The sequence below is a fragment of the Nocardia sp. NPDC059180 genome (assembly GCF_042754945.1).
Lineage (GTDB): Bacteria > Actinomycetota > Actinomycetes > Mycobacteriales > Mycobacteriaceae > Nocardia.
This window is the reverse complement of sequence record NZ_JBHZBU010000014.1, coordinates 1-57671: the sequence shown is the minus strand read 5'-3', so window position 1 is coordinate 57671 and position 57671 is coordinate 1. Positions and strand designations below refer to the sequence as shown.

Genomic DNA, 57671 nt, shown 5'->3' with positions numbered 1-57671 from the left:
GGCGCGGGGAGCCGCCGACCTCGCCGGGTTCGACGTCACGTTCGGACACCGCGAACCCCTGCTCCGGAGTGAGCAGATCCTCGATCATCTCCACCACCGTCGGTTTGGTGGTCGCGATGCCGAGCAATCTACCCGCGGTCTCAGAGGAGACCACCACCGAATCAGCACCCGACTGCCGCAGCAGGTGGGTGTTATCGGATTCGCGAATGGCGGTCACGATCTTGGCACTCTTGGTGAGTTCGCGTGCGGTCAGCGTGACCAGAACCGAGGTGTCGTCCCTGTTGGTGGCAACCACGATGGATGAGGCGTTCTGCACTCCCGCCAGCCGCAGCACATCCGACCGCGAGGCCGAGCCGTGCACGGTAACCAGACCGGCGTTGGCCGCCGATTCCAGCGCGACGGGGTCGGTGTCGACCACCACGATCTCCGACGGCGACGCTCCGTCACCGATCATGGCGTCGATCGCGGTGCGGCCCTTGGTGCCGTATCCGATGACGACGGTGTGATTGCGCACGCTGTGCCTCCAACGCTGAATCTTGAATGCCTGGCGGGACCGTTCCGTCAGCACGCTGAGCGTGGTGCCGACGAGCACGATGAGGAACAGCACGCGCAGTGGGGTGATGACGATGATGTTGATCAGCCGCGCCAGCGGGGTGATCGGCGAGATATCGCCGTATCCGGTGGTCGACAGCGACACCGTCGCGTAATACAGCGCGTCGAGGAATGACAGGGGATTCTCGGAGGCGTCCCGGTAGCCGTCACGGCCGATGTACACCACCAGCGCGGCGCCGAACAGCAGCCCGATCGCGAACAGCACTCGACGCGTCAGCGAGGTCCATGGGCTGGCCTGCACTTCGGGGATGCGCAATACACCCACGAGAGCGAAGTCCGGCTTGTCGGTCATCCGCCCGAGCCCACTGCGCGCGCGGTCACCCAGATCATCGAGCAACGCACTCACCGGTCCCTGATTCCCAGCCGCCGATTCCGGCCGAACTCAACGGCTGCGGCCTTGTTTCACCCTCCGGCACAGCACGGGAGCCTACCCCGTCCCCGCGCCGGTCGACGGAGTCGACGCGATGTCATGCCCGGATGTCGGCGCGGACGAGCGCGGGGCCTCGGCGGTGCGGGGCCCGCGCAGGCGACCGCAGCCGCGGGATCCGGTCCGGGCATCGCGCGGCGGCAGCGGCTTAGAGTGGGCGTATGGCAGCTACCTCGTCCACCGAATTCGATACCAGCCGGAAGCCGGCGCTGTTGATGGCAGCCGCGCTGTTCGGGATGGGTGTGCTGCATTTCGTGGTGCCCAAGCCGTTCGATTCGATCGTGCCGCCCAAGCTCCCGGGCCGCGCGCGCAGCTATACCTATGCCTCGGGTGTGGCCGAACTCGGTGTGGCGACCGCACTGGCGGTGCCGCGCACCCGGCGCCTCGGTGGACGGCTCGCCGCCGCACTGTTCATCGCGGTGTTCCCGGCGAACGTGCAGTTCGCGGTGGATTCGCTGGGCAGCTCGAAGGCCGGATGGCCGGTGAAGCTGGTCTCGGTGCTGCGACTGCCGCTACAGATTCCGATGATCACCACGGCGCTCGCGGTGAGTCGTCGGGCGCCGCGGAGCTGATCAAGTCGGTCAACTCGCTCGCGCCCGGCAGATCGGCAGGCGCGACGGTGCGGCCGCTGCGGATGTAGTGGAACGCGGCGCCGATCCGATCGAGCAGTTCCTCCGGATCCGCGCCGGTGCGCGCCGCCATCAGTCGCGCCCAGGCCAGCCGGTACACCGCCAGTTGCACGGCGACGGCGGGTTCGTCGGCGGCGCTCGGTTCGGCGCCGGTCTTCCAGTCCAGGACTGTCCACCGGCCGTCGGGTTCGGCGAACACCGCGTCCATCCGGCCGCGGATCACCGTGCCTGCGATGGTCGTTTCGAACGGGACCTCCACCTCGACGGGACTGCGGTGGGCCCAGCGCGAGGACAGGAACGACTCCTGCATGCGCGCCAGCTCCGCGTCGGCGCTGTCGACGGTGTCGGCGGCGCCGGGCAGTTCGTCCAGGCCGAGCAGGCGATCGGCGGCGAACCAGCGTTGCACCCAGGCGTGGAAGGCGGTGCCGCGCCGGGCCATCGGGTTCGGCGGATACGGGAGCGGACGACGCAGCCGCGCCGCGAGCCTGGCCGGATCGGACCGCAACTCCACCAGTGCGGTCGCGGGCAGTCTGGTGGGTAGCTCGACTTCTTCGGCAACAACACTGGCACTGCGGTGTTCGGCCAGCAGCGCCTCGACGTCGGCGGCCCAGCCGTCGGGGTCGTCATCCTCGGCGTCTTCCGGTGTTCCCCCGGCCGATGGGTCCGCCGCGATTTCCGTCATGGCGGCCCGCACCAGACGCGCACCCTGTTCGATCGGATCGCGGCGCCTGCCGAGCGGGTCACGCGGCCAGCGCGCGGTGGCGGGGTTGTCGGTGAATGGATTGCCCGCCTCCGGGTCCGGTGGATCGTCCCAGCGAGCGAGTTCGGCAGCACCGTGGGCAGGGCTGCCGGTGTCCTCGTTCGCTTGCTTCAGTTCGAGCAGGAACTCCGAGGGCCCCTTGACCGACGGGCTGGTTTCGGACCAGTAGTGGCCCGAAACCAGCAGCACCCGCTCGGTTCTGGTGAGCGCGACGTAGAACAGCCTGCGGTCCTCGTCGAGGCGGCGACGATCCAGCGCGGCCTTGTGTGCCTTGATGGCGCGGTCGAGATCGGAGCGGTCGTAGAGGTCGGACAGGTCGAGCACCGGAACTCCGTCGGCGCCGTCGTCGTCTCGGGCTCGGTCACCGCGCAGGGTCGTCGGCAGTTCGGCGAGGGCACCGAGCCAGCTCCCGGAGGCCTTGCCCGACGGGAACACATCGCGCACCACATGCGGCACCGCCACGATCTCCCATTCCAGGCCCTTGGCCGCGTGCACGGTGAGCACCTGCACCCGGTCCTTGGCGACCTCGACCTCTCCCGGTTCCAGCCCGTTCTCCACCGATTCGGCGGCGGTGAGGAAGGCGAGCAGCCCGCTCAGCGACGCGCCTGAATCGCCGGCGTAGCCCGCGACGACCTCGGCGAAGGCATCCAGATGTTCGCGGCCCGCACCCGCGCCGGACATCGCACGCCTGGCCTGGGTTTCCACTCCGACGCCGATGGTGCGTTCCACGTCGGCGACCAGCTCCGTCAACGGCTGGCCGCTGCGTTCGCGCAGGGCGGCGAGTTCGCGGCCCAAGGCCACGATGCGCCGGTGTCCGTCGGCCGAATACTGTTCCGGCGAACCAGGATCGGCGATGGCGTCGGCGAGCCCGGCCTGTTCGGCCGGTTCAGGCGCGACCTCGCGCAGCGCGACGGCAAGGGCGGCGCCATCGGTGATGTCGCCAGTGCCTGCCGTACCGCGACCGATGGACAGGTCCCTGGCCCGGCGGGAGAGCGCGGATAGATCCGACACTCCGATTCGCCAGCGCGCGCCGGTCAGGATGCGCACCGCCGCGCTGCCCGCGCCGGGTTCGGCGATCAATCGGAGGGTGGCCACGATATCGGCGACCTCCGGGGTGGCCAGCAGCCCACCGAGGCCGACGATCTCCACCGGCAACCCCTGCTCGCGCAGTGCTTCGGCGATCGGAGCGGCATCGGCGTTGCGACGCACCAGGACCGCGGAGGTCGGCGGCTGTTCGCCCGCGTCGTGGCGCGCTGCCCAATCCGCCGCGATCCGGGTGGCGAACCACTCGCGCTCATCGGCGACGGTGGCGGTGAGCGCGAAAGCCACCGCACCCGCCTCGGCGGCGGGTTTGGCTCGCAGGGCGTCGACGGTGACGCCGCCGCCCTCGATCGCCTTGCGGCGCAGCGGATCGGCGACCAGGTTGGCCAGCGCCAGCGCTTCGGGTGGGTTGCGCCAGCTGGTCAGCAGCGACAGCGTCGGTGCCGGCACGCCCGGTGCGGCAGGGAAGTCCGTGGCGAAACGCGGGAGATTCGCCGCCGAGGCGCCGCGCCAGCCGTAGATGGATTGCATGGGGTCGCCGACCGCGGTGACGGCCGGGCGGTCGGCGCCGGAACCGTACCCGCCGAACAGCGCGGCCAGCAGGATGCGCTGGGCATGGCCGGTGTCCTGATACTCATCGAGCAGGACCAGCCGGAAACGGGCGCGTTCGGCGCTACCGACCTCGACGTGCTCGGCCGACAGCCGCGCCGCCAACGACATCTGCGCGCCGAAATCCAGAGCGCCACGCCGCCGCAACGCCTCACCCAATTGCCGCACCAGTGGCAGCAGCGCCACCCGCTCACGTTGCACCTTCAATAACTTCAGCAGTTCCTGGCTCGGCCCACCGCGCTGGCGCGGACCCGCGGGCAGGGTGTGCACCAGTTTCTCCAGTTCGGTATGCGCCTCGGCGAGGTCCTCCGGTTCCACCAGATGTTCGGCCAGCTGCCCGGACAGCGCGAGTACCGCCTCGGTGACCGAGACGGGCGTGCGTTCGGTGTCGAGATCGCCGTCCCAGGTGCGCACCACCTGATGGGCCAGCTGCCACAGCTGGGTTTCGGTGAGCAGCGTCGCCGACGGCTCCACCGGGAGCAGCAGACCGTGCTCGGTCAGCAGCCTGCCCGCATAGGAGTGGTAGGTGCTGATCTCCGGTTCCGCGCCCGCCAGTGACGCACGCAATCCGCCGGTCGGATCGAGTTCCCGCAACAGCGGTGCCCCCGCGAGCCGGGCCAGACGAGTCCGGATACGGATGGTCAACTGCTGCGCCGCTTTTCGGGTGAAGGTCAGGCCGAGGACCTCATCGGGCAGCACGAGCCGATTGGCCACCATCCAGACCACGCGCGCCGCCATGGTCTCGGTCTTGCCCGCACCCGCACCCGCCACCACCAGCGTCGGACCGGGCGGTGCCGCGATCACCGCGGCCTGCTCATCGGTGGGTGGCGGCAGGCCGAGTGCCTCGGCGAGCTGCCACGGCGTGACCCGAGTGCTCATTCGTCGGTCACCTGACGTCCGGTGTCCTGGACCGGGCAGCTGCCCGCGACGGCGCAGTGGCGGCAGCCGTCGTTGCGCATGGCGAGGAAGCTGGGACCTTTGGTCGCTGCGGCGGCGTCGTGGATGGTGCCGCGCCAGATGTGCAGAGCTTCGCCGTCGAGGGGTTGCTGGGTGCGCTGGGTGGCGCCGTCGCGGGTGCTGGGTTTGGCGACGTAGACGAGGCGGGCGCCGCCTGGTTCGCCGAGCTCGAGGTCTCCCTGGGTGGTGTCTGGTTTGGGGGGGCCGCCGAGTTCCGGGGCATCGTCGGCGGCGCCCGAACTGTCCGACAGGCCGGCGTGGTTGCTTTCTGCCGAGGCGTCGTCGAATTCTCCTCGCACACGATCCGATTCGCCGGGCACAGCGTCGAGCGCGCCGAATGCGGCGGCGACCTGATACGTGGCCAGCTGCGCGTGGTCCTCGGCGGCCTTGGCGGAGACCGGGTTCTTGCCGGTCTTCACATCGACGATGACGAACCGGCCCATCCCATCGCGTTCGAGCCGGTCGACCCGGCCGCGGATGCGCACCGGCGGCTCGTCGTCGGCGCGAGGCGGCAGCACACAGTCGACCGGTACCTCGATGCCGACCTGGGTGAGCTCGCCGCGCGTGTTGTCGACCCAGCTCAGGAATGTTTCCAGCATGGCCTCGGTGCGGCGGCGTTCCTGCCGGGAATGCCAGCCCGCATCGCCGTCGACCGACTGCCACACCGCCTGCAGCGCGGCCCGCACCTGGGAGGTCGGCACTTTCCCGGCCAATGCCTGGACCAGGGTGTGCACCAGATTGCCCTTGACCGCGTGCGGATTGTCGCCATCGGTGCCGCCATGACGTTCCAGCGCCCAGCGCAGCGGGCAGGTGCGCAATAGTTCGACCGTCGACGGTGACAGTGCCACCGCGGATTCGTCGTCGTCCCACAGCGGCTGTTCGGAGCTGAGTTCGGCGGTGCCGTACCACTCGTCGGGGCCGGTGCCGCGCACACCCGCGTCGGTCAATCGGGCCAGATGCCGTGCCGCGCGATGTCTGCGGTCCGGGTCTGCTTCGGGATCGCAGACCACGCCGCGCAATTCGGCCACCAGCGAGCCCATGACCAGCGCGCGACCGGGATCGACGACCGGGAGGGCGCCGGGTTCGCCGTCGTCATCGTGGCCGAGCAGTTCGGCGAGAAACCGTGACGGCACCAGATCGCGATCGCCTGTTACCGACTCCACCGCGGTGACCAGCAGCGATCGACGGGCTCGGCTGCACGCCACCAGCAGCAGTCTGCGCTCCTCGGCCAGGATCGGCGCCGCACGGCTGACCCGTTCGCCATCGGTGAGAATGCCCGCGGCGACGTCGACCAGGTCTTCGGTATGTAGCAGCGTGCCGCGCGGGCGCGGGTCCGGCCAGATCCCCTCCTGCACACCGGCGACCGCGACGACATCCCATTCCCGGCCCGACGCGGCGTGCGCGCTCAGCAGCTCTACCGCCTCGACAGGGTTGGTGCGCACCGCGGCATCGTGCGGGATCTCCTGATGCAGTAGGTATTCCACGAAGCCCTCGATACCGGCACGCGGCAGCCGGTCGACGTAGGCGGCGGCAGCATCGAACAAGGCGACCGCCGCGTCCAGATCTCGATCGGCCTGCGCGCCGACGGCACCGCCACGTTCGGACTGCGCGACCCAGCGCCGCTCCAACCGCGCCCCGGTCCACAACGCCCACAGCACATCCTCTAGCCCGCCCCCGCGCCGGCGCGCCTTCCGTGCTCGATCCAGCGCGGCCAGCACCCGCCGCAGCGGCGCTGACTCGACTTCGGTGAGACCGGCGACGATCCGCGTGTCGCCTACGCCGAGCAGCAAGTCGCGGAGGACTTCGGCAGAGGATTGTTCCGAGGGAGAGCGCCGGGCTGAGGGTTCGGCCGAGACGACGGGCGCATCGTCAGGAGACAGTGTCGAGAGGTTAACGGCGTCGGTGGGATCCGACACATCAACAACATCGGCATCGGCATCGGGTGTTTCCACCGAGAGCCCGTAGCGGTCTTCTCGATCACGCGGATCGAGATCGATGCCGTACCAGTCGGCGTCGGCCGACATCCGGGACGCCTGTTCGATCGTCCATTCCGGGGTGAGGTCGGCGTCGGCAGGATCGGGTGGCGCAGGGACGTCCTCGGGCTCCGGTGCGGGATCGGCGTCCGACCAGGGGTTATCGGCCTCGCGGGCGGCGGCGGCGCGTTCCAGGTCGAGTGCGGTGCGGCGGATACCGCGGCGCAGGCGGCGCAGGGCGATCTGGTCGGCGCCGCCGAGAGGACCGGACAGCAGGTCGAGAGCGTCGTCGGGGGTGAACAGAGCCTCGTGGCGATGCGGGCCCACCATCGGGTCCGGGGCCGCTGACGCTTCCGAGGCGAGGATGGCCCGCAGCGATGACAACATCCACGCGGCACCACGCCGCCGGGCCAAGGGGGTGTCCAGCGCTGGCTGGCGCACCGGAACACCGGCGGCGAGCAGCGCGCGACGTAACGGCGGTAGCGACAGTGGCACCGAGCGCACGACGACCGCCATCCGTGACCAGGGCACACCATCGGTGAGATGGGAGCGACGCAGATGGTCGGCGATCAGCGCCGCCTCCTTGGCCGGGGTGGCGAGCACCCGGACTCGGACATCGGCGCCGTGATCGGGCGCGAGGGCCTGCTCGTCGCGTCCGGGCCGTGGCCGTTGTGGTCCACTGCCGGGCAGCCTCGCAGCGACCCGGGCCACTGCCAGCCGCACCGCGGGTACCGAACGATGGTTCGCGTGCAGCACGATTCGCTGCCGGTCCGATACGTCGAGGTCGAGCAGGAAGCGCGCATCCGCACCACGGAAGGCGAACACACCCTGATCGGGATCACCGGCGACAACGGTGACCGCCGCGCCCGCACTCAGTACCCGCACCAGCGTCGCGGCCTGCGGATCCAGGTGCTGGGCGTCGTCGACCAGCAGATAGCGCAGCCGATCACGTTCGACGGCCAGCAGATTCGCGTCGGTGGCCAACGCATCGAGAGCAGCGCCGACCAGTTCGGCCGCGTTGAGTGCGGGAGCGGAGGCTTCCGGAGCCGCCACCCCCACCGACCAGCGCAGCAACATCGCCTGCTCGTACCGCGCGGCGAACCGGCCCGCCGCGACCCACTCCGGTTTGTCCCGCTCACGGCCGAGCCGGGTCAGATCCTCGGGGCCGAGTCCACGTTCGGTGGCCCGCAGCATCAGATCGCGCAGTTGATCGGCGAAACCCGCGAGACCGAGCGCGGGATGCAGCCGCTGCGGCCAGAGATCGGTCGCCCCCTCGGCGATATCGATCAGATCCCCACGCAACATCTCCCGCAACACAGCATCCTGCTCCGACCCGGTGAGCAACCGTGGTGGTGGGTTGCCGTGGGCGACGGCGTGGCGGCGCAGGACGGAGAAGGCGTAGGAGTGAATGGTGCGAACGAGTGGTTCTCTGGTCGCACCGGGGACGCCGACGAAGTGCGCGGGGTCCGTGTCGAGCCGACCGGTCTCCGGCTCCTCGCCGCCTCGATCCAATGCCGCATCCAGCTCATCGAGGGCGAACAGCCCTGCCTCATCCCACGCAGCCTCCGGGTCTGGCGGCGGTTCGAACTGCGCGTCGCCGACATCGGCCGCGACCGGGCCCGGCACCGCCCGATCACCCTCCCGACCGCTCTCGGCAGGCGTCGACAACCGCGCGGTTATCGCATCGCGCACCACTGCGGCGGCGTTCTTGGAGTGCGCGAGCAACAGCACCGACTCCGGGTCGGCACCCGCCGATATCCGGTCGGCTGCCAGGTCGACGAGCAGCGAGGTCTTGCCGGTCCCGGGACCACCGAGCACTTGCCAGGTCCCGGTACCCGGCCGGATTGTGCCCGGATCGGCGGCGGTGGCGAACAACGCGCGGACCTCGGCGCCCCAGACCCTTGGCCCGGGCGCCGCCACCTTCCGGCGAACCAGCCGCACCGCGTTATCCGATCGCACCACGTGGGCTATTGCAACAGACGCGGCCGACACACCCGGTGGCGGCGCCGCGCCGCCTGGTGCTGCGCCCGATTCGGTCAACCGTCAAAATGTCACCGTGTCCCCACTCCACGTTCACCGTTTCGGCCCGCGCACCGGCCCGGTGCTGCTCGCCCTGCACGGCGTGACCGGCCACGGCAGGCGCTGGGCCGATCTGGCCGAACGATTTTTGCCCGATGTTCGGATCCTCGCCCCCGACCTGCGCGGACACGGCCGTTCGACCTCGCTGCCGCCCTGGAATTTCGAGACGATCGTCCAGGATTTGGTGGAGCTGCTGGCCGAAGAGACCGACGAGCCGGTGGTGCTGGTCGCGCATTCGTTCGGCGGCGCGTGTGCCCTGCATCTGGTGCGTCATCACCCGCGACTGGCCCGCAATCTGATCCTGCTCGATCCGGCCATCGCCCTCGACCCGACGCGGCTGCACGAGATCGCCGTGTCCACCCTGGCGTCACAGGACTACGACGACGTCGAGCAGGCGCGGATGGACAAGCTGCACACCGGCTGGGGTGATGTCGCGTCCGAGCTGTTGCAGGCCGAACTGGACGAGCACCTGATGCCCACCGCGAACGGGCGGGTCGGCTGGCGCATGAGCCTGCCCGCGATCAATTCCTACTGGGGGCAGCTTGCCCGCCACTACGCGCTGCCGCCGCAGGATCTGCCGACGGTGCTGGTCCAAGCCATGAAGGTCGACCCGCCGTTCGTCACTGCGGAGTTCCGCGAAGCGATCACCGCGCATATGGGCCAGAACCTGTCGGTGCATGAATGGGACTGCGACCATATGGTCGCCCAGGCCATGCCCGCCGAGACCGCCGCACTCATCCGCACCGTGCTCTGATGCCCACCTCCGACGCCGAGATCGAACGAGTCCGCGCGCTGGTCGCGTCGATTCCGCGCGGCCGGGTGGCCACCTACGGCGACATCGCCGCGGCGGCGGGCCTGACCACCCCGCGAACCGTCGGCTGGATCATGCGCACCGACTCCGCCGATCTACCCTGGCACCGCGTCCTCGGCGCCGCGGGCCGCCCGGCGCATCACCTGGCCGGCAAGCAACTGCGTTTGCTCGCGGCCGAGGGGGTCCCGATACACGACGGTCGAGTGAATCTGCGGTCCGTCCGCTTCACCTTCCCCGACGACCTCACCCACCAGCCGCGATAAGTCGTGCGCACCGCCCGCACCTGCCGGGGCAGTCACGACCGGCACAACGCGCGCCCGGTAGCCCGCAATCCACCCCTGCCGATCCGATCTGCGGTTACCGTGGAGTGATGACCACCCGTCTGGCGTGTGTGGTATTCGATGCGGACCAGCCACGTATGGTGGCGGATTTCTGGGCTCGGCTGCTCGGCTGGACGGTGACGCTGGATCGTCCGGGCGAAGTCGACGTGGCGGCGCCCGACGCCGCAGGCCCCGACCTTGCATTGACCTTCCTGCCCGCGTCCCGGGCCAAGAGCGGTAAGAACCGGATCCACCTCGATGTGGCCAGCCGGTCCACCGACCACCAGCGCATGCAAGTGGACAGGGCGCTCGCGCTCGGCGCCAGGCCAGTCGATATCGGACAGGGTGAGGTGCCGTGGATGGTGCTCGCCGATCCCGAGGGCAACGAATTCTGCGTGCTGGAACCACGCGAGGAATATGTGGACACCGGGGCGGTGGCGGCCATCGTGGTCGACACCTTCGACCCGCAGCGGCTCGCGCAGTTCTGGTCGACTGCCTCCGGCTGGCCGATTTCGCGCGGCGGTCCGCCGGTGACGGGCCTGCGTTCGCCGACCGGGCTGGGTTCCTGGTTGGAGTTCGTGCAGACCGAAGAGGTGAAACAGGGCCGCAACCGGCTGCACCTGGATGTCGCCGCGTTTCCCGCCGACGATCCCACCGCCGAGGTCAACCGGCTCAGGGCGGCCGGCGCGAGCACGATCGAACCCGCAGGCGCCGAGCCCGGCCTGCCGCTCGCGGACCCCGAAGCCAACGAGTTCTGTCTGCTCTCAACCGCCGACGACGGTGCGGCACTCTGATCGCTACCCGCCGCATCCCGGCCTGATCGCCTCCATCGGCATGCGGTCGCCAGGAGGCGATCGGGTGCCGACCGATCACGCCTGCCGTGCTCGTCGCATTCCTCGGCCACGAGTTCGGCGGACGACCGACTCCGGCACGCGCTGCACGCTGGCGACGGCGCGGGCCGCGCGGCTGCGGTTGATCGTCGAACTAGCATGGACACATGTCGAACCACAGCGACGGCCGCGGCCGGTGACGGCTGCCGATGCGATCGTGCTCGCCGGGGGCCGGGCGAGCCGGATGGGTGGTGTCGACAAACCGGCGATCGTCATCGGCGGGCGATCCATGCTGAATGTGGCGTTGGGGGCGGTCACGGGATGTGCGCAAACCGTTGTCGTCGGACCACATCGACCGGAGCTGGATCCGGGTGTCCGGCAGGTGCGTGAGGTGCCGCCGGGCGCGGGGCCGGTGGCCGCGATCGGGGCCGGGCTGCGCGCGCTCGGCGCCGAGGCCGCGCCGCGGGTCGTGGTGCTGGCCGCGGATCTGCCGTTTCTGACCGAGTGGGCGGTGGCCGATCTGCTGCGGCGCAGCGATCAGTCCGGCGCCGACGCGGTGTTCGCGGCCGACGAGTCCGGGCGCCCGCAATACCTGATCGGCGTGTGGCGCCGCAGTGCGCTGACCGCCCGCCTGTCCCGCCTGGACTCCCTGGTCAATCAACCCATGAAGGCGCTGGTACCCGACGACACCGTGATGGTGACGCTGGACGGCGTCACCGACTGCGACACCGACGACGAGGTGCGCGCGGCGCGGGCCGTCATCGACGGCGGGCACGATCCGGGCCACCAGCGGCCGCCGCTGCTCTTGGACGAAGCGCGACAGAGCTTGCGCGACAATCTCTCTCGCCTCACCCCCTACCACACCGAACTGTTCGAGGTCGCGGGCGCCGCACTGGCGGCACCGATCCGGGCGGCCGGGCCGCTGCCGCGTTTCGACGTCTCGGCCATGGATGGTTACGCCGTCGCCGGTGATGGTCCGTGGCGGCTGCGCGCCGATATCGGCTTCGCCGGCGGGCAGCGCCCGGTGGGCCTGCTGCCCGGTGAGGCGGTGCGCATCGCGACCGGTGCGCATGTCCCCGATGGCACCACCGGAGTGCTACGCGACGAGTTCGCCGGTGTCACCGACGACCATCATCTGCGGCGATTGCCGGACTCCCCGCTCCGGGGCGATATCCGCCATCGCGGTGAGGATCTCGAACGTGGTGATCTCATTGCCGATGAGGGCGCCCCGGTGACGGCCGCCTTGATCTCGGCCGCTGCGGCCGTCGAGGTTCCCGAGGCAGCGGTGCGTGGCCCGGTGCGCGCTCGGATCATCATGACCGGCGACGAGATCCGCGCCTCCGGCCCGCTGCACGGTGGCCAGACCCGCGACTCGATCGGCCCGATTCTGCCGGAACTGTTGTCCCGCCACGGTATTCGCACCGTCGATCGAGTACATCTGCGCGACACCCCGCACGGTTTCGACGAAGTACTCAGCGGCACAGATGGTTTCGACCTGCTGGTCGTCGTCGGGGCGACCGGCTCGGGCGCCGCCGACCAACTACGCGCCGCCCTGAGCCGCGCCGACGCCCGCGTCCTGGTGCACCGTTTGCGGCTGCGGCCGGGTGGTTCCACCGTCGTCGCCGAACTCGGCTCGGGCGCAACCGTTCTCGGCCTCCCAGGAAACCCCTTCGCCGCTGTCGCGGTGCTCACGGCCCTGGCACGTCCACTGGTGGAGGGCCGCACGGGCGCGCGTCCGGCACGACCTTTGCTCGGCCCGCTGCACAATGCGAGCGAGATCGCGGGCCCCATCCCCCGGATCGTCCCGGCCGTCGCGGACCCGGACGGCGGCTGGCGCGGGGAACCCGCCGTCCGCACCGCCCACCTCGGCGGGCTGCTCGGGCGTGACGGCCTGGTCGTCGTCCCCGCCGACGCCCACGACGGCGCACTGGTGGAGTTCTTGCCGCTGCCCGGCTGAGTCCTGCATCCTGAGCTCTCGCCGAGCGGGCGGAGCGGCGGCAGATCGATCAGTCCAGCTCGCGCACGACGGCGTCGATCCGGTTGACGCGGGTCTGCTCGCGTTTGGCCTCGGAGATCCGGCGTACCGCGTCGCGGCGCTTGGAGTAGGACAGTTCATCGAACCGCGGCCGCAGGCCGGCCGTGTCGAGCGCGGCGGCCAAGTCGTCGGGGACCTCGACCGCCCGTTCGGCGGTGTCGCGTTCGACGGTGACCGTCACCAGATCACCGGGTCCCTTATCGAGTTCGCTGCGGATCGCTTTCAGCATGCCGAGGCATGGGCCTGCGCCCATCGAGACGATCGAGCCGGTGTAGTCGATGTGGTCGAAGCGGGCGCGCACCGGGATCCGCCCGCCGCCACCGAGGGCGTCTATCACCTCGGCGGGCACAGCGACATACGCGCCGCCGCCCACCGCGGATTCGATTCGTGCCTCGAACTCGGCCATGTCCGCAGAATATCGCGATCCTCGCCAGATATTGGAGCAAATATTCGGCGAATGGGAGTGGCGCCCGCCACTTTCGCTGTGTTAACAAATGTAAAGCGGCCGAGAAGCGGTGGTTTCCAAAGCTTCACCGATGCTTCCGAGACCGGCCCTCTGCGCTCCGATCGCCGGACGTCAATCGCGCGTTTTCCCAGGTCGGCCCGGCTGCGGCGGGCATGCTGACACCCCGCGGAATGACAATCGGGTTGCGCTGACCTCACAGCTCACAATGGCGCTCTGCGCGCTGTGAGAGATTCGTTTGGCCGCCGGTCGTGACCTCCTTACAGTCGGGACATCAGCCCGATTTCACCGCTCGAAGGGGGCGTCGTGGTTAATTCACGCACTCAGGGTTCCGCGCCCTCCGATTCGGCTCACCGGTCCGACGCCGGCGATGCGCTCCTGCGGCTGGGCAAATACTTCAACAAGGGCGAAGTATCGGCCGACCATCGGACGCTGCACAAGACCGGCGGCCGCAGTGCCGACGAGTTCTACCGCGACCGCTGGTCCCACGACAAGGTCGTGCGCTCCACCCACGGCGTCAACTGCACCGGCTCGTGTTCCTGGAAGATCTACGTCAAGGACGGCGTGATCACCTGGGAGTCGCAGCAGACCGACTATCCCTCGGTGGGTTCGGACAAGCCCGAATACGAGCCGCGCGGCTGCCCGCGTGGTGCGTCGTTCTCTTGGTACACCTACTCCCCAGCGCGGGTGCGCTACCCGTATGTGCGTGGCACGCTGCTCGAGCTGTACCGCGAAGCCAAGTCGCGGCTCAAGGACCCGGTGACGGCCTGGGCCGATATCGTCGAAGATCCCGCGAAAGCCAAGGCGTACAAGGCTGCTCGCGGTAAGGGCGGTTTCGTGCGTGCGGAATGGTGGGAAGCCGCCGAGATCGCCGCCGCCGCGCACGTGTACACGATCAAGCAGTACGGCCCGGACCGCGTCGCCGGATTCTCGCCGATCCCCGCCATGTCGATGGTCAGCCATGCGGTGGGCGCGCGGTTCATCTCGCTGCTCGGCGGTTCGATGCTGTCGTTCTACGACTGGTACGCCGACCTGCCGGTGGCCTCACCGCAGGTTTTCGGCGACCAGACCGACGTGCCGGAATCGGCCGACTGGTTCGACGCCGGCTACCTCATCATGTGGGGTTCCAACGTCCCGGTGACCCGAACCCCGGACGCGCACTACATGACCGAGGCCCGCTACCGCGGCCAGAAGGTTGTGGTGGTCTCCCCCGACTACGCCGACAACACCAAGTTCGCCGACGAATGGGTGCCCGCCCGCCCCGGCACCGACGCCGCACTGGCCATGGCCATGGGTCATGTGGTCCTCACGGAGTTCTTCGTCGAGAAGAGCACGCCACGGTTCCTCGACTACATCAAGCGCTACACCGACCTGCCCTACCTGATCACCCTGGACGAACGCGACGGCGTTTTCGTCCCCGGCAAGTTCCTGACATCGGCCGATCTCGGCAGCGATACGGACAGCGCCGAATTCCGCACCGTGCTGCTGGATGCCGACGGAAACCCGGTGGTGCCCAACGGTTCTCTGGGTGACCGGTTCGGCGAGGACGGCACTGGACGCTGGAATCTGGACCTGGGGGAGGTCGATCCTCTGCTGACTCTGCACGGCCGCACCGACGACGCTGCGGCTGTGCAGTTCCCTCGCTTCGACACCGACACCCCGGACGTGCTGACCCGCGGTGTCCCGACGATGTTCCTGGCGGGCAAGCGCGTCACCACCGTCTTCGACCTGCTGCTGGCCCAGTACGGTGTGGCCCGCAGCGGGCTGCCCGGCAGCTGGCCCACCGGTTTCGACGACGCCTCCGAGCCCTACACCCCGGCCTGGCAGGAATCGATCACCGGCGTACCCGCCAAGCAAGCCGCCCGCATCGCCCGCGAGTTCGCCGACAACGCCGACAAGTCCGGTGGACGCTCGATGATCCTGATGGGCGCGGGTACCAACCACTGGTTCCACTCCGATCAGATCTACCGCGCGTTCTTCACCCTGACGCTGCTCACCGGCTGCCAGGGCGTCAACGGCGGCGGCTGGGCCCATTACGTCGGCCAGGAGAAGTGCCGTCCGGTGACCGGCTGGTCCACACTGGCCTTCGCCTCGGACTGGCAGCGGCCGCCGCGCCAGATGCAGGGCACCGTGTTCTGGTACCTGACCAACGATCAGTGGCGCTACGACCCGTTCACCTCCGACACCTTCGCCTCCCCACTCGGCGACGGCCGGTTCACGGGCCGTACGGCCGCCGACAATATCGCCCTCGCCAGCCGTCTTGGGTGGATGCCGACCTACCCGACCTTCGACCGCAACCCCCTCGACCTCGCCGACGAGGCCGAGCAGGCGGGCAAATCCGCGGCCGATCATGTGGTGGACGGCCTGAAATCCGGTGACCTGAACTTCGCCTGCGAGGACCCGGACGCACCGGAGAATTTCCCCCGCGTGCTCACCGTGTGGCGCGCCAACCTGCTCGGTTCCTCCGGTAAGGGCAACGAGTACTTCCAGAAGCATCTGCTCGGCTGCGGCTCCAACCTGCAGACCACCGATGACACCGGTGTCCGCCCGCAGGAACTGAACTGGCGTGAGGAAGCGCCCACCGGCAAGCTCGATCTGCTGCTGTCGCTGGACTTCCGGATGACCAGCACCACCCTGTTCTCCGATATCGTGCTGCCCGCCGCCACCTGGTACGAGAAGCACGACCTGTCCAGCACGGATATGCACCCGTTCGTGCATGCCTTCTCCCCCGCCATCTCCCCGCCGTGGGAGGCCAAGACCGACTTCGACGCGTTCCACCGGATCGCGCGCGGGTTCTCCTGGATGGCGGAGAAGCATCTCGGCGTCCGCAAGGACATCGTCGCGGTGCCGCTACAGCACGATTCGCCCGATGCCATGGCCCAGGCCGGTGGTCGCGTACTGGACTGGAAAGCCGGTGAATGCGAACCGATTCCGGGCAAGACCATGCCGAAGCTGGTGGTGGTCGAGCGTGATTACGGCAAGATCGCGGAGAAGATGGCCGCGCTCGGGCCGCTGGTCGAGACGCTCGGCTTGACCACCAAGGGCATCACCACCCTGCCGGATCAGGAGGTCGAATACCTGGCAGGCATGAACGGCACGGTGATTTCCGGCGTGGCACAGGGGCGTCCATCGCTGGCCAAGGACACCCACGCCGCCGAGGCAATCCTCGCGCTGTCGGGCACCACCAATGGCAGGCTCGCGGTCGAAGGCTTCGAGGCGCTGGAGCGGCGCACCGGCACCGAATTGGCCGATCTGGCTGCCGAGCACGAGGGCAAGCGAATCACCTTCGCCGATACTCAGGCTCGCCCGGTACCTGTCATCACCTCCCCGGAATGGTCCGGCAGTGAGACCGGTGGCCGTCGCTACTCGCCGTTCACCATCAATACCGAACGGCTCAAGCCCTGGCACACCCTCACCGGACGTCAGCACTTCTACCTCGACCACGACTGGATGATCGAACTCGGCGAGCAGCTGCCGATATTCCGGCCGCCGTTGGATATGACGGCGCTGTTCCGGGAACCGAACGTCGGCGAGGTCGGCGAACGCGGTGTGACGGTGCGCTACCTGACCCCGCACTCGAAGTGGTCCATCCACTCCGCCTACCAGGACAACCTGCACATGCTGACGCTCTCACGCGGCGGTCAGACGATCTGGATGTCGGATAAGGACGCCGCCAAGATCGGGGTGGCCGACAACGATTGGATCGAGGCGATCAACCGCAACGGTGTGGTCGTCGCCCGCGCCATCGTCAGCCACCGGATGCCCGAGGGCACCGTGTTCATGTACCACGCCCAGGACCGGGCCGTGGACGTGCCGCGCATCGAAGGCCCCGACGACAGCGCCGCCTCCGGTAAGCCCTTCAACGGCAAGGGCAAGCGCGGCGGTATCCACAACGCGCTCACCCGGATCATGATCAAGCCCTCCCACCTCATCGGCGGCTACGCCCAGCAGTCGTTCGCCCTGAACTATCACGGGCCGACCGGAAACCAGCGCGACGAGGTCACCACCATTCGTCGGCGCAGCCAGGAAGTGGAGTACTAACTATGCGTGTCATGGCACAGCTGGCAATGGTCATGAACCTCGACAAATGCATCGGCTGCCACACCTGTTCGGTCACCTGCAAGCAGGCCTGGACCAATCGCGGTGGCACCGAATACATGTGGTTCAACAATGTGGAGACCCGGCCCGGCCAGGGTTACCCGCGCCAATATCAAGACCAGGAGAAGTGGAAGGGCGGCTGGGCGCTGAACAAGCGCGGCAAGCTGACTCTGAAGTCCGGCTCGCGAATGAAGCGGCTGCTCAACATCTTCGCCAACCCCGACCTGCCCACGGTCGAGGACTACTACGAACCGTGGAGCTACGACTACGACAACCTGCTGTCCTCCCCGGCTATCGACACCACGCCGGTGGCTCGGCCCAAATCCCTGATCACCGGCGAGGACACCAAGATCACCTGGGGCGCCAACTGGGACGACGACCTGGGCAGCGGCCCCGAACAGGTCGGTAAGGACCCGCTACTGGGCAAGCTCGAAGACAAGGTGAAACTGGAGTTCGAAGAGACCTTCATGTTCTACCTGCCGCGCATCTGCGAGCACTGCCTGAACCCCTCGTGTGCGGCGTCGTGCCCGTCGGGTGCGATCTACAAGCGCGCCGAAGACGGCATTGTGCTGGTCGACCAGGACAAATGCCGTGGCTGGCGCCAGTGCATCACCGGCTGCCCATACAAGAAGATCTACTTCAACCACAAGACCGGCAAAGCGGAGAAATGCACGTTCTGCTATCCGCGCGTCGAGGTCGGTATCCCCACCGTGTGCTCGGAAACCTGCGTCGGGCGGCTGCGCTATATCGGCGTGATGCTCTACGACGCCGACGCCGTGCTCGAAGCCGCGTCGGTCACCGACACCAAGGATCTGTACCCGTCGCAACTGGGTGTGTTCCTCAATCCGCACGACCCGCGGGTGGTCGCCGAGGCCGAACGGGCCGGTATCTCGCCGGATTGGATTCAGGCCGCGCAGGATTCGCCGGTCTACAAGCTGATCGTCGACTATCAGATCGCGCTGCCACTGCATCCGGAATACCGGACCATGCCGATGGTCTGGTACGTGCCGCCGCTGTCGCCGGTGGTGGATGTGCTCTCGGAGACCGGGCACGACGCCGAGGACGCGGGCAACCTGTTCGGCGCGATCGACGCGTTGCGGATTCCGATCGAGTACCTGGCCGAGCTGTTCACCGCCGGTGAGATCGGCCCGGTGCGGGCCTCATTGCAGCGGCTGGCGGCGATGCGCTCGTTCATGCGGTCGGTGAACCTCGGGGTGGAGCCGGATCCGTCCATCGCGCCATCGGTGCGGTTGGAGCCGGAGGAGATCGAGGCGATGTACCGGCTGCTGGCCATCGCCAAGTACGAGCACCGCTACGTCATCCCGCAGGGCGCGACCTCCAAGGCGCACGAACTCGATTCGCTGGCCACCGGATGCTCGCTCGATACCGACGGCGGGCCCGGCATGACCGCCTTCGACCAGATGGTGGAGAAGTTCCAGCTGTCCGACACCAATGAGGCAGCGCCCGAGGAGAAATCGGGGCGGATCAATCTGCTGAATTGGGATGGGAAGAGTACCTCGGGGCTGGTTCCGGGTGCGGACAGTAACGGTTCCGACGGGAACGGTTCCGAAGCGAAAACCAACGGCCACACCATGAATCGCGACGGGGCACACGGAGCCGACGGCAACGGGACCACTGGCGCCGGCGGCACCCACGGTGCCGGCGCAGCCGGCGACGAGCTCGCCGACACCGCGGGCAGCGCGACGGGCGGGCGGCCATGATCCGCCGAGAGCCGCCACCGATGACCGGAGGTCCGCAATGTCCCTGCTGAAGATTCGTCGCCGTCCGGAACCCGTTGTCGCCCTGAACGACCGGGACCGTCGGCTGGTATGGCGTACGGCCGCGCTGCTGCTGGACTACCCGAGCGCGGACACCCTGAAGGTGCTCGATCAGCTGGCCGACGCCGTCGCGCAGCTCCCGGAGCCGATCCGGGCACACCTCGAGGCCGTCATCGAGCATCTGCGCACCACACCCGCGCTGGAACTGGCCGCCCAGTACGTCGAAACCTTCGATATGCGTCGCCGCGCCAGCCTGCACCTCACCTTCTACGCCTACGGTGACACCCGTAAACGTGGGATGGCACTGCTGCGGTTCAAGCACGCCTACCGGCATGCCGGGGTCGAACTCGGCGACGAGGAACTGCCCGACCATCTGCCGGTGCTGCTGGAATTCGCGGCAACCGTCGACCCGATCGGCGGCGAGCGCCTGCTCGGTGAGCATGTTCCGGTGCTGGAGTTGCTGCGGTTGTCGTTGTCGGACAACGGTTCCCCGTACGCGGGTGTCCTCGCGGCAGTCGTCGCCACCCTGCCCCCGCTGACCACCGCCGACCGGCGCAAGATCGCCGAGCTCGCCGCCCAGGGCCCGCCGGAGGAAGAGGTCGGTCTCGACCCCTTCGCCATGGATCCCACGATGTTCGCCCAAGCAGAAGGCCGCCGATGAACACCCCACTGCACCTGCCGACCGAACTGTGGCTGATCCTGCCCTACATCGCCTTCACCTCGTTCGTGCTCGGCCATATCTGGCGCTACCGCAACGACCAGTTCGGCTGGACCACCCGGTCCTCACAGGTCTATGAGAGCCGGTTGCTGCGGCTGGGCAGCCCGCTGTTCCACTTCGGCATGGTCGGCGTATTCGGCGGGCACGTGCTCGGTGTGCTGATCCCGGAGTCGTGGACCGAGGCGGTCGGCATCAATGAGCACACCTACCACCTGATCGCCGTCGGCGCCGGTTCGGTGGCCGGGCTGTCGGTGCTCGCCGGTGTCGGCATCCTGCTCTACCGCCGCTTCACGGTGACCGCAGTCCGCAAGGCGACCACCGCCAACGACAAACTGATGTACGCGCTGCTCACGGCAGCACTGGTGACCGGCCTGATGAACACCTGGGGCGCCAACCTGCTCTTCGGCACCTACAACTACCGCGAAACCGTCTCCCCCTGGTTCCGCAGCCTGTTCACCCTCAACCCGCAGCCCGAACTCATGGTCGACACCCCGTGGCCGTTCCAACTCCACGGTCTCGTCGTGCTGACCCTGGTCGGCCTGTGGCCCTACACCCGCCTGGTCCACATGTTCAGCGCGCCGATCGGGTACCTGGTGCGGCCGTATGTCGTGTACCGCAGCAAGGAAGTCGCGGCGCCGGACAAGCGGCGGTACTCGCGGGCGTGGGATTCACCGGTGACGCCGGAGCGGTGGCGGTAGCCGCAGTCTGTTACAAGCGACGTCGCTCAGACGAGGGCTGCATCGGCGAGGGCTCGCGCCGCCTCGTCGGGCGCATAGCTCGCCAGCGCAGCGACAAGGTCCCGGATCCCTTCACGAGTGGATGCAGGCAACCTCGCATGGCGTGCGACGTCGAGTTCGTTGGCGATCGTCAGCACCGCGAAGTCGGACAGGTCAGCTCCCTGTATCACCCTCGATCCGCCGGTGAACCGGTCGATCACGGGCAAGGGTTGCCGCCCGAGTTCACGGTAGGTCCGCTCTCGGTCGCATGCACCGTAGAGGTACACCAACTCCTCCGCATCGCGCCCGATGACGTTGTCGAGGCGCCCCCGGTCGGCGGTCGGCAGGAGGGCATGCGCGAATCCGTCCGTCCCGTATGACGCGTGGCAGATCGCGGCCAGCCGCGTGCGTGGCGTGGCGTTCCATTCGACCGTGAGCGCATGCAGCCGCCGCAGGTGGGCGTGCAGGGTTCCCCCCGGATGGTCGATCTGTTCGGTCCCGAGGCTGCGCTGCAGATCGAACGCGCGACGTACGGCCTGGTCAGTAGCAAGCCAGTTGGTGGCGTTGGTCGCCACGATGCGCGCAAGTTCGGTAGGGGATTCTCGGGCCACCAGATGGCCGGCATCCGGCACGCAGGTAACGGTCACACGGCGGTTGGCCACACGGAGCCGTTCTGCACCGGCATCGGCGAGCGGCGACCGCGCGCCGCGCACGAGTAGGACGGGCAGATCCAACGCCGCAGCCGTCGCGCTCAGCTCGGGACCCGACGAGAGAATATCCTCCACGAGATCGGCGTGTTGATCGAGAAGCCCGAGATCACCGAGCCAGGAGCGCACCCGGTCCGGATCAGGATCTGCAACGACATCCACCAGCACCAGACCGGCGACTCGATGCGCGACGGCCGGTTCGGCAAGCGCGGCGATGGCGGCGAGTCCACCGAGGGATGCTCCCACCACGACGACTGGCGTCGGCTCGCGCCGCACCATCTCGGTCACGTCGTCGGCTACCGCCCGAAGGGTTGTCGCTTGCCCGGTGTTCTCGCCGTGACCGCGCAGATCGAAGGCCACCGTCCGTAGCCCATACGCAGCAATTCCCGCCGCGACCGGTGCCCAGACGCCGCGGCGCTCTCCGCCCGCATGGAGCAGCAAGACCGTCGGTCCGGTGCCGGTCTCGGTGGCCCGCACAGTGATATCGCCCAGATTTACAGTGAGGTCGGTCATCGGTGATCCCCATGCTCGGTGATTGTTCACCGGCTCGGTGCATTAAGCCGGCGATGATTCTGTGTACGGGTCGGCACCCACCTCGTTCTCTGTGTCCATCCGGGTGAGTCAGAGAATCGGGGCCGGGTTGCCGCCCTGGGCCCACGCCAATCATCGACGACACAAACAACCGGGTCAATCCTCGGTTTCCCTTTGTCAGCCCCCAAGTTTCAGCTTTGAGCGTCGGCTGGGCCGTCCGCCGCCGGGAAGCGCTGACTCCCTTGGCCCGCACCTTCGCAGACCTCGTCGAGCACCGTTGCCGGGACCAACGACACACGACGACGAATGAAGCGGCTAGGCAAGCCACGAATCCGGCAAATCCGGAGCGGTGGTACAGCCGACCGTCGTCGCCTCCTACCGGCGCGATTCGGCGTGTCGCTTCGCAACACTCGAGCGCGCCGCCGAACACACCGACGGCAACCGATTTCACCCAGGAAATCGAACATGCTTTCGCATGATGAGCCATAAAGTTTCGCCATGGTCGGTTCCCCCCACGAGGCGATGCACCGTATATTCCAGCACGATCCAGGCGTGTTCGCGCGCGCCGTACGCGCGCTCGGGCTACCTTTTCTCGATCCGACCGAGGTCGCCCTGCTACCGACCGACCTGACCGAAACACGACCACTGGAACGTCGGGTCGACACATTGCTGCGGATCACCACCGCGCACGGTGCCTTTCTTCTACTGGTCGAGGCCCAGGGAAAGGTCGACCACCTCGAGCCAGCAGCGTGGGCGTATTACCTATCGCATCTGTACGCCAAATACCGGCTTCCACCCGTACTTCTCATCGTCTGCCAGGATCAGAAGACGGCCCGCTGGGCTCGCCGCCCACCCGCCATCGGCGCACCCTTCCGCCGTAGCCTGATCGTCCACCCGATCGTTCTGGGCCCGCACAATGTCCCGGCTGTCACCGATCCGAGAATCGCAGCGTCCGATATACCCCTGGCGGCGCTATCCGCCGTCACCCATGCCAACGAACCCGATATTGATGCCATACTGAACGCGCTGGCCAGGGCACTGCATGGGTTCGACGAGGATCAGTCGATCTTCGCTGAACTCACCGAAATGGGGCTCGGCACCAGCCCGGCCGCCAAGACATGGAGGAAACTGATGTCTGTGGACCTGTCATTCTTCCGCTCCGAGAGTTCGCAGCGGTTGCGCGCCGAAGGGCGCGTCGAAGGGCAAGTCGAGGGAGTCTGCGAAAGCATTCTGCGCGTACTCGAACGCCGCGGCGTCGGGGTATCCGCCCCAGCCCGGGACCGCATCGAGGCCTGCGATGACCGCGATACCTTGTATCACTGGCTGGACAGGGCATTGGTCGTCGACGACACCGACGAACTATTTCGCGCTTGACGTCACACGCCGGACATGCTCGGTGAACACGTCACGGACAGCACATGGCTGTTGACTCCGAAGCGATCCAAGGCGCTCGGATCGGCCAGGAAGTCGAAGGATGCACTATCGACACCTTCCAGCCTTCCTACCAGCGTGTCGTAGAGTTCAACCGCAAGGCGCCTCACTCCTGGTAATCCCAACCGGCCAGGAGGGATACGCCGCATTCGGAAAGCAGCTCGAACAATCGCTCGGCATAGCGGGTGCGCTTACCGTTTCCATGTCACAGACCACGCTCTGCGGATAGCCGACCCTTGTCGCTAGATCACGCTGCGTCCAGCTCTGCGCCAATCGGGCCTGTTGAATGGCCAACCCCAGGTCATAGGGGCTCCGGATGTGCGCCGTTCGATGGGCCGCAGCCGCCTCCACTCCAGGTTTGATCGCGATTTCGCGATCAAACCGCGTGATCACGATTTGGCGATCAAGCAAAGTCCAGCATCTCCTCGCCGACCATCACAAACCGCCGTCCCCTCGGCCACCCGATGGGTGTTCGACGGGAAATCCGCATCGGCGCGATGGTGGGTAGACACGCCCGGACCCGAATGTTCGACGTTGTGGTCAATACCGTCAACTACGTATGTGACACGCTCGACGGGACGCAATCCGGTGTGGCGATGCTGCTGGCCGCCAACGGGTTCGGCACCATGCTCGTCGCGCTCTCGCTGCCTCGCGTGTTCGACCGTGTCGGCGCGCGTCCGGTGCTGCTGACAGGTGCGGCAACCTTTGTCACGGGTCTCGTCGCGGCCCCAAACCCTCGGGAAACAACGAACTTCCGAGCCTGTCACCCCCGCCGGGTAGGCTGAGCTCGGATCCCGAGGGGGCGGGGCCACGGGCACGATCCGAGTTCCCCCGCTGAACGCAGGAGCGAAGGAGCTTAGGCATGAAGGCCATCATTGTGTGCACCTCGGTTTCTCACGGCAACACCAAACGAGTTGCCGATGTCATGGGGCAGGTGCTCGGCGCAAGCGTGGTCGAGCCGGGACAGGTCGATACTGCCCAGCTCGCCACATATGACCTTGTGGGATTCGGCTCGGGTATCCGCAATATGGATTTCTATCCGCAGCTGCGCGAGTTCATCGGAGCACTATCGACGAGTGAATGGCCGAAAGCCTTCGTCTTCGCCACCAGCGGGTTTCCCGAACCACCGTTCCGGCGCTACGTCGACGGTCTCGTCGGGAAGCTCGAACAGAAGGGCTTCGACGTGGTCGACACCTTCGCCTGCCGAGGGTTCGACACATGGCTTCCATTGAAGCTGGTCGGCGGTATTCGCAAGGGCCACCCCGATGACAACGACCTCGCGGCTGCGCGTGCGTTCGCCGAAGGGCTGCGCACTCGAGTCGAGACCAGCTCCTGATCGTTCGTCGAGCGGTCGACCGATCGGGGGACTCGGCGGCCCTCAGCGGTCGCCGAACTCGGGTGATGAGTCCGGGCGTCAGGTCTTGGGCGGAAGCGAGCGAGCGAACTCGACACCTCGGGTGACCCACTCGCGCAGGTTGGTGTCGTCGTCGACATGCGACGCCTCGACCCGCAGCCAGCCGGTCATTTCGCGACTGCCCATGATTGCCGTCGTGACGGCGTCGTCATCGACGAGCTGCCCGCCCAGCTCGGGGCCGACCCGCACCAGCAACCCGCCCTTACCGCTGGCCGCCAGCGCCATATTGCCGCCCACCAGAAACGCCAGACCACCGAACATCTTGCGTTCGGTGATGGTCGGCCCTGGTTCGATGAGGTCCCGGATGCGCTCGGCCAATTCCTCGTCGTATGCCATGGCTCACAGTGTGGACCCGGGCACCGACATACCGGGCCCGGATCGGCGCCGGGCCCGGTATGTGGGTACAGGTCAGGCTCCGTCGTAGGCATCCTGCAATGCCTGCGCGTCCAGCTTGGACATCGTGCGCATCGCGGTGCCGACGGCAATGGTCTTGGCGGGGTCGTCACCGCCCATCAGCTTGGGCAGGATCGACGGCACCACCTGCCAGGACAGCCCGAAGCGGTCGGTGAGCCACCCGCACGGACCGGGCTCACCACCTGCGGTCAGCGCGTCCCAGAGCCGGTCGACCTCCTCCTGCGAGTCGACGATGATCTGCAATGACGCCGCATCGGTCTGCGGATGCCCCGGCCCGCCGTTCATCAGCGTGACCGCTTGCCCGTCGAGATCGAGCGTGACGACGAACGCCGACCCGTCGGCCGTGCGACTGATCTCCACCACCCGCGAATTCGGCACCACCGACGCATAGAACTCGCCGGCCTCCTCGGCAGCGCTCTCGAACCACAGGAATGTGTTGACGCTGGACATGATGTTCTCCTCCACTCGGAAATGGTGTGCTGTCATCCGGTGGTCGGAGCCGGGCCGACCGGATCGACACATCTCGATCGGTTTCCTCGAGATTTTTTTCTGATCGGCATCCTCGGAGGGCGGACGGGCGTAAACGGCCTACCCCGACATCGAGCGCTGATAGCGTTTCGACATGATTACCGGTGCGCATTCCATCGTCTACGCGAGCGACGCCGAAGCGGCGCGAGCGTTCTTCAAGGACGTACTCGGCTTGGCCAATGTGGATGCCGGGCACGGCTGGTTGATCTTCAAGTCCCCTCCCGCCGAGCTGGCGGTCCATCCCACCGGCTCGCCGGACAGTGGGCGCGTGGAGCTGTATCTGATGTGCGACGACCTCGCAAAAACCATCGCTGAACTGCGCGGCAAGGGTGTCGAGGTCGCTGATGAGGTCGAGGAGGCCGGGTGGGGCAGGGTCACCAGGTTGACTGTGCCCGGTGCAGGCGAGATCGGCCTGTACGAGCCGCTGCATCCGACCGCGAACGACCTGGACTGAACGGTCGGCGCGGCCCCATGGCGGTCACGGTTCTGCTCGGCGGCGACGTCATGCTCGGGCGTGGCGTCGACCAGATCCTGCCGCACCCCGGGCGTCCCGAACTTCGTGAGCCGTGGGTACGCGACGCTCGGCATTACGTCGAGGCCGCCGAGCGCGCCAGCGGCCCGATCCCACGCCCGGTCGACTTCGCGTGGCCATGGGGCGAGGTACCGCGCATCCTCGATGACCTCGCGCCCGATGTCCGGCTGCTCAATCTGGAAACCGCGATCACCGCGGATGGCGCCTTCGAGCCGAACAAGGGCATTCACTACCGGATGCATCCCGGCAATATCGCGGCCCTCACCGCGATCAGGCCCGACGCCTGCGCGCTCGGCAACAATCACTCCCTCGATTTCGGACGTCGCGGTCTCGCCGACACACTGGAGACGCTGGACGGTGCGCATATCCAGCCGGTGGGTGCGGGCAGCGATCTTGCCGAGGCCCGTTCTCCGGCGATCGTGCCACTGGCGGACGGGCGCCGAGCCGTGATCGTCTCCCTGGGTGCACGGACCAGCGGGACGCCCGCGTCATGGGCGGCCGAGGCCGGTCGATCGGGGCTGTGGTGGATCGACCATCCTTCCGCTCGGCATGCCGTCGAGGTCGCCGCGCAGCTGTCGGCACATCGGCGCACCGGCGATGTCGTGATCGTCTCGGTGCACTGGGGGCCCAACTGGGGCTACGGAATAGGCAGGAGCGAGCAGGAGTTCGCGCACCGGCTGATCACCGGGGGTGTCGATATCGTGCACGGGCATTCCGCGCACCATCCGCGGCCGATCGAGATCTACCGCGGCAGGCCCATCCTGTACGGCTGCGGCGATGTCATCGACGACTACGAAGGCATCGGCGGCCACGAATCGTATCGGCCCGATCTGCGGCTGCTGTATCTGGTCACCATCGACGGCGCGGACCTCGCAGTGCGGATGCTGCCGCTGTGTATCCGGCGGATTCGGCTGCAACGTACCGACCGAGAGCAAACGCGCTGGCTGCGAACCCGGCTCGAGGACATCAGCGTCGGATTCGGCACCCGGGTCCATCTCGGCGACGACGACCTGCTGAGGATCTGACTGCCGGCGCCACCTGTACGGGATACTGCTGGTCGATGGTGTCCGCGAGCAGCGGTCGATCGGCGGAATTCGACCGGCACTATCGTCGGATGAATGCCGGCGGGCTCCGGAGCAGGACAGCATGCATGCGTCCCGGGCTCTACCGCCGCACCCGGCAACGACAGTTCATTCGATGGTGAGGTGTGCGCGATGTCCGACGGTGACGAGAATCCTTGGGCCGCGGCGTCCGATGACGAGACGAGGACTGCCCTCGCCGACGCACTGAACCGGTTCCCTCGCCGAACCGTCGAACCGGATGACCACAAGCCCGCGGCGGTCGCGATCGCCATCGTGACATCCCCCGCAGGGCCCGGGATCTGGCTGACCGAACGCGCACCTACCTTGCGTGCTCACGCCGGGCAGCTGGCATTGCCCGGCGGTCGGCTCGACGCCGGCGAGGACACGGTGGCGGCGGCGCTACGGGAATTGCACGAGGAGCTGGGTGTCGAACTCGAGCGATCGGATGTGCTCGGCCAACTCGACGACTATCCGACCAGATCCGGCTACATCATGACTCCGGTGGTCGCCTGGGTCGGCGACGATCCCGGCGTGACACCGAACCCCGCGGAAGTCGCGATCGTGCACCGGATCCCGTTCACCGAACTCGATGTCGCGCCCAGGTTCGGCAGCATCCCGGGATCCGACAGGCCGCTTATTCAGCTGCCGCTCCTTGGTGGTTTTCTGCACGCCCCGACCGCGGCGATTCTGTACCAGTTCCGCGAGGTGGCGTTGCATCGCAGGCATACGAGGGTCGATCACATGGAACAGCCCCGCTTCGCCTGGGAATGAGGCGGGCTGTAGTTCGAATCCGCCCCTACACCCCGAGCGCGGGCGCGAAGACCGACCACGACTGGTGCAGATCGTCCTGCCAGTAGGCCCACGCATGCGTGCCCTGACGCAGGTTGACCGTCGCCGGGATCCGCTGAGCAGCGAGGCTGTCGACGAGCGGACGGGTGCATCCGCTCACGAAGGTCTCCATGACACCGCCGACGAGCATGCGATCGGCCAGTTTGATCGGGTTGCCGTTGATATCGGGCGCACCGAGGCTCTCGTGGACACCGGGCCCGCCGTTGCCGGACGAGACGTAGACCGCGAGCCCGCGCAAACGGTCCAGGTGCAGCATGGGGTCGTGGTCGGTCCAAGCCGGATGGCCGGGCGGACCCCACATATTGGCGGCGTTGGCGCCGAAGACCCCGAGCTGGGAGAACACCGTGGCGACGGCCATCGGATCACTGGTTCGGGTGCAACCGCTGAACGCGCCCACCGCCTGGTAGAGGCCGGGCGAGCGGATCGCCAGGTTCAGCGCCGATGTGGCCGACATCGACAGGCCCGCAACGGCATTGCGGCCGGTCGTCTGGAACCTGTCCGCGAGCAGCGGCGGCAGTTCTCTGCTCAGGAACGTCTCCCACTGATTGCGGCCGAGCACCGGATCGTCGGCGAGCCAGTCGGTGTAGTAGCTGGCCCGCCCACTCATCGGCACAACCACATTGACGTGCTTGTTCGAAAAGAACTGCGCCACATCGGTACGCCGTGTCCACGGCCCACCGTCCTCCCCGCCGTCGACCGCGTTCAGCAGGTACAGCGTCGGCGCACCTGCACCGGGATGCGACATCCACAGGGTGATCGGCCGATTCATGGCAGCCGAATGGACCACGACCTCGAGTTCCCGGCCACCCAGCGGGCGCACCGAAAGAATCGTTGAATCACCGGGCGCGGCGACCGCCGAAGCGGGGAAGATCACCGACACCACCGCGGTGGGTAGCAGCAAAGCGCCGAGCGCGAGGAGGGACACCAGGCATCGCGGGAGCCGGTACATGACTGGTGTTCTATCACGCCGTCACGGTGCGTCGGCCGTATTCGTCGGCGTGTTCACCGAGTATGTCCGCCCGAACGGGATCGACCGTACGGATCGACGACCTCCCGCGCATGGGGCGCCTACCGCCGCCACCGCGCCATGTCATGGGTGACATTTTTCCACCCTTGTGGGGACGCGCGCCGTAGCGGTCGCATCATATGTTTGCCTCCCCCTGCTGGCACCGGGCCGGAGCAAACACGAAGCGGATCCATGACAATGAGCGAAGACGACGTTGCGGTCATTATGCATACCGCCCCGATCAATGCCACGCCGACGAGCACACAAGATGGTGAAAGCGCGAACGAATCCGCTGAGAGTTCGAGGGGTTCCGGTGACATCGAGCGTGAGCTCCAAGACGCCCGAGCCGCACTGGCCGAAGCAAAGGACGAGCTCGAGGATGCAAGGGCTGCGGAGGAAGAGGCGCGCGGTCCGCATGACGATGCCTTGGAACGCTTCGGACGTCGTGAGGATGAACTATGGCGCGACGCCATCGATGCCGAAAACCGTCGAAAGAATTTCGAAAGAACCGGCGAGCATCCGACTACCGGCGAATCTATATCCCCGGACACTGACGAATACTACGAAATTCTGAATGAATTGCGGGCCGAAGAAGATCGCTTGGAGAAGATCGCTTGGGAGCATTCCTTCAGCCTCGGCAGCAATCCGGAGCACGATGCGTACCACGATGCGCGATCCAAGGTACGGGATCTCGAGATAGAGGTCGAAGAGCTGAAGGACCAGATCGGGGCGCTCGAGAAGGCGCGAACACTCGAAAAGGTTCGCGCAACCCGGCGACTGGTGCGGAACCGAAAACCGCCCGAGAAGGCTGAAGTCGCCTTCATCGGCAAGAGGTACCTGCCTCTGGCAGTCACGGCGACCGCACTACTCGGCTTGCTGGTCGGCTGGACTTGGCTCCTGAACCTCGACCCCAAGACTCCGACGCCGATTCCGGGACCGAGACCATCTGTCTCGGTACCCGCCGTCGGCGGCGGCACTCCTGTCGACAACGATGTCGAACCTCCCATCAACAGCTCCACCGATCCCGGCGGCGAGATAGCCGTCTCACCAGGAGCAGCAGAGCCGGATACGTATGTACCGCCTGCCGTAGTTCCTGGTCTGGACACTGCAGGTGCGCCCGCTCCTGTGCCGACACAGGAGCCGAAAATCGAAACCGAGGGACAACGCTTGCCCACGCCGGGTCCCGGACCGGCGCATAGTCCCGAACAAGCCGCAGGCCGTATGCGTGAGAGTGGACAACCGTCACTACCCCACGCGGGGCCATTCACCACGAGGGAACCAACGGTTGGCGCCGCACCCGAAGGCGGAACAGGCAACACGTGGATGCCGGATAGCGCCATCCCCGGAGTGGCGATTCCCGAAGGCAATATTCCCGGGATCGGAACCGACTCGACCACTGACGGCTACCCTCAGCTCCCTGGGTCCGGAACCGGGAATGCCGCGACGCAACCTCGAGCGGGGGCCGGTGAGTACCTGCCACCGGTGCAGAGATCTATCCCCGACGACTCCATTCGGGGTGAGGTCAGCCCCGGCAGCGTATTTACGAAGTAGTTGGTCGAGTATGTGCGCGCCGGCGGAGGCACGGGGGTCGTCCGCCCGGCCTCACCGAACCCGGGTCTGCACCAATTCCCTGGCCGCCACCCGATAACGCTCCGCGATGAGCCGCACAACCGCCGGGTGGACGCCGATCGGTGCGGCTACGCCGTCGGCACCCGCCTCGTGCAGGCGCTGATGGAACAGCCCATGCGCAAGCAAGTACGACGCGATGAAGACGCGCTCGGCACCGGACTCGCGCAGTTCCGCGACGACCTCCGGCACCCGGGGCGCCCCGGTGGCGACGTAGGCGATGCGGATGGGGCTGCCGAGGTGTTCGGCGAGCATGCCTGCGGCTCTGCGGACGTCTTGGCGGGCGCGGGCGTCGGAGGAGCCTGCGGCGGCGAAGACCACCGCGTCGCCGCGACGCCAACCTGCTGCGCGCAAACGCAATTGCATGATCCTGGCCAGCGCGGGGTCGGGGCCCATGGCGGGTGTCACCGCGACAGATGGGTGGGCGCTCTCGGTGATCTCGCGTGGCACGTCCTGGTAGACGTGGTAGCCCGATGCCAGGAACGCCGGAACGACCACAGCCGGAACGGAATCCGCACGGTCGGCCAGATCGCGCAGCACCTCCGACGGCGAGGGCCCCAGCACGTCGACGAACGCTGTGCGTACGCGGGGCACGCCGCCGAGTTCATCCGGGCCGTCGAGGGCCGGGCGGTCGAGCTCGCGCGCCACCGCCTCGGCCAGGCTCGCGATCATCTGCACGCCCTTGGTGCTGCGGGTGCCGTGCGCCACCAGCACCAGCGCGGGCGCGCTCACCAGGTCACCGCCTGCGCAAAGCGTGGTGCCCGGGTCGGCGTTCCGACTCCGGGCACCACGGCACGTGGGTTGTTGTCGGTACATTCGGCCGGGTCGAGCGCCAATCGGTAGCCACGTTTGACCACGGTCTGAATGGCTTTCGGCGTGCCGAGACCCGCACGCAGCCGGGCGATCGCGGTCTCCACGGCGTGGGTGTCGTCACCGCCGCCGGGCAATGCCGACAGCAGATCCTCCCGCGACACCACCCGGCCGGGCTGGCGCGCCAGCGAACGCATCAACGACATCGGCGCGGGGGCGAGCTGACGCACGGTGCCGTCCACGACCACACAGCCGCCGCGCACACTGATGGTGTGCCCGGCCGCATGGATCCGGTTGGCCCGCCGCGGCAATTCCTCGGCGACGTGACGCGCGAGCGCACCGAGCCGCGCCCTGGCGGGCTGCGATGTTGGCACTCCGAGTTCTTCGAGCGGCGCCGCGGTGATCGGACCGACGCACGCGGCCAGCACCCGACCACGCAAAGCGTGCAGCAAACCTTCCAGCAGCCCGGTTTCCTTGGCACGCATCAGCATCGACGCCACAGCGGGCGCGCTGGTGAAGGTGACGCAGTCCAGGTTGGAGGTCACCACGGCCTCGATCAGCTGGTCCATCGGCCCCTGATCGGCGGGCGGAGTCCAGCGGTAGACCGGTACCGGCACCACATCGGCGCCCGCGCAGCGCAGCACCTCACAGAAGTCGGGGACCGGCTCCCATTCGGTGGTCGCGCCGTGCAGCTGCACCGCGATCCGCACACCTTCGACACCCTCGGCGAGCAGATGGTCGAGCACCTCGGCCGAGGACTCGGACGCAGGCGACCATTCCTCACGCAGTTCGGCGGCGCGGATGGCGCCCTTGGCTTTCGGGCCGCGGGCCACCACCCTGGTGCTCGCCAGAGTGTCGCGCAGCTGTTCGGCCAGCCCCCAGCCCTCGGCGGCTTCCATCCAGCCGCGGAAGCCGATGCCGGTGGTGGCGACGGTGATCTGCGGCGGATCGTCGACGAGCCTTCGGGTCACCCGTTCGAGCTCGTTGTCGTCGGCCAGCGGGATGATGCGAATGGCGGGCGCGGACATGATGGTCGCGCCGCGCCGGGTGAGCAGGGTGGCGAACTCTTCCGAACGCCGGGCGGCCGTGAGTCCGACCGTGAACCCCGCGAGCGACGCGCTCGCGTCTGGAATCGTCATGCCGGTCCGTCCATGTCCATACCGCCGACGACGGGCTCATTGGACACCGAGACGATGCCGTCGTCGACGCGCACCCGGTACACCGGCAGCGATACCGAGTCGTCGTCGAGGCAGCGGCCGTCGATCAGTGAGAACGCCTGCTTGAGCAGTGGCGAAGCCACCACGGGCACGCCGGCACGGTCGCCGACGAGCCCGCGCGACATCACCGCGGCACGTCCGAACGGGTCGATATTGCCGACGGCGTACACCGAGCCGTCGGAATGCAGGAACAGTGCGGCCTGGCGGCCGCCCTTCAGCAACACCGCAACGCCGCGGCCTGGGATCAGGTAGTCGAGACGGCAGGCCTGGGTCCATCCAGTGGTGGCCGGGGCAGTGCCGGTGGTTTCGATCACGGTCATCGGGGTCCTCCTCCAAACGCCTTACTCATTGGTACCGGCGCCCTGTTTCCTCGCGGTTAAGCCGTCATTTCCCGGGCGTAGCAGTTGCGGCGGCAGGCATATCGGGCAGGCCGAGCAGCACCGGGACCTTCCGCTCGCCGCTGTCGTCGAACGAAATCGTCGGATCGGTCTCCTCGGGAGCGTTGACGAAGGACACGAAACGCGACAGCTTGTCCTCGTCCTCGAGCACCGCGGCCCACTCGTCGCGGTAGCCGTCGACATGCTTGGCCATGGCCGCTTCCAGATCGCCTGCGATACCGAGGCTGTCCTCGCAGACCACCTGCTTGACGTAGTCGATGCCGCCCTCGAGCGATTCCTGCCACGGCGCGGTGCGCTGCAGCCGGTCGGCGGTGCGGATGTAGAACATCAAGTAGCGGTCGATGTAGGAGATCAGGGTGTCGTCGTCGAGCTCACCGGCCAGCAGGACGGCGTGCTTGGGGGTCAGACCACCATTTCCGCCGACGTAGAGGTTCCAGCCGTTCTCGGTGGCGATGACGCCGACATCCTTGCCGCGCGCCTCGGCACATTCGCGAGCGCAACCCGAGACGGCCAGCTTGAGCTTGTGCGGCGATCGCAGACCGCGGTAGCGCTTCTCCAGCAGCACGGCCATGCCGACCGAATCCTGCTGACCGTAGCGGCACCAGGTGGAGCCGACACAGCTCTTGACCGTGCGCAGCGACTTGCCGTACGCGTGACCGGATTCCATGCCCGCGTCGACGAGTCGCTTCCAGATCTGCGGCAGCTGATCCACGCTGGCACCGAACAGGTCGATGCGCTGGCCACCGGTGACCTTCACGTAGAGGTCGAACTCCTTGGCGACCTCGCCGATGACGATCAGCTGTTCGGCGGTGACCTCACCGCCGGGCATCCGCGGCACCACCGAGTAGGTGCCGTTCTTCTGCAGGTTGGCCAGGAAGTGGTCGTTGGTGTCCTGCAGCGCGGCCTGCTCACCGTCGAGGATGTGCTCGCTCGAGGTGGAGGCGAGGATGGAGGCGACGGTGGGCTTGCAGATATCGCAGCCCGCGCCCTTGCCGTACTTGCCGATCAGCTCGGAGAAGGTGCGGATGCCGGTGACCTGCACGATGTCGAACAGCTCGGCCCGCGACTGCGCGAAGTGCTCACACAGCGCCTTGGACATCTCCACGCCGGACTGCTCGAGCAGCTTCTTGATCATCGGCACACAGCCACCGCAGGAGGTACCGGCGTTGGTGCAGCTCTTGATTCCCGCGATATCGCAGGCGCCGTCGGCGATGGCACCGCAGATGGCGCCCTTGCTGACGTTGTTGCAGGAGCAGATCTGAGCGTCGTCGGGCAGCGCGTCGGCGCCGAGTTCGGCTCCGGCCGGGGAGATCAGCGCGGCAGGCTCGGCGGGCAGCGGACGCCCGACCAGCGGGCGCAGCGCCGCGTACTGGGTGGCGTCACCGACCAGGATGCCGCCTAGCAGGGTCTGCGCGTCATCGGAGATGACCAGCTTGGCGTAGGTGCCCTTGGCGGCATCGTGCAGCACCACCGACAGCGCGCCCTCGGTGGTGCCGTGCGCGTCACCGAAGCTGGCGACGTCGACGCCGAGCAGCTTCAGCTTGGTGGACATGTCGGCGCCGGGGAATTCGCCCGCGCCGCCGAGCAGGCGGTCGGCGACTATCTCGGCGGTGGTGTAGCCGGGCGCGACCAGGCCGTAGCAGATGCCCTCGACCGCGGCGCATTCGCCGACGGCGTAGATGTTCGGGTCGGAGGTCTGCAGGCCGAGGTCGGTGATGATGCCGCCGCGCGGGCCCACCTCGAGGCCGGCCTCACGGGCGATCTCGTCGCGCGGGCGGATACCGGCGGAGAACACGACCATCGCGGCGTCGATGGTGGAGTCATCGGAGAGGGTGATCTTGAGCTTGGTGGCCGGGTCCGCGCCCTCGACCTGTTCGATCGAGGACGTGCCGACACCGGTGTGGACGTGCAGGCCCAGATCGGTGACCAGCTTCTCCAGGATGGCACCGCCGCCTTCGTCGATCTGGGCGGGCATCAAGCGGTCGTTGAATTCGACGACGTGCGGGGTCATGCCGAGCAGCCGCAGCGCGTTGGCCGCCTCCAGGCCGAGCAGACCGCCACCGACAACGACACCGTGCGCGCCGGCGCCCGCCGCCGCGGCGGTGTCACGAATGCCGTCGAGGTCGTCGAGGGTGCGGTAGACGAAGCATCCGTCGTTGTCGTGGCCGGGCACCGGCGGTACGAAGGCGTAGGAGCCGGTGGCCAGCACCAGCGCGTCGTAGCCGATGGTCTCGCCGGCGGAGGTGGTGAGCTTGCGGGCGGCGCGGTCGATGGATTCGGCGCGCTGGCCCAGCCGCAGCTCGACCAGGTCGTCGCCTGCGTACTCGTTACCGGGCAGGGCGAGCGCGCTCGCGTCCCAGGCGCCGACGTAGGACGACAGGCCCACGCGGTCGTAGGCGGCCAGCTTTTCCTCACTGAGGACGATGACCTGCCACTGGCCTGCCTCGTCCCGGGAACGCAGCGCTTCCACGAACCGGTGTCCGACCATTCCATGGCCTGCGACCACCACGGTCTTGCGCTGAGTGGGTTCGACTGTCGAGTTCATGACTGTCCCTCCGTGGATGATCGGTGTCAGGCGCGAGCCGACGAATTGGTGGACCGAGTGGTGGAGTTGGCGGCCTCGGCTTTCAGAACCAGGGCCTCGGCTTCGACCACGACGTCGGTGCCGGATTCGCTTGCCCGCAGGCTCGGCCTGCGCAGGAACACCGCCCAGGTGACGATGGCGCAGGCGACGTAGAAGCCCATGAACACCCAGAAGGCGGTGGTCGCGGACTGCGTGGACGCGTAAGACGAGCGCAGCACCAGGTTGATGCCGACACCACCGAGCGCTCCGATGGCGCCGACGAACCCGATCAGCGCACCCGAGGTGTTCTGCGACCAGGCGGCCTGCTCGACCGGGCTCGCGTCCAAGCTCTTGGACTTGGCGTCGAAGACCGAAGGGATGATCTTGGTGACCGACCCGTTGCCGAGTCCGGACAGGATGAACAGGGCCACGAAGCCGAGCGTCAGCACCGTCATGACCGCGCCGGAGGGGCCGCCCGCGGTGCCGTCACCGACGGTGGAGGCAACCGCGACCACGACTGCGGCGACCGTCATCGCGGCGAAGATGACCATGCTGACCTTGCTGCCACCGATCCGGTCGGCCAGCTTGCCGCCGTAGGGGCGGGCCAGCGAACCGAGCAGCGGGCCGATGAACGCGATCTGCGCGGCATGCAGGGTGGCCTGCATCGGGGTGTCACCGCCGGCCAGGAAGCTGATCTGCAGGATCTGGCCGAAGGCGAAGCTGTAGCCGATGAACGATCCGAAAGTGCCGATGTAGAGGAAGGCGATGGCCCACGACTGCGGCACCTTCAGCGCGGTGACCATGTAGGACAGGTCGGCCTTCTGGTTGCGCAGATTGTCCATGAACAGGGCCGCGCCAACGCCCGCCACCGCGATGAGCACCAGGTAGATCGCGCAGATGATCGAGGCGTAGCCGTTGCCGAGCGTGGCGATGATCAGCAGCCCGAGCAGCTGGATCACCGGAACGCCGATGTTGCCGCCGCCTGCGTTCATACCCAGCGCCCAGCCCTTGAGCCGCTGTGGGTAGAAGGCATTGATATTGGTCATCGACGAGGCGAAGTTGCCGCCGCCGAGGCCGGCGAAGGCCGCCACGACCAGGAAGGTGGTGTAGGAGGTGCCTGGCTGGTTGATGAAGTACAGCGTCAGCAGGGCCGGCACCAGCAGCGCGATCGCGCTGAAGACCGTCCAGTTGCGACCGCCGAACTTCGCGGTGGCCACGGTGTAGGGAATCCGCAGCACCGCGCCGACCAGCGTCGGAACCGCCACCAGGAAGAACTTGCCCGCCGCGTCGATGCCGAAGGTCTCCGTCGGCATGAACAGCACCATGACCGACCAGATCGACCAGATGGAGAAACCGATGTGCTCGGCGACGACCGACCAGATCAGGTTGCGCTTGGCGATGTCCTTGCCGCCTGCTTCCCAGGCAGCGACATCCTCGGCATCCCAGTGCTCGAGGTTGCGGTTACGCGTCAGCGTGCTCAACGGGCCTCCCAAAATCGGTTGGCCCCACGGTAGGAAACGGGTATTGCCGAAATGCTGCGGGAAATGACCGTCAAATCAACGGTTGCTCACGAATCCGGGCGAATCGGGGTGAGATGTTTCAGGCATATGACGCAACCGTTTCCGGACGTGTCCAATCGCCTGATCACGCGAATCGGCGCGGTGAGGTCGCCTGACAGCATGACGTGCGTCACGCTCGGCCGCAACCCCTACGGGAAACGGCCGCAATCAGATCCGGCGCCGCACCTCGGAAAAGAGGCGCGGCGCCGGATGATCGGCTCAGCGTGCGGACCAGGTGTCCTCGAGCATGCGCGGCTTGCAGGCCTGCCAGGCACCGGCGAGCAACACCAGCACCGCGACGCCGAGGAAGGCGAACGGCGCCGCGTACCCGCCGGTGGCGGTGTGCAGCATGCCGAACAGCACCGGCCCGGCGCACGCCACCGCGTAGCCGACACCCTGGGTGAAGCCCGACAGCGCCGCGGAGCCGGCCGGGGTACGGGTGCGCAGGTTGATCAGGGTGAGCGCCATCGGGAAGGTGCTCGGGCCGAGGCCGAGCACGATCACCCACAGGATCGGCGCGCTCATCGGCGCGATCAGCAGGGCGGTGAAGGCCACGAAGAAACACACCGCGCAGCCGATCACCACGGGGAACGGGTTGGCCATGCGGGCAGCGACGGTAGGCGCGGTCAGCGCGGCGACCAGGCCGACCACCGCGAACAACGCGACCATGGAGCCACCGAAGGCCGCGCTCGCGCCCGCGTCGGCGAAGATCGTCGGCAGCCAGGTGAACATGGAGTACGTCGTCAGCGAGGTCATGCCGAACATGCCCGCCATGCCCCAGGCGACCGGTGAGCGCCAGGCCTTGCCGGTGGCGGCGTGCCCGTCGGCGGGCAGCGCGGTGGTGTCGACCTTGTCGCGACCGCGCCGGTCACGCAGCACCCCGAACCACGGCACGGCCGCCACGAAGCCGAGCAGCGCCCACATACCCAGCGAGATCCGCCATCCGTGCGATTCGGCGACCGGCACCGCGACCAGCGCGGGCAGCACGGTACCGATCTGCACCATGGTGATGTAGAGCGCGCTGACGATGGCGAGCCGGTCCGGGAAATAGCGCTTGACCAGCGGCGGGATCACCACATTGCCGATGCCCATGCCACCGAGGGCGAGGGCCGAGAAGACGAACAGTTCCGCGGTGCCCGAGACGAACACCCGGATGAGCATGCCGAGACCGGCCATGAGCATGGCGGCCAACGCGGTGCGCTCCAGGCCGAGCCTGCGCACCATCAGCGGCGTCAGCAGACCCGACAGCGAGAACATCAGGGTGGGGATCATGCCGAACACACCGACGACCGCGGTGCCGTAGCCGATCTCGTGCCCGATCTCCTCGGCCAGCGGGCTGAAGGCGGTGACCGCGACGCGCAGCACGAGCGCCGACATGATGATCGCCGCGAGTACGAGCAGCCGGCCTTCGGTCAGCGCACGGCGACGCTGGGCCGTCTGCGCGCCGGCAGGGCTACTGGTGGTCTCGGGCAGGGTTGCGGTCACCGAGAAATCATAGGATGACCGGATGACGGGAGCAAGCCGATGTGACGAGCGGTACCCTGTTGCGGTGCAACCCGTCCGCCGCACCAGTCTCATCGCGCAGGTCACCGAACAGCTCCGGGCCGAAATCCGCTCGGGCCGTTGGGCGATCGGTTCGCGTATACCCACCGAGCCGGAGCTCGCCGAACTCACCGGCACCGGCCGAAATACGCTGCGGGAGGCGGTGCAGGCCCTCGTCCATGCCGGGATGCTCGAGCGCAGACAGGGTTCGGGCACCTATGTGATCGCCAGCTCCGAGGTGAGCGGCGCGCTGGCCAAGTACTTCGCCGACGCCCAGGAACGCGACATCCTCGAGCTGCGTCAGGCCCTCGACACCACCGCGGCCGCCCTCGCGGCTCAACGTCGCGACGAGACCGATATCGCGACCATGCGACAGCTGCTCGAAGAACGCGGCCAGTCCTGGGACGAGGACAACCCCGCCGCCATCGAAGCCGACGTCCAGCTGCATCGCGCCATCGTGGTCGCCAGTCACAACGCGGTGTATCTGGAGTTCTACGACTCGCTACTGCCCGTCATCGAGGCCGGCATCCGTTCCAGAACCTCGAAGTACGGCGATTCCTACGACGCGGAGCACCGCGAATTGGTACAGGCCGTCATCGACGGGGACGCCGACCGCGCCGCCCAAACCGCACGCTGCTTCCTCGGCTCCCTGCTCGCCGAATACCCGGCACCGGGTAGCGAGAGCGCGTAACCCACCGGTTCAGAGCAAGAAGCGAACCATATCCGCGGTACGCGCCAGACCGGGCAGCGCCTCCGGCGTCGACCGTGGGTGCAGGGCGTGCACCGCGAGCCGGAACATGGCCGCGCGCAACAGCATCTGCGGCCACTCCGGCAGATCCGCCCAACGCTCCAGCAGCCCGTCATCGGCGCCGCCCCACGACAGCGCGTCCACGACCACCACACCTGCCGCCCACGACGCCGGGCGCCAGTACGGTGTGATGTCGCTGAGGCCGGGAGTGCCTGCGCCGGAGAACAATACGGTCCCGAACAGGTCTCCGTGCACCAGCTGCGCAGGCGTCCGCACCGGTTTACGCAACGTGGCCAGCTGGCCGATCAGCTCCATGCTGTGCCTGCCATCCGGTGACGTCGCGGGCATCGTCCCGCCCGCGCGCAGACTGCGCAACGGCACGGCCTCCCAGGCGGCGCGATCGGCGGCGACGAACACATCGACGTCCATCCACGGCGCGACCGGCGGCTGCACCAAGAACCGGGGTCGCTCGAGGTGCGCGGTAGCCGCATGCAGCCGCAGCGACACCGACACCACCTCATCATGGCGTGGTTCCGGCGTGCCTTCCAGGAAGGTGTCCGCCCGCCAGCCGGACACCACATAGCGCCCGTCGGTCGCGCGCACGGGGCGAGCCAGCCGCAACCCGTCGACTTTCAGTGTCTCGCGCACCTTCGCCGACCAGGCCGCCCTTGCGTGATCGGCGACCGGGCTGAGCACCACATCACCGAGGCGCCAGCCGCCTTCCCAATCGCCCAGCGCAATCGGCGTCACCTCGCGCAGGCCGAACGTGGCTCGCACATGCTCGGGAGGCTCCACAGACGTCACGGCCGTACCGTACTCCCGGCGACGCGCCCGAAACGGGCGCCGCGCCGGGAGTGCCGGCGATGCGCCGGGACGGTCAGTACACCGGTAGGGAGGGGTCGACCTGGTGTGCCCAGGCGATCACGCCGCCCTGTAGATGCGTGGCATCGGCGAACCCGGCGCGTTTGAGCGCGGCCAGCGCCTCCGCCGAGCGGATACCGGTCTTGCAGTGCAGCACGATCGGCCGGTTCTGCGGCAGCTCCGAGAGGGCCTCACCGGACAGGATGCGGTCCTTCGGAATCAACGTCGCGCCCTCGATGTGCACGATGTCCCATTCGACGGGCTCGCGGACGTCGACCAGATGCACCGGCTTGCCCGCATCGATCATCTCCTTGAGCTCGCGCGCGGTGATCGTGGAACCGGCGACGGCCGCCTGGCCTTCCTCGCTCACCACACCGCAGAACGCGTCGTAGTCGATCAATTCGGTGATCGGCTGACGTTCCGGATCGCGGCGCAGCTTGATGGTCCGGTAGGTCATGTCCAGTGCGTCGTACACCATCAGCCGACCGAGCAGCGGCTCACCGATACCGGTGATCAGCTTGATGGTCTCGGTCACCATGATCGAACCGATGGAAGCGCACAGCACGCCGAGCACCCCGCCCTCGGCGCAGGAGGGGACCATGCCCGGCGGCGGCGCCTCCGGGTACAGGTCGCGGTAGTTGATGCCGCGGCCGTCGGGGGCGTCCTCCCAGAACACCGACACCTGGCCCTCGAACCGGTAGATCGAACCCCACACGTACGGCTTGCCTGCCAGTACCGCGGCATCGTTGACCAGGTAGCGGGTGGCGAAGTTGTCGGTCCCGTCGACGATCAGGTCGTATTCGGAGAACAATTCGACGGCATTGTCCGGTTCCAGCCGGATCTTGTGCAGCCGCACGTCGATGCCGGAGTTGATCTCCAGAATCGAATCGCGAGCACTATCGGCCTTGGGACGGCCGATATCGGACTCGCCGTGGATGACTTGGCGCTGCAGGTTGGAGAGGTCGACCTCGTCGAACTCGACGATGCCGAGCGTGCCGACACCGGCGGCGGCCAGGTACAGCAGCGCAGGCGAGCCGAGCCCGCCCGCGCCGATCACCAGCACCTTGGCGTTCTTCAGTCGCTTCTGCCCGTCCATGCCCACATCGGGAATGATCAGGTGGCGGCTGTAGCGGGCGACCTCGTCCCTGGTCAGCTCCGCGGCCGGCTCGACCAATGGCGGCAGGGACTTCGGTGATGACACGTCCAGAACTCCTCGAATCGAATGGGCCGATCACGATGCGATGGCGCACGCCTGGGTGCGCTACCGGTGCAACACCGGGGACCCGGCCGTTCTTCCCCTGCCATGGTCCCGCATCAACGGCACCGGGCGACAACCGGCCCGGCCCGGTCAGCCGCGTGGGTAGGGCCAGGGATTGAACCGGCAGCGCTTGCCGTCCATCGGCACCACCCCATCGGGATCGAGGGTGGCGATGACGTTGTTCTCGGTACCGAAGGTCTGCTGCATCATCACCGGCGCCAGCCCGCCGTCGGTCTCGCAGGGCTGGTGCTGGTGGTAGCCGACGGCATGGCCGACCTCGTGGTTGACCAGATATTGCCGGTAGGAGCCGATATCGCCCTCGAAGGCGAGCGCGCCGCGCACCCAACGGGCCTCCGCCAGCACCACCCGGCCGAGGTCGGAGTTGTAGCACGACGAATCGATCTCGATCTCGAAACCGCATGAGGTGCGGGTCGTTTCGCGTGAAGTGAGCGAGACCCGGAAGTCCGGTTCGCCCTGGTCCACCCGACGGAAAGCGAACTTGCGGTCATGGGTCCAGCTCTTCGGATTGGCCAGGGTCGAGTCGACCATCTTCGCCACCGAGGCGTCACCGCCGTAGCCGGAGGTGTCCAGACCGTCTTCGATCTCGACGGTGTAGCTGAAGACGTACTCTTCGCCGGCCCCCACCTGGGCACTCGTGCCTGGAACCACCCGCCAGGTCCCGGCGCCGGTCTCCACGAACTGACCGCCCTCGGGCAGCATGCCGGTCGGCAGATCGTCGGGGAATTCGCCGTCACCGGGCGGTGCGCCGATGACACCCGCACTGGCCGCGGGCGGGCTCAACCGCCCGAAGCCTGGTTCACCCGAGGCCGCGGCCGGATCGGGCCCCGTGCGAACCGCGTCGACAACAACGATGACCGTCACCGCGAACAGCACCGGCAACGCGTAGGCCCGCCAGCCGTAGGTGGAGACGAATCGGCCGATGGCGCTCTGCTTCTTCACGTCACGGGGTGGTCGCGGGGTGCGTGATCGAGCCTTCTCATCCGGTGCGGTCGGGTCCCAGCGGGCGCGCAACGGCTGCCGGGAGCGGTCGGATGCGGGAGGATCCGGCCATGCCACGGTCGACGACACTGCGGAACCGGAGTCGTCGGAACCAGAGGGGCGGTGCGCATCGCGCCCGCCACCGGTCGGCATTTCCGGTCGGTCGGTCACGGGAAACAGACTCTCACAGTGCGAAAGGCCGCGGCACCGTGCATTGGCGGGCCGGCAGATCACTGGGAGATTTCTCACCGCTGGCGATGCATTTCTCACCCCCATCGGAAAGTGTGACGCGAGCGGGTATCGTGCTGTGGATAACCCGGTGCACACCCCTTTTGCCGGGGAATCGACTGGGAGATCCGAAATGACTGACCTCGTGGACCGGATGACGTCCCGCAGAACGTCGTCCGAGGCCATGACCCCGGCCAAGCGTGGCACCCGGCTGCCGCGCGACGAACGGCGAACGCAGCTGCTAGCCGCTGCCAGTGAGGTGTTCGTCCTACGTGGCTATCACGCCGCCGGGATGGACGAAATCTCGCAATGCGCGGGCGTCAGCAAGCCGGTGCTGTACCAGCACTTCACCAGCAAGCTGGAGCTATACGTCGCGGTCCTGCAGAGCTACGTCGACATGTTGGTGTCGAGTGTGCGTCAGGCACTGCGCTCGACCACCGACAACCGCCAGCGCGTACGTGCGGCGGTGCAGGCCTACTTCGACTTCGTCGACAACGAGATGCAGGGCTTCCGGCTCGTCTTCGAATCGGACCTGACCAGCGAGCCGCAGGTGCAGCGTCGCGTCGAGCAGGCCACCGAGGCGTGTGTGGACGCCGTCTTCGACCTGGTGGCCCACGACTCCGGCCTCGACCCGTACCGGGCCCGCATTCTCGCGGTCGGCCTGGTCGGCGCGAGCCAGTTCACCGCGCGGTACTGGCTGGAAGCCGACCGGCCAATCCCGAAGGACGAGGCCGTCGACACCACGGTCGCATTGGCATGGGGCGGGCTGTCCCACGTGCCACTGCACCCGATCGAGCAGGTGCTGCGAGCGCGCGACGACCAGCAGTAGGTAGCCCGAATACGACAGAGCCCCTGGCCTCCGGTTCCGGAAGCCAGGGGCTCTTCGTTCGGGTGGCTCTTTACACCGCGGCGAAACCGACGCGGCCGCCGGTGGCGGTGCCGATCTCGACGTAGGCGACCTTCGAGGCCTGGATCAGGAACTTGCGCCCCTTCTCGTCGGTCAGCGCGACGACACCGCTCTCACCGCTCAGGGCACCGGACACCAGCGCCTCGACCTCGTCGGGGGTCTGCGAGCTGGTGATGACGAGCTCGCGCGGGCTATCCGAAATACCGATCTTGACCTCCACGGCCAACCTCCGAACATAGAGTCGTGTGCTGTCGCACCAAGGCTAATGCAGCCTCCGAGCGTGCAAGCACCTGAGTGCCTGCGCTGTCAGCGAACAGCACCGCGCCGGCGTCGACCGGCTACTTCGGCTCGACGAGCTGGATCTCCAGTTCGACCTTCACCGCGTCGCTGAGCATGCCGGGCAGCGGGCCGCCGACACCGAAATCGGTGCGCTTGATCGTGCCGGTCGCGGAGAATCCGGCGTGGTTGTCGCCGGTGGCGCCGAACTCCCCGACCCCGCCCCATTCGACCTCGAGGGTGACCGGCTTGGTGATCTGCCCGAGCGTCGCCGCACCCTCCACCGTGAACGATTCCGCCACCTGCACCGGTTCGGTGGCCCGGAAGGTGAGGGTCGACCGGTTGGCCACATCGAGGAAGTCGGCGGTGCGGATGTGGGCATCACGATCGGCGTTGCCGGTGTCGAAGGAATCGAGGTAGATGGTGGCGGCGATGGTGGCCGCACCGGATTCGTCGACGACGAATTCGGTGTCGAACTTGCTGAAGCCGCCGCGCACCTTGGAGATGCCGAGGTGGCGGATGGTGAAGCCGACGGCGGAGTGGGCGGGGTCGAGCGCCCAGGAGCCGGGTCGCAGCTGCTGGGTCGCGGCGGTGGTTTCCGGAGTAGTGGTCATGGCTTCCACCATGAACGGACCGCAGTCCGGTAACCAGACCGCCGTTATCCTGGACCTGGCAGGGCGCGGATAACCGGCCCCCGACGAGGCACGATGGATGTCATGGCACGAAGCAGGTTCGCCGAATTCCTGGTCGCCCCGCGCGGAATTGCGGCCCGGTGACCTCGGCCTCCCCGAGGGGCGGCGCCGCAGGACACCTGGGCTGCGCCGCGAGGAAGTCGCCGTGCTGGCGGGGGTGAGCGCCGACTATCTGGCCCGCCTGGAGCAGGGACGCGACAACAATCCGTCACCCGCGGTCGTCGAGGCGCTCGCCGACGCGCTACTGCTGCGCGGTGAGGCGCGCTATCAGTTCAATATCCTGGCGCTGACCGCCGCCGACGGCACGCGCTGCCCCGGTGGGGACGCCGAGCCGGAGCATGTCCCGGAGACTGTTCAGCAAGTCCTGCGGGCACTCGCTCCGACGCCGGCCTTCGTCGTCGGCAGGCAGCTGAACGTGCTCGACTGGAACAGCGCCTGGGCGGATTTCGCGGCGCCGCTCGGGCTACTCGACGACGCTTCGCCCAACCTCGCTCGCTTCACCTTCACCCATCCGGCCGCATACCGGGTGCTGCGGAATTGGCAGCAGGCGGCGGATGCGTTCGCGGCGGCGCTCAACCGCGCGATGGTCCGCTGGCCCGCCGACGACAAGCTCCGCGACACCATCGACACGCTGCGGCGCCACCCCGCCTTCGCCGAACGCTGGACACCGCAGCGACTCAACGAGCCGACCGCGGCGCTGCTGCGTTTCGACCATCCGGCGCTCGGTGAGGTGGACGTGCCGTTCGAAACCCTGGAGACCACCAGCGATCAGAGCCTCGTCGTATGGCTCACCGACCGGGTCCAGGCAACCGGCCTGCACCTGGTCCGGGATCGCGCGGCCAACGAATAAGGCGCCGAGCCCGCGGATTTCCGTGCCGGAAGACGAACGCGTCGACGGCCGACGTCAGTGACGCGAGGTGCGGACGTGAATGCGCTCGCCCTGCTTGCCGAAAAGGCTCAGCACTTCGACACTCCCGCCGCCGGCCGCGCCGAACCAATGCGGAATCCGGCAGTCGAACTCGGCGGCCTCGCCTGCCCGCATCACGAAATCGCGATCGCCGAGCCGCACCCGCAGCAGTCCACGCAGCACATACAGCCATTCGTAGCCGGTGTGGGCGCGCAAGAACGGCTCTTCGTCATGCCCCGGAATGGTCATCTTATAGGCGCGTGGTTCGCCCTGATGCCGTGACAGCGGGATCAGCACCCGCCCAGCCGAATCCGATGCCCGCTGCGGCACCCGCGGGTCGACGATCCGGGGTGCGAACACGATCTCGTCGAGCGAAACGCCCAATGCCGCAGTGATCGGCAGCAGCAGTTCGAGGCTCGGTTTGCGCTGCCCGCATTCCAGCCGCGACAACGTGCTGGTCGAGATCCCGGTAAAGCGCGCGAGTTCGGCGAGACTGACGCCCTTCTTCTCTCGAACCCTTCGGAGCCGGCGCGAAATCTGATCGATAGCGGCGTCGACGCTCGGCTGCCTGTTCATGGGACCCAGTGGAGCAATCTGTCCCAGAATCAGCAACATTCTTTGCCGATTGCGCAAATCGTTCGCGAGTCTGTCGATGGAGGTGTACCGAATGATGACAACAACTATGGCCGACTCCCCCGCCACCCGGCGAACCGAAACGGTCAGCGACAACCGCGAATTCGTGTGGCGATCGGCGACAGGCGCGGCCCCGGCAACCTACAGCCCGACCCCGCTGGATGCGGGACTCACAGCGGCGGCCTACCTGTCCGGTATCGGAGGTGGTAACCGGTGACCGCCACAGAAACACTGGCGCCTCGGGCGATGCGGCCCGGCCGGCTGCCTGTCGGTGTATACCTGCTCGGATTCAGCCTCTTCGCGATGGGAACGGCCGAGTTCCTGCTGGCAGGTGTGCTGCCTGCGGTCGCAGACGATCTGGACACCACGCTGTCCTCGGCCGGGATGCTGATCACCGCGTTCGCATTGGGCGTCGTTTTCGGCGGGCCACCGATGGCGGTGATCGGACTGCGCTGGCCACGGCGTACCGCGTTGCTGGCCACGCAAGCGATCTTCGCGGCGGGCATCGTCGTCGGATTGGTCGGCAACTACCAGGTCTTGCTGGTCAGCAGGGTGGTCTCGGGAATCGCGTACGCGGGCTTCTTCGCGATCGCTTCGGTGACCGCGATCAGCTTGGTCACCCCGGACCGTAATGCCAGAGCCTCCGGTGTCGTGGTCAGCGGACTCAGCATCGCGATGGTCGCCGGCGGGCCCGCGGGCACGCTACTGAGTCATTTCACCGACTGGCGCGGCGGTTTCTGGGCGGTGGTCGCGCTGACATTCGCCGGCATGATCGGATGCAGGCTCGGGCTTCCCGCCGCCGATCCCGGTACCGGCCCGGCCACCCGGCCGAGCGTGTCTCGGGAGTTGCGCACCCTGCGCACACCACGGTTGTGGGGCATCTACGTGATCACGATCCTGACGACGGCCGCGTACATGATCACGTTCAACTACCTCGCCGCGATCCTCGCCGATATCACCGAGGTCGCCGAGATCTGGATCCCGGCGATCCTCGCGCTGTTCGGGGCCGGCGCTTTCGCAGGACTGTCGATCGGCGGGCGCATCTCCGATCAGCATCCACATCGGGCACTGTTGTCCGGCGCGGCCGCGATCGCAGTCCTGTCCGGGGTGATGGTCTTCGCCGTCGATCAGGTGTGGGCCGTGGTGCCAACGGTGTTCCTGATCGGTATCGCCGCGTTCCTGCTCAATCCGGCGCTGTACGGGCGCGTATTCACCATCGCCGCCGAGGCGCCCACCCTGGCGGGCGCTACCACCGTCTCGGCCTTCCAGCTCGGTATCAGCATCACGCCGGTACTGGCGGCGGTCACCCTCTCTCGGGGAGCACCGCTCACCTCGGTGAGCTGGATCGGAGCCGCGCTCGCGGTGGCTGCGATTCCGGTGATCCTCGCCGATAGAGCACGCATGCCCACGCCCGGCTAGCGGGCGAGGGCCTCGGGCCGCGCGGTGTGCACTACAGACCGAGCACCGACATCCGCTCGGCGTGGCTGTTCTGCATGCGCTCGAACAGGGTGGCGATGCCGTTGAGATCGCCGGTGGCGGCGAGGACCAGCTCGGTGAGCTCATCACGCTGGGCCATCACGTACTGGGCCTGGGTGATGGCCTCACCGAGTAGTCGTCGACCCCATAGCGTCAGCCGGTCACGCTCGGACCGGCTGGCGGCCACCGCGCGGCGCACCTCGTCGACCACGAACTCCGAATGCCCGGTCTCGGCCAGCACGTCACGCACCACGTCGGCGACATCGGGGCTGAGCACACCCGCGATCTCGCGGTAGAAGTCGGCGGCGATGCCGTCACCGACGTAGAACTTCACCATCGACTCGAGCCACGTCGACGGGTCGGTGGAGGCGTGGTAGGCGTCCAGCGCGCGCACGAACGGCGCCATCACATCGAAGATGTCGGCGCCGCGTTCGGACAGGGCCGCCTCGAGCAGATTGAAATGCTCCATCTCGGCGGCGGCCATCTTCGCCACCGCCACCTTGCCGCGGACGGTGGGCGAGAGCTTGGCCTCCTCGGCGAGCCGGTAGAACGCGGAGATCTCACCGTAGGCGAGCACCGCGAACAGATCGGTCACCCCGGGATGGTCGGCGGGAATGGACGGCGAAACCGGGCCGGTCGGCGAAACACCCAGCGCGGCAGGTGACTGTGCTCCCATGGCACACCAGCGTAGTACCCGGCTCGTGGCTCGTCGCGGTTCGTCCCCGATGCGCGAGCCGGGTAACGCGTGACAGCGGCGTCAGACCCCGGTGGTGAGGAACTTGTCCAGATGGGTCCAGGTCGTCTCGCGCGCGGCCGGGCCGGTCAGGATGCCGAGATGGCTGCCCGGGGCAGTCTCGTAGCGCACCGACGCGGCGCCGGTGAGCGTGTGCAGCCCGGCCTCGACAGCGGCGGCCGGTGTGATGACGTCGGTCGGCCCGCCGACGAGCAGGACCGGCGCGGTCACGTTCGCGAGCTCGATGCGCCGCTCTCCCAGCCGGACCACGCCGCGACCGATGTCGTTGGCGAGGATGAGCCTGCCCCAGAGCTGGCCGTAGAACCGACCCGGATAACCGGGCATCTCGGCCATGAACCGGTCGATGGTCTCCATCCGGGCCAGGGTTTCGGTGCGCGCGATATTGCTGGCGACGAACCACGGTCGCTTGAGCTCGCGCTCCCATGCGGTGGCCCGATAGGCGAGCCTGGTCAGACCGGCAGGCACACCACCGGCCGCGCGTACCGCGGTCGAGACAGCATGGCCGCCGGTGAGCTTCGCGACCGCGCGGAGCTGCGGGATACCGGTCATCTTGTCGTAGTCCAGCGGCGCCCCGACCGCGGTGATCGACCGGATCGGCAGCTGCGCGTTCGCCGCCGCCGTCAGCAGTGACAGCGTGCCGCCGAGCGACCAGCCGATCAGGTCGACGGGCACCCCGCCCCGATCGGCGGAAGCCCGCAGCACAGCCTCTGGCAGGATGTCGTCGATCCAGTCTTCGAAGCCCATCCCGCGATCGGCGAAGGTGATCTCGCCATAGTCGACCAGATAGGGCGCGCGGCCGGACTCCAGCAGGAAACGCGCCATGCTCTGGTCCGGTTGCAGGTCGAAACAGGTGGCCGGGGCGGCGAGCGGGGGTACGAGCAGCACCACGGATTCGGGTTCGGGCCGCTGCTGGGCCCCGTCGAAACGCATCAGCTTGCGATGCGGCTGGTCCCACAGCACCGTCGACGGCGCCGGATCGGGATCGGCCACCCCGGAGCCGAAGGTCAGCGCCCAGGCGTTGCGCGCGGCGAGGGTGACGGTGTCTGCGATGCTCACCACACGAATGTCTCACATCCGGTACCGGCGGTAACACCCAAGCCGCGGTCGCCTGGGCATCCGGGCCCGGACTGTCATCGATATCACCGATTCGCCACGCCCGATGAATTGCCGTGTCGCGCACCACGTTCGTCGGCGTGTACTCGGAAAATGAACTATTGGCCGGACATTTTCCACGCCGCCTTTTCGGGCCGAGCACAATATCACGCTACAATCACCACGGACAACGAAAATCTCGCGCCCGATCGCGTTACCCGATCACGTCCGGCACAGCTGCCGGCCCGGCGCGAAAGGCGATGTCCACGGAAAATGTGCGCGCACCAGATCCGCGTCACCGAAGCGCCGCGCCGATGTCTCCCAGGCAGCCCCCGATCAGGCGGGTACCGCTGACATCCGGCAGCCGGCCGGTGAGTATCACAGGCGGATACGTGGTCGTCGCGGACCGGCCGGTCCGCCCCACGCCTCGTGCGCGCGTGACGCGATAACGAGGAAGGCCCGAACCCTGAGCAAGATCACAGTCGAACAGGAACCCGGACTGGCAGACACCCTGCTGACGGCAGAACTGGACGAAACACATACCGCCCCGACATTCACCGAATTGGGCGTCCGCGAGGAAATCGTGCGCGCGCTCGGCGAGATCGGAATCGAACGTACCTTCGCCATCCAGGAACTCACCCTGCCGTTGGCGCTCGCCGGTGAAGACCTCATCGGCCAGGCCCGCACCGGCATGGGCAAGACATTCGGATTCGGTGTGCCGCTGCTGCACCGCATCGCCACCGCCGAATCGGGCACGACCCCGCTGGACGGAACGCCGCGGGCACTGGTCATCGTGCCGACCCGCGAACTCTGCCTGCAGGTCACCAAGGACCTGGAAAACGCGAGCAAATACCTGACCAATCATCAGGGCCCGCTGAAGGTGGTCTCCATTTACGGTGGCCGCCCCTACGAGGCGCAGATCGAAGCGCTGCGCGCGGGCGTCGACGTCATCGTCGGCACGCCGGGCCGACTGCTGGACCTGGCGAATCAGCAGCATCTGATCCTCGGCAAGGTCGGCGTGCTCGTGCTGGACGAGGCCGATGAAATGCTCGATCTCGGCTTCCTGCCCGATATCGAACGCATTCTGAGCATGGTGCCGGATAAACGGCAGACCATGCTGTTCTCGGCCACCATGCCGGGTCCGATCATCACTCTCGCCCGCACATTCCTCACCCGGCCGACCCATATCCGGGCCGAGGAGCCGCACGATTCCGCGGTGCACGATCGCACCGCGCAGTTCGTCTACCGGGCGCACGCACTGGACAAGAGCGAATTGGTCGCGCGAGTGCTGCAGGCCGAGAGCCGCGGCGCCACCATGATCTTCACCCGCACCAAACGCACCGCGCAGAAGGTCGCCGACGATCTCGCCGACCGCGGCTTCGCGGTAGGCGCGGTCCACGGTGACCTCGGTCAGATCGCCCGTGAGAAGGCGCTGGCCAAGTTCCGCAAGGGCACCATCGACGTGCTGGTCGCCACCGACGTGGCCGCACGCGGTATCGATATCGACGACGTCACCCACGTCGTCAACTATCAGTGCCCGGAAGACGAGAAGACCTACGTGCATCGCATCGGCCGCACCGGCCGCGCGGGCCGCACCGGTGTCGCGGTGACGCTGATCGATTGGGACGAGCTCAACCGCTGGTCGGCCATCAACAGCGCGCTCGGCCTCGACATCCCCGAGCCGGTGGAGACGTATTCGCGGTCGCCGCATCTGTTCTCGGACCTGGGCATCCCCGAGGGTGTCACCGGCACGATCCGCAAGCCCAAGCGGGAACGCGAGGAGGACGCGGAGGTCGTCGAACGGCCCGAGCGCACCCCGCGCAAGCGCAACCGCAGGCGTACCCGCGCCGGTCAGCCGCTCGATGGTGATGCCGCGACGACCACCGGCGACAGCACGGTCAGCGAGCAGACCGACGCCGACAACGGCTCGGGCCCGGCCGAGGGCGACGCCGCCGAGGGCGAGCGTCCCGGCCGCCGCAGGCGCAGGCGTCGCAAGCCCGCGACGGAGACCGAGGCAGGCGAAGCCAACTCCAACGGCACCGCCGAGACCAACGGCACCGCGGAGGCGGGCGTTGCCGACGCAGGCGAGCCCGAGGGCAGCAACTCCGAGTCCGCTGGTGAGCAGCCCGCGCGGCGCAGGCGCCGCCGCCGCAAGCCTGCAGGCGAAACCACCGTGGACGCCTCCACCGCGGAGGCGACCGCTCCGGTCGAGGCGAGCAGCGCCGCCGGCGTTTCCGCCTGATCGAAGACCGCTGATGCTGGTGGGCGCCAAGTGCGCCCACCAGCATTTTTCGTGGGCGGACAGGGCGGAAGGCAGCGGGCGACCAGCCAGCCGCAGGGCAAGGTGATGTCGTCCGCGCTCAGCTCGATCGGCTAATCTCGCACACGTGCTCGCACCCGAGCGGCGGACCCGCGCCGACATCATCATCGCGGTCGCGATCGCCCTTGTCCTGGCGATCGCGGCTCTCGTGGTGTGGGTCCGATCGGATGCGCGCGGGACCGATTCGGTCACTGCGGCAGAGCCGGTCGACACCCCACCCGCCGTGTCTGTGCTGCCCACGGAGCTGCGCGAACTCTGGCACGCGCCCGACGGGGCGAGCACCGAGGCGCTCACCTCGGGTGGTGTGGTGGTCACCGGCGACGGTGGCACTGTCACCGGGCGTGATCCGCGCACCGGCGACGAGCTGTGGCATTACCGGCGCGATATCCCGCTGTGTGGCGTGCAGTCGCAGTTCGGCACCGTGATCGCGGTCTATCGCGACGATCGCGGATGCAGTCAGACCGCCATGCTGCTCGGTGCCGACGGCTCGCGCAGCATTGCTCGCAGCAGCTATATGGACTCCTCCATCGAACTCTCGGTCGACGGCACCTATGTGCTGGCGCAAGGCCCCAAGCGGCTCGAGATGTGGCGCTCGGATCTGGTGCGAACACTCGAGTACGGCTACGTCAACGCGAAAGAAATCCCCAAATCCCAGCCGCGCCAGGGATGTTCGCTGATATCCGCCGCGTCGAGCCCATCGCGCCTCGCCGTGCTGGAACGCTGCCCCGGCGATGCGACCAATCGCCTGACGACACTCGACCCGGCACCCAAGGATTTCCGTGTTCCCAAGGAATTCGGTTCGCACGTACTGACGGGCCCCGGTTCTGACTCCCCCGACGCGCGCGTGATCGCGGTGTCGGACGACCGGATCGTGCTGTACCAACCCGGCACCACAGCGCCCGAACCCACACAGCCGCGGCTGTCGGTGTTCGATTCCTCCGGTAATCCCTTGGTGGTGCACGAGCTTTCGGCCCCGCTGGCCGATACCGCGACCACGACCGAGATCAGTACGGCGTACATGGTTTTCACCGGCAACAGCCTGATCGCCCTGAACGGCAAAACTTTCGACCCGATGTGGACCGCGGCAGGCGCACTCGGCAGCCCGGCATTGATGGGTAGCCACATTCTGATGCCCGTCGACGGCGCCATCGTCGAGCTCGATCCGGCCACCGGCGCGCAGATCACCCGAATTCCGGTCGAGCGCAAGGGATACGACGGATCTCCCATCGCACTGGGCACGATCGGTGACGTGGTGCTCGAGCACCGCGACGGTCAGCTGTTCGCGTTCGGCTGAGGACACGGCACAGTGTGTCGGTCCCCCCTGCCACACTCACCGATATGAGCGGGGAGACAAGATCACGGGCCGCCATCGTGGCGTCGATCACCGACTGCGGCGATGCGGGGGCGAGAGGCGCGAATCCCCCGTTCGCCCGGCGTAGGCGTGCCCGGCTCCCTCGGTGTAGCTCATGATGGACCCTATGTCCGATCTCGAGCATGCCCGGCTGGTACTCCTGCGCCATGGCGAGACCACATGGTCGTCGCAGCGACGCCATACCGGAAACACCGATCTGCCACTCACCGAACTCGGCGAACAGCAGGCGCTGGCCGCGCGAGCGTTGCTCGCGGGATTGAAGCTGCGCGACCCACTGGTACTCACCAGCCCACGCAAACGGGCGCAGCACACCGCCGAACTGGCCGGGCTCGGCGACGCCGTCATCGACGACGACCTCACCGAATGGGATTACGGCGACTACGAGGGCCGCACCACCGCGCAGATCCGGGAGACCGCGCCGGACTGGACCATCTGGACCGGCACGGTGCCCGGCGGGGAGTCCGCCGAACAGGTCACCGCGCGCGCCGATCGAGAACTGGCGAGTGTCGAGCCGCAATTGCCGCGACGGGATGTGGTGCTGGTCGGGCACGGGCATTTCTCCCGGGCACTGATCGCCCGCTGGTGCGAGTTCGACATCCGTGAGGGCAGGCGGTTCGCCATGTCGACGGGCGCGGTCAGCATTCTCGGTTACGACCACGGCGCCCGCACCGTCCGCGCCCACAACCTCGTCCCCGCCGAAGGAGCCGACCAGTGACCGGCCCCGATACCGCCATCCGCCGCGCCGCCCCCGGGGATGTGCCCGCCTTGGTGAAACTCGTCTACGACCTCGCCGAATACGAGAAGGCCAGGCACGAGTGCACCCTCACCGCCGAGCAGCTGCACGCCGCGCTGTTCGGGCCGGCACCGGCACTGTTCGCCCACGTCGCCACCGTGGACAGCGAAGTGGTCGGCTGTGCGATCTGGTTCCTGAACTACTCCACCTGGGACGGCGTACACGGCATCTACCTGGAGGATCTCTACCTCACGCCGGAAACGCGCGGCACGGGGCTCGGCAAGGCGCTGATCGCGGCGCTGGCCGAGGAGGCCGTCCGCAACGGCTACAGCCGCGTCTCGTGGTCGGTACTCACCTGGAATACGCCGTCCATCGACTTCTACGAGGCCATCGGCGCCGACGTACAGGACGACTGGGTCGGCTACCGGCTCACGGGTGCGGCGCTGACCGCGCTGGCGGGGGGCCGGTGAAGGAGCTGTCGATGCCGGACCGCTGGCCGGTCACCGAGGCCGAAGCCGTGGCGATGCAGGACGAACTGCGCCCGCTGGTCCGCACCGAGAACCCGCGGGCGCCGGAGTTCGCCACCATCGCCGGGCTCGACTCCGCCTATCACGACGACGGCACCGTCGCCGCCGCAATCGTCGTCGTGGACGCCGCGACCTTGGACACCGTGGAAAGCGCCGTCGGCTACGGAACCACCGAGTTCCCCTACATCCCCGGCCTGCTCTCGTTCCGGGAAATGCCGACCACGATCAGCGCGCTCGAACAGCTCGACACCACCCCTGATCTGCTGGTCTGCGATGCACAGGGCCTGGCCCACCCGCGTCGGTTCGGCTTCGCCTGCCATATAGGCGTCGTGACCGGACTGCCGACGATCGGTGTCGCGAAATCCGCCTGGGGCGAGTGCCCGGAGCCCGGCCCCGACCGCGGCGCACGCACCGACATCACCATCGACGGCGATGTGGTCGGCCGCGTACTGCGCACCCGCGCCGGGGTGAAGCCGGTATTCGTCTCGGTCGGTCACCTCGTCGACCTGGACACCGCCTGCGCGCAGGTCCTCGCGCTGACGCCGAAGTACCGGTTACCGGAGACGACCCGTCGTGCCGATCACCTGTGCCGTCAGGCGCTGCGGGATGCAATCGCGGGCTGACCGCGGCGGCGCCGGCCCGTCTCGATCGTTCGGCAGGGGCCCGGACCAGGACACGCCCGTTCGACGGAGGCTCTCAGTCGGTGTCGATCCCGTACTCGCGCGCCATCCAGCGGCTGGTGGCCGGGGTGAACAGCAAGACCAGCGCACCGACCACCACCACGCCGAGCAGGGCCCCGTAGAACGGTTGATGCGAATCGGTCAGCAGCGACCACACCACCGGCAACAGCAGCAGCTGCGCGATGACCGCGATGGCCCGCCCCCACCGGTGCCCGAGCAGCAAACCGACACCCGCCGCGAGCACCGCGCCACCGAGGATCACGAACCATGCGGCGGTGCCGTACCCGCTGGCCTGGCTCTGGTCATGACCGAGCAGACCGCGCACCACCAGCACGATCGCCACCGTCACCGCGACGGCGCCTTCCAATGCCACCAGCCCACCGGCACCACGCACCGTGCCAGGCACCGTTCCGACGTCATCTCGCTCAGCCACCCGACCAGGGTAGGTCGCGGACCGTGCGGCCGTGGCATCGGCCGAGCCGGTAACTCCGCTGAACTAAGGTGCGTAGGTGCGGACGTTGTTGATCGTGAATCCGAATGCCACCTCTACCACCGCGGCCACCAGGGATCTGCTGGCGCACGCGCTGGAGAGCCGGACGCAATTGACCGTCGCCCATACCCAGCATCGAGGCCACGCCGCGGAACTGGCCCAGTGGGCCGCGACCAACGAGATGGACCTGATCGTGGTGCACGGCGGCGACGGCACCGTCAACGAGACGATCAACGGATTCCTGCCGCTGCCCCAGGTCGACGACGGACAGGTGTGGCGCCCCAGGCTCGGTGTGATCCCCGGCGGGTCCGCCAACGTCTTCGCCCGCGCCCTCGGCCTCAAACCCGACCCGGTCGCTGCCACCAATCAGCTCATCGACTTGCTGTCGGTGAACGACGATCGACGCATCGGGCTCGGCATCGCCGATGATCGCTGGTTCTGTTTCAGCGCGGGTGTCGGCTTGGACGCCGATGTCTGCGAGGCCATCGACGCCAGCCGCGCCAAGGGTCACGCCGCCACCCCGGTGCGCTATCTGGCGACCACGGTGCGCCAGTTCTTCCGGGCCAAACGGCACCAGCCCGAGGCCACCGTGACCGTGCCGGGACACAAACCTGTCGAAGGTGTGCGCTATGCGTTCGTGACCAACACCAGTCCGTGGACCTTCCTGAACTCCACCCCCGTGCGCACCAACCCCGGCACCGCCTTCGAAACCGGGCTCGGCGTGTTCGCCATGGGATCCATGGCGGTGTTGCCGACATTGCGGCTGGCCGGCCAACTTCTGGCACCGGGCGGAAACCCGAAGTCACGCAAATTGTTTCGCGAGGACGACGTCACCTCGGTACGAATCGAGACCGATCAGGAGATCGGCCTGCAAATCGATGGCGACTTTATCGGCAAACGCAACGTGGTGGATTTCACCGCGGTCCCCGACGTCCTGGAAGTCGTAGCACCGCGCCCGGCCTGAGACTCGCCGGGGTGAGAAGCATCGCTGTTGTGCTGCGAAAACCCGGCGGAGCGAGTACAAAGGACCGGGCAGGCTCCCCTTGCGGGACCTTCATAGCGTGAGCTTCCCCACGGTGCACCAAGTACCTATTGACATCTACGGTGTTCGTGAAAGCATTCACAAGCAACCGTGCGGAAATCTTCAGGTCGCACAAGTTAACGATCCACAAACCATCGGCGCCATTTGTGGCGCCCAGTTAAAGGAGCAGAGGAATGGACTGGCGCCACAAGGCCATCTGTCGCGACGAGGATCCCGAACTGTTCTTCCCGGTGGGTAACAGTGGTCCGGCGCTCGCGCAGATTGCCGATGCCAAGCTGGTCTGCGCTCGCTGCCCCGTCACCGCCGACTGCCTGTCGTGGGCCCTGAAGTCCGGACAGGATGCCGGCGTGTGGGGAGGTATGAGCGAGGACGAGCGTCGGGCGCTCAAGCGTCGCAACGCGCGCACCCGCACCCGCACGGTCGTCTGACCTGATCGGTCAGACGAGCGATTCCGGCCCCAGCCCGGACCGGAATCGCGTTCGGCCCGGCACCCTCGAGGTGCCGGGCTTGCTTGTTTTTGCGGCGCCTGCGGCACCGCGTGTTCGCGGCCCCTTTGTGTCTCGCGTCTCCGGTGCCGCTGCTTGCCTTCGGCTTGCGCAGCGGCACCGGAG

General features: G+C 67.7%; 51 protein-coding genes (1 of these 51 running past the window's edge). 28 read left to right on the top strand and 23 right to left on the bottom strand.

The window, feature by feature from the left end; genetic code table 11:
- On the bottom strand, nucleotides 1-904 hold the 5' portion of the coding sequence (locus ACFXNW_RS29860; RefSeq protein WP_379421162.1) for a potassium channel family protein. Its footprint begins 122 nt before the window's first position; 904 of the gene's 1026 nt are visible here — the first part of the coding sequence; the start codon lies at nucleotides 902-904; the stop codon falls past the left edge of the window.
- 296 nt (nucleotides 905-1200) lie between these two features.
- Here ACFXNW_RS29860 and ACFXNW_RS29855 point away from each other — a divergent pair, with 296 nt between their 5' ends.
- Complete coding sequence (locus tag ACFXNW_RS29855; RefSeq protein ID WP_379421150.1) at nucleotides 1201-1611, top strand: hypothetical protein; 411 nt, start codon at nucleotides 1201-1203, stop codon at nucleotides 1609-1611.
- On the opposite strand, the gene ACFXNW_RS29850 is transcribed toward ACFXNW_RS29855, so the two are convergent.
- Together ACFXNW_RS29850 and ACFXNW_RS29845 are read right to left on the bottom strand one after the other, a co-directional pair.
- The gene (locus ACFXNW_RS29850) at nucleotides 1568-4957 is read right to left on the bottom strand and encodes an ATP-dependent helicase (RefSeq protein WP_379421149.1); all 3390 of its coding nucleotides are present in this window, start codon (nucleotides 4955-4957) and stop codon (nucleotides 1568-1570) included. The two genes, ACFXNW_RS29855 and ACFXNW_RS29850, sit on opposite strands and share 44 nt — an antisense overlap.
- Nucleotides 4954-8970 carry a PD-(D/E)XK nuclease family protein gene (locus ACFXNW_RS29845; protein WP_379421148.1) on the bottom strand — a complete coding sequence of 1339 codons (4017 nt, stop codon included), beginning with the start codon at nucleotides 8968-8970 and terminating at the stop codon, nucleotides 4954-4956. Before ACFXNW_RS29845 ends, ACFXNW_RS29850 begins: the two co-directional genes overlap by 4 nt.
- A gap of 94 nt (nucleotides 8971-9064) precedes the next feature.
- On the opposite strand from ACFXNW_RS29845, the gene ACFXNW_RS29840 reads away from it, so the two are divergent.
- From ACFXNW_RS29840 to ACFXNW_RS29825, 4 genes are all read left to right on the top strand, one after another.
- Complete coding sequence (locus ACFXNW_RS29840; RefSeq protein WP_379421147.1) at nucleotides 9065-9841, top strand: alpha/beta hydrolase; 777 nt, start codon at nucleotides 9065-9067, stop codon at nucleotides 9839-9841.
- Nucleotides 9841-10161 carry an MGMT family protein gene (locus tag ACFXNW_RS29835; protein WP_379421146.1) on the top strand — a complete coding sequence of 107 codons (321 nt, stop codon included), beginning with the start codon at nucleotides 9841-9843 and terminating at the stop codon, nucleotides 10159-10161. The genes ACFXNW_RS29840 and ACFXNW_RS29835 overlap by 1 nt, the downstream gene beginning before the upstream one ends.
- A 107-nt stretch (nucleotides 10162-10268) precedes the next feature.
- Nucleotides 10269-11012, top strand: a complete 744-nt coding sequence (locus ACFXNW_RS29830; RefSeq protein ID WP_379421145.1) for a VOC family protein — start codon at nucleotides 10269-10271, stop codon at nucleotides 11010-11012.
- A gap of 232 nt (nucleotides 11013-11244) precedes the next feature.
- The gene (locus tag ACFXNW_RS29825) at nucleotides 11245-13005 is read left to right on the top strand and encodes an NTP transferase domain-containing protein (RefSeq protein ID WP_379421144.1); all 1761 of its coding nucleotides are present in this window, start codon (nucleotides 11245-11247) and stop codon (nucleotides 13003-13005) included.
- 49 nt (nucleotides 13006-13054) lie between these two features.
- On the opposite strand, the gene ACFXNW_RS29820 is transcribed toward ACFXNW_RS29825, so the two are convergent.
- On the bottom strand, nucleotides 13055-13489 hold the full coding sequence (locus ACFXNW_RS29820) for a YdeI/OmpD-associated family protein (RefSeq protein WP_379421143.1): 435 nt from the start codon (nucleotides 13487-13489) through the stop codon (nucleotides 13055-13057).
- Between the two features lie 363 nt (nucleotides 13490-13852).
- Between ACFXNW_RS29820 and ACFXNW_RS29815 the strand changes: the two genes are divergently transcribed.
- From ACFXNW_RS29815 to narI, 4 genes are read left to right on the top strand one after another with little or no spacing between them, the layout of a single operon-like run.
- Nucleotides 13853-17587 (top strand): nitrate reductase subunit alpha, encoded by a 3735-nt coding sequence (locus ACFXNW_RS29815; protein ID WP_379421142.1) that lies wholly within the window; start codon nucleotides 13853-13855, stop codon nucleotides 17585-17587.
- Between the two features lie 11 nt (nucleotides 17588-17598).
- Nucleotides 17599-19365: a nitrate reductase subunit beta gene (gene narH / locus ACFXNW_RS29810; RefSeq protein ID WP_379421141.1), complete on the top strand. Its 1767-nt coding sequence runs from the start codon at nucleotides 17599-17601 to the stop codon at nucleotides 19363-19365.
- 37 nt (nucleotides 19366-19402) lie between these two features.
- The gene (gene narJ, locus ACFXNW_RS29805) at nucleotides 19403-20083 is read left to right on the top strand and encodes a nitrate reductase molybdenum cofactor assembly chaperone (RefSeq protein WP_379421140.1); all 681 of its coding nucleotides are present in this window, start codon (nucleotides 19403-19405) and stop codon (nucleotides 20081-20083) included.
- Nucleotides 20080-20838, top strand: a complete 759-nt coding sequence (gene narI / locus ACFXNW_RS29800; protein ID WP_379421139.1) for a respiratory nitrate reductase subunit gamma — start codon at nucleotides 20080-20082, stop codon at nucleotides 20836-20838. Before narJ ends, narI begins: the two co-directional genes overlap by 4 nt.
- A 26-nt stretch (nucleotides 20839-20864) precedes the next feature.
- Here narI and ACFXNW_RS29795 read toward each other — a convergent pair whose 3' ends face one another.
- Nucleotides 20865-22076 carry an alpha/beta fold hydrolase gene (locus ACFXNW_RS29795; protein WP_379421138.1) on the bottom strand — a complete coding sequence of 404 codons (1212 nt, stop codon included), beginning with the start codon at nucleotides 22074-22076 and terminating at the stop codon, nucleotides 20865-20867.
- 516 nt (nucleotides 22077-22592) lie between these two features.
- Between ACFXNW_RS29795 and ACFXNW_RS29790 the strand changes: the two genes are divergently transcribed.
- The 3 genes from ACFXNW_RS29790 to ACFXNW_RS29780 all read left to right on the top strand — a co-directional run bounded on the left by ACFXNW_RS29790 (nucleotide 22593) and on the right by ACFXNW_RS29780 (nucleotide 24861).
- Nucleotides 22593-23468, top strand: a complete 876-nt coding sequence (locus ACFXNW_RS29790; protein WP_379421137.1) for a hypothetical protein — start codon at nucleotides 22593-22595, stop codon at nucleotides 23466-23468.
- Between the two features lie 581 nt (nucleotides 23469-24049).
- Nucleotides 24050-24310: a hypothetical protein gene (locus tag ACFXNW_RS29785; protein WP_379421136.1), complete on the top strand. Its 261-nt coding sequence runs from the start codon at nucleotides 24050-24052 to the stop codon at nucleotides 24308-24310.
- Between the two features lie 77 nt (nucleotides 24311-24387).
- Nucleotides 24388-24861, top strand: a complete 474-nt coding sequence (locus tag ACFXNW_RS29780) for a flavodoxin family protein (protein WP_379421135.1) — start codon at nucleotides 24388-24390, stop codon at nucleotides 24859-24861.
- Between the two features lie 78 nt (nucleotides 24862-24939).
- On the opposite strand, the gene ACFXNW_RS29775 is transcribed toward ACFXNW_RS29780, so the two are convergent.
- Together ACFXNW_RS29775 and ACFXNW_RS29770 are read right to left on the bottom strand one after the other, a co-directional pair.
- Complete coding sequence (locus ACFXNW_RS29775; RefSeq protein ID WP_379421134.1) at nucleotides 24940-25275, bottom strand: TfoX/Sxy family protein; 336 nt, start codon at nucleotides 25273-25275, stop codon at nucleotides 24940-24942.
- Between the two features lie 72 nt (nucleotides 25276-25347).
- Entirely contained in the window at nucleotides 25348-25803 is a 456-nt protein-coding gene (locus ACFXNW_RS29770; RefSeq protein ID WP_379421133.1) for a VOC family protein, read from the bottom strand.
- 172 nt (nucleotides 25804-25975) lie between these two features.
- Here ACFXNW_RS29770 and ACFXNW_RS29765 point away from each other — a divergent pair, with 172 nt between their 5' ends.
- The 3 genes from ACFXNW_RS29765 to ACFXNW_RS29755 all read left to right on the top strand — a co-directional run bounded on the left by ACFXNW_RS29765 (nucleotide 25976) and on the right by ACFXNW_RS29755 (nucleotide 28266).
- Complete coding sequence (locus tag ACFXNW_RS29765; RefSeq protein WP_379421132.1) at nucleotides 25976-26335, top strand: VOC family protein; 360 nt, start codon at nucleotides 25976-25978, stop codon at nucleotides 26333-26335.
- A gap of 17 nt (nucleotides 26336-26352) precedes the next feature.
- The gene (locus ACFXNW_RS29760) at nucleotides 26353-27438 is read left to right on the top strand and encodes a CapA family protein (protein ID WP_379421131.1); all 1086 of its coding nucleotides are present in this window, start codon (nucleotides 26353-26355) and stop codon (nucleotides 27436-27438) included.
- Between the two features lie 189 nt (nucleotides 27439-27627).
- Nucleotides 27628-28266, top strand: coding sequence for an NUDIX hydrolase (locus ACFXNW_RS29755; protein ID WP_379421130.1), 639 nt, complete (start codon nucleotides 27628-27630; stop codon nucleotides 28264-28266).
- Between the two features lie 25 nt (nucleotides 28267-28291).
- Here ACFXNW_RS29755 and ACFXNW_RS29750 read toward each other — a convergent pair whose 3' ends face one another.
- A complete protein-coding gene (locus ACFXNW_RS29750; RefSeq protein WP_379421129.1) occupies nucleotides 28292-29293 on the bottom strand; it encodes an alpha/beta hydrolase in 1002 nt (333 codons plus the stop codon).
- Between the two features lie 255 nt (nucleotides 29294-29548).
- Between ACFXNW_RS29750 and ACFXNW_RS29745 the strand changes: the two genes are divergently transcribed.
- Nucleotides 29549-30901 (top strand): hypothetical protein, encoded by a 1353-nt coding sequence (locus ACFXNW_RS29745; protein WP_379421128.1) that lies wholly within the window; start codon nucleotides 29549-29551, stop codon nucleotides 30899-30901.
- A gap of 51 nt (nucleotides 30902-30952) precedes the next feature.
- Here the strand turns inward: ACFXNW_RS29745 and ACFXNW_RS29740 are convergent, their stop codons facing one another.
- The 6 genes from ACFXNW_RS29740 to ACFXNW_RS29715 all read right to left on the bottom strand — a co-directional run bounded on the left by ACFXNW_RS29740 (nucleotide 30953) and on the right by ACFXNW_RS29715 (nucleotide 39008).
- Complete coding sequence (locus tag ACFXNW_RS29740; protein WP_379421127.1) at nucleotides 30953-31708, bottom strand: sirohydrochlorin chelatase; 756 nt, start codon at nucleotides 31706-31708, stop codon at nucleotides 30953-30955.
- The gene (locus ACFXNW_RS29735; protein ID WP_379421126.1) at nucleotides 31705-32925 is read right to left on the bottom strand and encodes a uroporphyrinogen-III synthase; all 1221 of its coding nucleotides are present in this window, start codon (nucleotides 32923-32925) and stop codon (nucleotides 31705-31707) included. The genes ACFXNW_RS29740 and ACFXNW_RS29735 overlap by 4 nt, the downstream gene beginning before the upstream one ends.
- The gene (gene nirD, locus ACFXNW_RS29730) at nucleotides 32922-33323 is read right to left on the bottom strand and encodes a nitrite reductase small subunit NirD (RefSeq protein ID WP_379421125.1); all 402 of its coding nucleotides are present in this window, start codon (nucleotides 33321-33323) and stop codon (nucleotides 32922-32924) included. Before nirD ends, ACFXNW_RS29735 begins: the two co-directional genes overlap by 4 nt.
- A gap of 64 nt (nucleotides 33324-33387) precedes the next feature.
- On the bottom strand, nucleotides 33388-35946 hold the full coding sequence (nirB, locus tag ACFXNW_RS29725) for a nitrite reductase large subunit NirB (protein WP_379421124.1): 2559 nt from the start codon (nucleotides 35944-35946) through the stop codon (nucleotides 33388-33390).
- A gap of 26 nt (nucleotides 35947-35972) precedes the next feature.
- Nucleotides 35973-37445 carry a nitrate/nitrite transporter gene (locus ACFXNW_RS29720; protein WP_379421123.1) on the bottom strand — a complete coding sequence of 491 codons (1473 nt, stop codon included), beginning with the start codon at nucleotides 37443-37445 and terminating at the stop codon, nucleotides 35973-35975.
- 297 nt (nucleotides 37446-37742) lie between these two features.
- Nucleotides 37743-39008, bottom strand: a complete 1266-nt coding sequence (locus tag ACFXNW_RS29715; protein WP_379421122.1) for a CynX/NimT family MFS transporter — start codon at nucleotides 39006-39008, stop codon at nucleotides 37743-37745.
- Nucleotides 39009-39072: 64 nt separating this feature from the next.
- Here ACFXNW_RS29715 and ACFXNW_RS29710 point away from each other — a divergent pair, with 64 nt between their 5' ends.
- Nucleotides 39073-39756 carry a FadR/GntR family transcriptional regulator gene (locus ACFXNW_RS29710; RefSeq protein WP_379421121.1) on the top strand — a complete coding sequence of 228 codons (684 nt, stop codon included), beginning with the start codon at nucleotides 39073-39075 and terminating at the stop codon, nucleotides 39754-39756.
- Nucleotides 39757-39765: 9 nt separating this feature from the next.
- Here ACFXNW_RS29710 and ACFXNW_RS29705 read toward each other — a convergent pair whose 3' ends face one another.
- From ACFXNW_RS29705 to ACFXNW_RS29695, 3 genes are all read right to left on the bottom strand, one after another.
- Entirely contained in the window at nucleotides 39766-40617 is an 852-nt protein-coding gene (locus ACFXNW_RS29705) for a TIGR02569 family protein (protein WP_379421120.1), read from the bottom strand.
- 73 nt (nucleotides 40618-40690) lie between these two features.
- On the bottom strand, nucleotides 40691-41875 hold the full coding sequence (moeZ, locus tag ACFXNW_RS29700) for an adenylyltransferase/sulfurtransferase MoeZ (RefSeq protein WP_379421119.1): 1185 nt from the start codon (nucleotides 41873-41875) through the stop codon (nucleotides 40691-40693).
- 147 nt (nucleotides 41876-42022) lie between these two features.
- Nucleotides 42023-43084 carry a DUF3152 domain-containing protein gene (locus tag ACFXNW_RS29695; RefSeq protein WP_379421161.1) on the bottom strand — a complete coding sequence of 354 codons (1062 nt, stop codon included), beginning with the start codon at nucleotides 43082-43084 and terminating at the stop codon, nucleotides 42023-42025.
- A gap of 208 nt (nucleotides 43085-43292) precedes the next feature.
- Between ACFXNW_RS29695 and ACFXNW_RS29690 the strand changes: the two genes are divergently transcribed.
- Nucleotides 43293-43988, top strand: coding sequence for a TetR/AcrR family transcriptional regulator (locus ACFXNW_RS29690; RefSeq protein WP_379421118.1), 696 nt, complete (start codon nucleotides 43293-43295; stop codon nucleotides 43986-43988).
- A 70-nt stretch (nucleotides 43989-44058) separates the two neighbouring features.
- On the opposite strand, the gene ACFXNW_RS29685 is transcribed toward ACFXNW_RS29690, so the two are convergent.
- Together ACFXNW_RS29685 and ACFXNW_RS29680 are read right to left on the bottom strand one after the other, a co-directional pair.
- On the bottom strand, nucleotides 44059-44286 hold the full coding sequence (locus ACFXNW_RS29685) for a DUF3107 domain-containing protein (protein WP_379421117.1): 228 nt from the start codon (nucleotides 44284-44286) through the stop codon (nucleotides 44059-44061).
- Between the two features lie 118 nt (nucleotides 44287-44404).
- Nucleotides 44405-44956, bottom strand: coding sequence for a YceI family protein (locus tag ACFXNW_RS29680; protein WP_379421116.1), 552 nt, complete (start codon nucleotides 44954-44956; stop codon nucleotides 44405-44407).
- 97 nt (nucleotides 44957-45053) lie between these two features.
- Between ACFXNW_RS29680 and ACFXNW_RS29675 the strand changes: the two genes are divergently transcribed.
- Nucleotides 45054-45884: a helix-turn-helix transcriptional regulator gene (locus tag ACFXNW_RS29675; protein ID WP_379421115.1), complete on the top strand. Its 831-nt coding sequence runs from the start codon at nucleotides 45054-45056 to the stop codon at nucleotides 45882-45884.
- 54 nt (nucleotides 45885-45938) lie between these two features.
- Here the strand turns inward: ACFXNW_RS29675 and ACFXNW_RS29670 are convergent, their stop codons facing one another.
- Nucleotides 45939-46517 (bottom strand): helix-turn-helix domain-containing protein, encoded by a 579-nt coding sequence (locus ACFXNW_RS29670; protein ID WP_379421114.1) that lies wholly within the window; start codon nucleotides 46515-46517, stop codon nucleotides 45939-45941.
- A gap of 91 nt (nucleotides 46518-46608) precedes the next feature.
- Between ACFXNW_RS29670 and ACFXNW_RS29665 the strand changes: the two genes are divergently transcribed.
- Nucleotides 46609-46791, top strand: coding sequence for a hypothetical protein (locus tag ACFXNW_RS29665; protein WP_379421113.1), 183 nt, complete (start codon nucleotides 46609-46611; stop codon nucleotides 46789-46791).
- The gene (locus tag ACFXNW_RS29660) at nucleotides 46788-47993 is read left to right on the top strand and encodes an MFS transporter (protein ID WP_379421112.1); all 1206 of its coding nucleotides are present in this window, start codon (nucleotides 46788-46790) and stop codon (nucleotides 47991-47993) included. The genes ACFXNW_RS29665 and ACFXNW_RS29660 overlap by 4 nt, the downstream gene beginning before the upstream one ends.
- Before the next feature lie 31 nt (nucleotides 47994-48024).
- On the opposite strand, the gene ACFXNW_RS29655 is transcribed toward ACFXNW_RS29660, so the two are convergent.
- Together ACFXNW_RS29655 and ACFXNW_RS29650 are read right to left on the bottom strand one after the other, a co-directional pair.
- Nucleotides 48025-48726: a ferritin-like fold-containing protein gene (locus tag ACFXNW_RS29655; protein ID WP_379421111.1), complete on the bottom strand. Its 702-nt coding sequence runs from the start codon at nucleotides 48724-48726 to the stop codon at nucleotides 48025-48027.
- Nucleotides 48727-48807: 81 nt separating this feature from the next.
- Nucleotides 48808-49860, bottom strand: a complete 1053-nt coding sequence (locus ACFXNW_RS29650; protein ID WP_379421110.1) for an alpha/beta hydrolase — start codon at nucleotides 49858-49860, stop codon at nucleotides 48808-48810.
- 481 nt (nucleotides 49861-50341) lie between these two features.
- Here ACFXNW_RS29650 and ACFXNW_RS29645 point away from each other — a divergent pair, with 481 nt between their 5' ends.
- The 5 genes from ACFXNW_RS29645 to ACFXNW_RS29625 all read left to right on the top strand — a co-directional run bounded on the left by ACFXNW_RS29645 (nucleotide 50342) and on the right by ACFXNW_RS29625 (nucleotide 55471).
- Nucleotides 50342-52138, top strand: coding sequence for a DEAD/DEAH box helicase (locus tag ACFXNW_RS29645; protein ID WP_379421160.1), 1797 nt, complete (start codon nucleotides 50342-50344; stop codon nucleotides 52136-52138).
- 145 nt (nucleotides 52139-52283) lie between these two features.
- Entirely contained in the window at nucleotides 52284-53510 is a 1227-nt protein-coding gene (locus ACFXNW_RS29640) for a hypothetical protein (protein WP_379421109.1), read from the top strand.
- A gap of 175 nt (nucleotides 53511-53685) precedes the next feature.
- Nucleotides 53686-54303 (top strand): acid phosphatase, encoded by a 618-nt coding sequence (locus tag ACFXNW_RS29635; protein WP_379421159.1) that lies wholly within the window; start codon nucleotides 53686-53688, stop codon nucleotides 54301-54303.
- A complete protein-coding gene (locus ACFXNW_RS29630; RefSeq protein WP_379421108.1) occupies nucleotides 54300-54791 on the top strand; it encodes a GNAT family N-acetyltransferase in 492 nt (163 codons plus the stop codon). Before ACFXNW_RS29635 ends, ACFXNW_RS29630 begins: the two co-directional genes overlap by 4 nt.
- Before the next feature lie 11 nt (nucleotides 54792-54802).
- Nucleotides 54803-55471 (top strand): endonuclease V, encoded by a 669-nt coding sequence (locus ACFXNW_RS29625; protein WP_379421107.1) that lies wholly within the window; start codon nucleotides 54803-54805, stop codon nucleotides 55469-55471.
- Between the two features lie 73 nt (nucleotides 55472-55544).
- Here the strand turns inward: ACFXNW_RS29625 and ACFXNW_RS29620 are convergent, their stop codons facing one another.
- On the bottom strand, nucleotides 55545-55961 hold the full coding sequence (locus ACFXNW_RS29620; protein ID WP_379421106.1) for a hypothetical protein: 417 nt from the start codon (nucleotides 55959-55961) through the stop codon (nucleotides 55545-55547).
- 76 nt (nucleotides 55962-56037) lie between these two features.
- Here ACFXNW_RS29620 and ACFXNW_RS29615 point away from each other — a divergent pair, with 76 nt between their 5' ends.
- Together ACFXNW_RS29615 and ACFXNW_RS29610 are read left to right on the top strand one after the other, a co-directional pair.
- Entirely contained in the window at nucleotides 56038-56982 is a 945-nt protein-coding gene (locus ACFXNW_RS29615; protein WP_379421105.1) for a diacylglycerol/lipid kinase family protein, read from the top strand.
- A gap of 251 nt (nucleotides 56983-57233) precedes the next feature.
- A complete protein-coding gene (locus ACFXNW_RS29610) occupies nucleotides 57234-57488 on the top strand; it encodes a WhiB family transcriptional regulator (RefSeq protein WP_011211115.1) in 255 nt (84 codons plus the stop codon).
- The last annotated feature ends 183 nt before the right edge of the window (nucleotides 57489-57671 follow it).

Bases quoted from the DNA above. Each gene is read 5' to 3' on its own strand.
- ACFXNW_RS29855 (WP_379421150.1), top strand. From the start codon at position 1,201: ATGGCAGCTACCTCGTCCACCGAATTCGATACCAGCCGGAAGCCGGCG.
- ACFXNW_RS29850 (WP_379421149.1), bottom strand. From the start codon at position 4,957: ATGAGCACTCGGGTCACGCCGTGGCAGCTCGCCGAGGCACTCGGCCTG.
- ACFXNW_RS29835 (WP_379421146.1), top strand. From the start codon at position 9,841: ATGCCCACCTCCGACGCCGAGATCGAACGAGTCCGCGCGCTGGTCGCG.
- ACFXNW_RS29830 (WP_379421145.1), top strand. From the start codon at position 10,269: ATGACCACCCGTCTGGCGTGTGTGGTATTCGATGCGGACCAGCCACGT.
- ACFXNW_RS29820 (WP_379421143.1), bottom strand. From the start codon at position 13,489: ATGGCCGAGTTCGAGGCACGAATCGAATCCGCGGTGGGCGGCGGCGCG.
- narH (WP_379421141.1), top strand. From the start codon at position 17,599: ATGGCACAGCTGGCAATGGTCATGAACCTCGACAAATGCATCGGCTGC.
- narJ (WP_379421140.1), top strand. From the start codon at position 19,403: ATGTCCCTGCTGAAGATTCGTCGCCGTCCGGAACCCGTTGTCGCCCTG.
- narI (WP_379421139.1), top strand. From the start codon at position 20,080: ATGAACACCCCACTGCACCTGCCGACCGAACTGTGGCTGATCCTGCCC.
- ACFXNW_RS29795 (WP_379421138.1), bottom strand. From the start codon at position 22,076: ATGACCGACCTCACTGTAAATCTGGGCGATATCACTGTGCGGGCCACC.
- ACFXNW_RS29790 (WP_379421137.1), top strand. From the start codon at position 22,593: ATGGTCGGTTCCCCCCACGAGGCGATGCACCGTATATTCCAGCACGAT.
- ACFXNW_RS29785 (WP_379421136.1), top strand. From the start codon at position 24,050: ATGTTCGACGTTGTGGTCAATACCGTCAACTACGTATGTGACACGCTC.
- ACFXNW_RS29780 (WP_379421135.1), top strand. From the start codon at position 24,388: ATGAAGGCCATCATTGTGTGCACCTCGGTTTCTCACGGCAACACCAAA.
- ACFXNW_RS29775 (WP_379421134.1), bottom strand. From the start codon at position 25,275: ATGGCATACGACGAGGAATTGGCCGAGCGCATCCGGGACCTCATCGAA.
- ACFXNW_RS29770 (WP_379421133.1), bottom strand. From the start codon at position 25,803: ATGTCCAGCGTCAACACATTCCTGTGGTTCGAGAGCGCTGCCGAGGAG.
- ACFXNW_RS29765 (WP_379421132.1), top strand. From the start codon at position 25,976: ATGATTACCGGTGCGCATTCCATCGTCTACGCGAGCGACGCCGAAGCG.
- ACFXNW_RS29760 (WP_379421131.1), top strand. From the start codon at position 26,353: ATGGCGGTCACGGTTCTGCTCGGCGGCGACGTCATGCTCGGGCGTGGC.
- ACFXNW_RS29755 (WP_379421130.1), top strand. From the start codon at position 27,628: ATGTCCGACGGTGACGAGAATCCTTGGGCCGCGGCGTCCGATGACGAG.
- ACFXNW_RS29750 (WP_379421129.1), bottom strand. From the start codon at position 29,293: ATGTACCGGCTCCCGCGATGCCTGGTGTCCCTCCTCGCGCTCGGCGCT.
- ACFXNW_RS29745 (WP_379421128.1), top strand. From the start codon at position 29,549: ATGAGCGAAGACGACGTTGCGGTCATTATGCATACCGCCCCGATCAAT.
- ACFXNW_RS29735 (WP_379421126.1), bottom strand. From the start codon at position 32,925: ATGACGATTCCAGACGCGAGCGCGTCGCTCGCGGGGTTCACGGTCGGA.
- nirD (WP_379421125.1), bottom strand. From the start codon at position 33,323: ATGACCGTGATCGAAACCACCGGCACTGCCCCGGCCACCACTGGATGG.
- nirB (WP_379421124.1), bottom strand. From the start codon at position 35,946: ATGAACTCGACAGTCGAACCCACTCAGCGCAAGACCGTGGTGGTCGCA.
- ACFXNW_RS29695 (WP_379421161.1), bottom strand. From the start codon at position 43,084: ATGCCGACCGGTGGCGGGCGCGATGCGCACCGCCCCTCTGGTTCCGAC.
- ACFXNW_RS29690 (WP_379421118.1), top strand. From the start codon at position 43,293: ATGACTGACCTCGTGGACCGGATGACGTCCCGCAGAACGTCGTCCGAG.
- ACFXNW_RS29680 (WP_379421116.1), bottom strand. From the start codon at position 44,956: ATGACCACTACTCCGGAAACCACCGCCGCGACCCAGCAGCTGCGACCC.
- ACFXNW_RS29675 (WP_379421115.1), top strand. From the start codon at position 45,054: ATGTCATGGCACGAAGCAGGTTCGCCGAATTCCTGGTCGCCCCGCGCG.
- ACFXNW_RS29670 (WP_379421114.1), bottom strand. From the start codon at position 46,517: ATGAACAGGCAGCCGAGCGTCGACGCCGCTATCGATCAGATTTCGCGC.
- ACFXNW_RS29665 (WP_379421113.1), top strand. From the start codon at position 46,609: ATGATGACAACAACTATGGCCGACTCCCCCGCCACCCGGCGAACCGAA.
- ACFXNW_RS29655 (WP_379421111.1), bottom strand. From the start codon at position 48,726: ATGGGAGCACAGTCACCTGCCGCGCTGGGTGTTTCGCCGACCGGCCCG.
- ACFXNW_RS29635 (WP_379421159.1), top strand. From the start codon at position 53,686: ATGGACCCTATGTCCGATCTCGAGCATGCCCGGCTGGTACTCCTGCGC.
- ACFXNW_RS29625 (WP_379421107.1), top strand. From the start codon at position 54,803: ATGCCGGACCGCTGGCCGGTCACCGAGGCCGAAGCCGTGGCGATGCAG.
- ACFXNW_RS29610 (WP_011211115.1), top strand. From the start codon at position 57,234: ATGGACTGGCGCCACAAGGCCATCTGTCGCGACGAGGATCCCGAACTG.